The organism is Pseudomonas entomophila (genome assembly GCF_029478665.1).
Taxonomy (GTDB): domain Bacteria; phylum Pseudomonadota; class Gammaproteobacteria; order Pseudomonadales; family Pseudomonadaceae; genus Aquipseudomonas; species Aquipseudomonas entomophila_F.
Window position 1 is genome coordinate 229,433 of sequence record NZ_JARPQB010000004.1, and the last position, 45,131, is coordinate 274,563.

Consider the following 45,131-nt stretch of genomic DNA (forward strand, 5'->3'; position numbering starts at 1 on the left):
TCTGCGCGATGGCCGTGGCCGACTGGTCGGTCTCGCTGCGCTGGCGGTCGAGCATCTGCGCCTGGGCGCCGGACAGGTCCGAGGACTGCGCGGCCCGCGACTTGACCCCGACGCCGGCGTCCACCAGGCGGGTCAGCGCGGTCTGCAGGCGCGCCTCTTCGCTGATGATGGCCAGGTCGAGTTGGCCCTGAAGGCCGGGGTTGTCGCTGTAGGTCAGGGCCACCAGCGGGCTGGTAAACGCCTTGGGGTGCTCTTCGAGCGTGCGGCGGATGGCCTGGTTCTGCCGGTGCTCGACCTGGTACCAGGCCGCCAGCAGGCTGGCCATCAGCACCCCCAGCGCCGCATACGCGGGCAGCCAGAGATAGGCGGCGGCCGACAGCAGGCCAGCGACGATCAGCGGCCAACCGTGCCCGACGCCATGGCCCAGTCGGGCCGCCAGAGGCACCGGAGACCGCCCGGCGCGCAAGCGCGCATAAAGATTCTCGGCGCGACGGATCTGCTCACGGGTCGGCACCGAGCGCACCGACTCGTAGCCACTGATGCGGCCATTCTCGTAGATCGCCGTGACATAGGCGCTGACCCAATAGTAATCGCCGTTCTTGGCGCGGTTCTTGACCACGCCCATCCAGGGTTTGCCTTGCTTGATGGTGTCCCACATATGCCCGAAGACCGCCGGCGGCATGTCGGGATGACGCACCAGGTTGTGTGGCTGCCCCACCAGTTCGTCGTAGGTGAAACCGCTGATGGCCACGAATGCGTCGTTGCAGTAGGTGATACGGCTGTTCAGGTCGGTGGTGGAAATCAGCCGCTGGTGTTGGGGGAAGGTTCTTTCGTGCTCAGTGACGGGCAAATTCATGCGCATCGTTGGCGGTCCCTTGCTTATCCAGATGAGTGGGAAATTCATCAAAGCAAGTAGATGTTTAGCAGAAGGCCATCACGTCAGCGGTCAAGTTTTGTAGGAAATTTACTCGACCTGACGGAATGTGTTGGAAGCGACCTGGCTCAGCCCACGTTGAGCTGGCTCTTGAGCAAGTCGCGGAACGTCTGGATCAGGGGTTCCCGGCTCCGTCCACGACGAATGATCAGGGAGAACGGCGCCTGGTAGCCAAAGGTGGCCGGCGACAACACGCGCAGGTCGCCCTTGTCGACCCAGGCCTGGGCATAGTGCTCGGGCAGGTAACCGATGTAGGCGCCGGAGAGAATCAGAATCAGCTGCGCCTCCATGCTCTCCACCGTCGCCGCGCTGTGCTTGAAGCCATGCCGGGCCAGTTCGGCCTGGCTCCAGTAGCCGCGCCCGACCATGCGTTGCTGGGTGATCACCGGCTCGGGAATGCGCCGCTCGGCGAACAGCGGGTGGCGGCTGCTGCAGTACAGCCAGTGCTGCTCGCGGTACAGCGGCTGGTAGACCAAGCCGCTCATGCGCGAGGAAAAAGCGCCGATGGCCAGGTCCAGGCGATTGTCCTGCACGCCCAGTTGCAACTCGTAGGGGCTGGAGACCGACAGGTGCAGGTGCACGGCCGGATGCTCCTGGCTGTAGGCGCCAATGGCTTCGGCCAATGGCAGGGCGCGGTCGCCGACGGTGGAGTCGATCACCCCCAGATTGAGGGTGCCGCGCAGCTCGCCCTTGAGCGCCGCCGCGTACTGCTCGAAGCCGTCCAGCTCACCCAGCACGCGCAGCGTTTCCTGATGGAACAGCTCGCCCTTGCTGGTCAGGCTGAAGCCGCCCCGGCCGCGATGGCAGAGCACGATGCCCAACGCGCTTTCGAGCTGGCTCATGTAGGTACTGATGGCCGAGGTCGACAGGTTGAGGTCACGCTGGGCATTGGCGAACCCCTGGTGGCGCACCACGCTGGCGAAGATGCGCAACAGTTTCAGGTCGGGCAGCGATGAGGCCATGGAGCAACGGGTCCGCGAGCTGGAAATGGCCAGAGTCTAACTCGACTTTGCGCCGATAGTTCAGAAATTCCTGAAGTAAGTTTTTGTCGGTAGCGATTCTTCCCGGGCACTACCTTGCGCAGACTGCGGCGAAATGTCCCTGTCCGCCGAGATGACCCGATCATCCAGGCGCGCGGCGGCACAGGTTCGAACAAACAGAACAATCGACCGACTGATGAGGCCCACCGTGGACAAGATTCTCCACCAACCACTGGGCGGCAATGAAATGCCGCGTTTCGGCGGCATCGCCACCATGCTTCGCCTTCCCCACCTGCAAAGCGCCGAAGGCCTGGACGCCGCCTTCATCGGCGTGCCATTGGACATTGGTACCTCGCTGCGCTCGGGCACCCGCTTCGGCCCGCGGCAGATCCGCGCCGAGTCGGTGATGATCCGCCCGTACAACATGGCCACCGGCGCCGCCCCGTTCGATTCGCTGTCGGTGGCCGACATCGGTGACGTGGCGATCAACACCTTCAACCTGCTCGACGCCGTGCGCATCATCGAAGAAGCCTACGACGAGATCGTCGAGCACAACGTCATCCCGATGACCCTGGGTGGCGACCACACCATCACCCTGCCGATCCTGCGCGCCCTGCACAAGAAGCACGGCAAGATCGGCCTGGTGCACATCGATGCCCACGCCGACGTCAACGACCACATGTTCGGCGAGAAGATCGCCCACGGCACCACCTTCCGCCGCGCGGTGGAGGAAGGCCTGCTCGATTGCGACCGCGTGGTGCAGATTGGCCTGCGCGCCCAGGGCTACACCGCCGACGACTTCAACTGGAGCCGCCGCCAGGGCTTCCGCGTGGTGCAGGCCGAAGAGTGCTGGCACAAGTCGCTGGAGCCGCTGATGGCCGAAGTGCGTGAAAAGGTCGGTGGCGGCCCGGTGTACCTGTCGTTCGACATCGACGGCATCGACCCAGCCTGGGCGCCTGGCACCGGCACCCCGGAGATCGGCGGCTTGACCACCATCCAGGCGATGGAGATCATCCGCGGTTGCCATGGCCTGGACCTGATCGGCTGTGACCTGGTCGAAGTCTCCCCACCCTACGACACCACCGGCAACACCTCGCTGCTGGGCGCCAACCTGTTGTTCGAAATGCTCTGCGTGCTGCCGGGCGTGGTGCGCCGCTAAGGCGGGCCGCGCCCTTGTAGGAGCGGCTTCAGCCGCGATCACCCGCAAAGTGGGTGCCACACACCGCGGTGCCTGCTTCGCGGCTGAAGCCGCTCCTACAGGTTAGTGATAGGCACCCTAGAAGTTTGACCCCGGCAGGAGCCATTCGGGAGGGCCATAGAGGCCCGCCAACACACGACAGGACCGCCGGGCGCCTTGCAACGTCCGGACGGCCGATCTCGCCATAATAAAGATAATCGGGAGACCCCCAATGGCCTTGGACATCATCGTTGTACTGATCTATGCCGTCGGCATGCTCGGGCTTGGCTGGTACGGCATGCGGCGGGCGAAGACCCATGAAGACTACCTGGTGGCCGGGCGCAACCTCGGCCCGACCCTGTACATGGGCACCATGGCCACCACCGTGCTCGGCGGCGCCTCCACGGTGGGTACCGTGCGCCTGGGCTACGTCCACGGCATCTCCGGCTTCTGGCTGTGCGCCGCGCTGGGCCTGGGGATCATCGCCCTCAACCTGTTCCTCGCCAAACCCCTGCTGCGCCTGAAGATCTTCACCGTGACGCAAGTGCTGGAGCGCCGCTACAACCCCATGGCGCGCCAGGCCAGCGCGGCGATCATGCTCGCCTACGCACTGATGATCGGCGTCACCTCGACCCTGGCCATGGGTACCGTGCTGCAGGTGCTGCTCGATGTGCCGTTCTGGATGGCGCTGCTGTTCGGCGGCGGCGTGGTGGTGGTGTACTCGACCATCGGTGGCATGTGGTCGCTGACCCTGACCGACATCGTCCAGTTCATCATCAAGACCGTGGGCCTGATGTTCATCCTGCTGCCGGTGTGCCTGTACAAGGCCGGTGGCTGGGACACCCTGGTGGCCAAGCTGCCGGCGGCCAGCTTCAGCTGGACCACCATCGGCTGGGACACCATCATCACCTACTTCCTGATCTACTTCTTCGGCATCCTGATCGGCCAGGATATCTGGCAGCGGGTGTTCACCGCCCGTGACGAGAAGGTCTGCCAGCGCGCCGGCACCACCGCCGGGATCTACTGCGTACTGTACGGCCTGGCCTGCGCCATGATCGGCATGGCCGCCCATGTGCTGATGCCGGACCTGGCCAACCCGAACAACGCCTTCGCCGAGATGATCAAGGGCCAGTTGCCTGAAGGCATCCGTGGCCTGCTGATGGCCGCCGCCCTGGCCGCGATGATGTCCACCGCCAGCGCCGGCCTGCTGGCCGCCTCGACCACCCTGACCGAAGACCTGCTGCCCAAGCTGCGCGGCGGCAAGCAATCGAGCCTGGGCATCAACCGCCTGTTCACCCTGCTCACCGGCCTGGTGGTGCTGGGTATTGCCCTGGCGGTGAACGATGTGATCAGCGCCCTGACCCTGGCCTACAACCTGTTGGTCGGCGGCATGTTGATCCCGCTGATGGGGGCGATCTTCTGGAAGCGCGCCACCACCGCCGGCGCCATCGCCAGCATGTCGCTGGGCTTCGCCACCGCGCTGTTGTTCATGTTCAAGGATGGCCTGGACGCCAACTCGCCGATCTACTACAGCCTGGTCGTCGGCCTGGTGAGCTTCGTGGTGGTCAGCCTGGCCTCGCGCAAGCCGGTGACGGCAGTCAATCTCGCCTGACATGTTCGCCGGCTTGCCGGCGAAGCAGAAACGCAAAAGGCCGCCGCATCGTGCAGATGCGGCGGCCTTTTGCCTGGTTTCAGCGGCGACGCGGCTGGCGCTTGCGCTGTTCTTCGTCGGTTGGAATCGGCACCGGCTGCAGCGGTGGCGGGAGCAAGCCCAGGGCGACGGCGAGGTCGTGGAGCCAGTTGTACATGCGTTGGTTCATAATGCCCCCTTGACGGGTCAGCCTCACGGTCAATCGATTCTGCGATGCTTCATACAGATCATAGACCTATGTCCTGTACTGCGCATGCCTACGCTCTTACAGATATGGGCGATTTTGACCCGAATCAAGCGGAGGCCGCAGCATCCGACGGCCGGTCAATCGTTTCGCTTTGTTGCAAATCGATCCACGCCTGCAGATTTGCACCGCGCATGCCCTGGCGCCACATCAACCAGGTCACGGCGTGATCGAAGGGTGCCTGCAACCGATGCGCGCGCACCCGGTCACGCCCGGGCAGGCTGTCGAGCATCGATTGCGCCATCAGCGCCACGCCCGCACCCGCGATAACACACGCCAGCATGCTCTGGTACGACTCGATTTCCATCACCCGGCCCATGGGCGTGTGAGCATGGGCGTACCAGGCTTCCAGGCGCATGCGGTACGAGCAGCCCTGGCGGAAGGTGAACACCGCCTTGCCGGCCACATCCTTGGCGCTGTGCACCGCTGGGTGCTCGGGGCTGGTGATCAGCACCAGCGTCTCATCGCACAGCGGTATGCCATCCAGGCCCGCCAGGTTGAGCGGCCCGTCCACCAACGCCGCGTCCATCCGGTGGCTCAGCACGCCCTCCAGCAGTTCGCCGCTGGGCGCCGCCTGGACTTGCAGGTTCACCTGCGGATACGCCTGGTGGTAGCGCGCCAGCAGCGCTGGCAGGTGGATAGCCGCCGTGCTGTACATGGTGCCGAGCACAAAGTCACCCGCCGGTTGACCCCCTTGCACTGCCGCCATCGCCTCATCGCGCAGGTTGGCCAGGCGGTTGGCGTAGTCCAGCAGCACCTTGCCGGCCGGCGACAACTGCAGGCGCTGGCGTTCACGCAGGAACAACTCCACCCCCAGTTGCTCTTCGAGCTGGCGCAGGCGCGTGGACAGGTTCGACGGCACCCGGTGCAGCCGCTCGGCGGCGCGGGTGACCGAGCCCTCCTCGGCCACGGCCTGGAAGATGCGCAGTTGACTGAACTCCATGATCTTCTCCAAAACAGAACAACTTGATCATCATTATTCAATTTTATTGAAAGTCAATGCGCCCTACCCTGCCACCCATCGCATCCCTTCGTGCAGGAGACTTTCCATGTCACCCCTCGTGCAACTGCTGGCCAGCGCCGTGGCGCTGATGATGGCCATGGGCATCGGCCGCTTCGCCCTCACTCCGCAACTGCCCCGGCTGATCGCCGAGGGCCAGTTCGACCTGACGGCCGGTGGCCTGATCGCCGCGGCCAACTACCTCGGCTACTTCCTCGGCGCGGTGGACGCCATGTTCGCCCGCCAGCCCGCCCAGGTGCGCCTGCGCCTGCATGGAGGCCTGTGGCTGTGCGTGCTGCTGACCCTGGCCTCGTGGGCCGCCGACGGTTTCTGGAGCCACCTGCTGCTGCGCTTCGGCACTGGCGTGGCCAGCGCCTGGGTGCTGGTGATGATCGCCAGCCTCAGCCAGCAACTGGCCAGCGCCCATGGCCGGCTGCGCCTCGGCGCGCTGGTGTTCGCCGGGCCCGGCGTCGGCATCGCGGTGACGGGCGTGCTGGCCCTGGGCGCGCACCTGCTGGGGCTGGATTCGGCGGCCCTATGGCTGGTCTATGGCGTCGCCGCGCTGGTCATGCTGCTGGCGGTGCTGCCGTGGCTGCCACGGGCGCTGGAACCCGCCGCCACACCCGCGGCCGGCAATGAACAAGGCCGCGGCACCGGTATCGGACGCTTGGGCCTGGTCTATGCGCTCTACGGGATTGGCTACATCCTGCCGGCCACCTTCCTGTCGCAGATGGCCAGCCAGCAGTTCCTCGGACAGTGGCAAGCCGACCTGTTCTGGCCCGCGTTCGGATTGGCATCAGCGCTCGGCGTGGCCATCGTCAGCCTGCGCCGCCCGGGGCGGACCTCTGCCTGGCTGACTACCACCCTGTGGCTGCAAGGGCTGGGCGTACTGGCCTGCCTGCTCGGTGGCGGTATCGGCCTGGCATTGGGCGTGCTGCTGTGCGGCGGGCCATTCCTGGCCTGCATGCAACTGGTGATGCAGCGCTCACGGGAGCTGGCACCCCATGCCACGCAGCGCAATGCCGGGCTGTTGACCGCGTGCTTTGCCCTTGGGCAGTTGAGCGGGCCGTTGCTGGCGGCGTTGAGCAGCCATTTCAGTGGGAGCTTGCAACCAGCGCTGGTATTGGCGGCTGTGGGGTTGGGGCTGGCCGGCGTGTTGGTGGAGGGTGTGCGGCGTCCAGCTTCCTGCGGCAATCTGGGACAGGTGGGTTGAATGAATTGGCGCATTCGCCGGCAAGCCGGCTCCTACACAAGTCCCGTAGGAGCCGGCTTGCCGGCGAACCGCCCGCCCCTTATCCCACGACCTTGCGCAGTTGCTGGCGCACCCAGGCTTCAGCACTGACCATGATCACCCCGAGCAGCACCATCACCGCGCCGATCACGAAATTCAGGCTCAACGGTTCATCCAGCAACAGCACGCCGAAGGTCACGCCGAACAACGGTGTAATGAACGAAAACACCGCCAGGTTCGACGCCAGGTACTTGCGCAACAACCAGAACCAGGTCAGGTAGCTGACGAACGACACGACAATGCCCTGGAACAGCACGCTACCAACGGCCAGCGGAGTCAGCGAGAAATCGGCGATCTGCCCGCTCACCAGGGCGATCAGCACCAGCCCGACAAAGCCCACCGCCAGCTGGTAGAACAAGGTCAAGGTCACGGGTGCCTCGGACAATCGCGAGCCACGCACCACCACCGTGGTCGCACCCCAGGCCAACCCCGCCAGGATCGCCAGGCCATCACCCAGCAACATGCGGCCATCGAGCTGATCGAGGGAAATACCGCCAGCAAAGGCCAGGGCGATCCCGCCGAACGCCAGCAAGATGCCCAACCACTGCAACAGCCGCAGCCGCTCGCTGGGCATCATGAAATGCAACCCCAGCGCGGTGAAGATCGGCGCGGTGTAGAGGAATACCGACATGTGCGCCGCCGAGGTCAGCTTCAGCCCCTCGGCGATGAACAGGAACTCCAGGCCGAACAAGCCACCGGCCAGCAGCCCGGCGCGCCAGGTCGTGCCAACCTGCCCCCAGCCACCCTTGAAGCAGACCAGCAGCCCCACCAGCAAGGCGGCTATGCCATTGCGAAACGCCGCCTGCATCACCGGGGCGATATCCATGGCGGCGGACTTGATCAACACCTGCTGGCAGCCCCAGACCAGGCACAGCCCCAGCATGACCTGGAAGGCGAAGGCATCGGGGTTCTTGCGGGCCGCCGTCATGGACGCCCCCTTGTCTGGCTGAATGTCATTGCAAGGCTCGGCAGTGAGAATGGATCCCGATTATTGAATGCTCGACCCAAACGATGCCAGACCAATTTTCAACGCCTGTCATCCACGCACGGTCCGACAGACTGAACTTCCTCCTCGCTCACGATTTCAACCGGACACCCACTCGTCGGAGGTAAACGGAATGAAATGGCTGCCATGCGTCGCCTGCGCGACAACACTGCTCTGCACTTTTCAGGCCTGGGCCTGCACCCCGGAGGAGGCCACGCAGAAAAGGGAGGAACTCGCCGGGCTGGTGAGTCAACTGACCGAACAGAACCCGCAAAAGGCCAAGGAGATCAATGACGAGCTGCAGGGCATGAAACTCGATACAGCCAGCAAGGACCTGCCGGACAAGTGTCAGCTGATCGACAAGCGGATTCAGGAACTGAAGGCTGCGAAAAGCAGGACCTGAGGTCAGCGACGCTGTTGCGCCAGCATGTACTGGCGCAACAGCTGGTTGATGCGGGTCTGGTAGCCGGCGCCCTGCTCCTTGAACCAGGCCAGCACATCGGCATCCAGGCGCATCGTCACGGTCTGCTTGGCGGGCACCCGCAGCTCGGCGCGACGGAAGAAGTCATCGTCGAGCTCGGGAATGTCCGAGGTGTCGACAGGTGTGTGGTCAATGCTTGCGGATGGTTTCGACATAGCGCGTTACCTCGCGTCGGGTGGCTCTTCGGGCGGAGATGATGCGGATCACATCCCCTTGCCTTTCGGTGTAGGCGACCACGCTGACCCACGCGTTGATCCAGCCCATGCTGATCCAGCGCGCCTCGTCGTAGTCGAATCGTTCATCCCGCAACGCCAGCATCGGGTGCCGGAACATCTCGGGCACATCATTGAAGTCAATACCGTGCTTGCGGATGTTGAGCAGGTTCTTCTCCTCGTCCCATTCAAACGCCATGGGACACCCTGTATTTACAGCTGTACATACGCTACGCCCTTCTGACTGAACATGCCAGGGGAGTATCGGGGTCAGCCGGTAAATTGCATGGGCTCGGAAGCAGTTTGGGAAATGGGCTACAGACACGTGGGGAAGGTGTGAGTCAACCCGCCACCATTGCGATGGCGGGCTTACTGCAAGCGTGGCTTACTCGGCCGCAGGCTTGCGCTTTTTCAGCGGCGCCAGGCCGTCGGCGCTGGCCAACGGGGCCTTCGACTTGGCGGCCGGCTTGCGCTTGGCGGCGGCTTTCTTGTCGGCGCCGGTCTTCTTCTCGACCTTTTTCTTCTTGCTGCCAGCGGCCTTGCCCGACGCCTTGACCTTTTTCGGGCCGCTGTAGGTGCCCTTGACCTCCTTGATGACCCGGCGCTCGAACTGCTGCTTGAGGTAGCGCTCGATGCTCGACATCAAGTTCCAGTCGTTGTGGGTGATCAGCGAGATCGCCAGGCCTTCGCCACCGGCGCGGCCGGTACGGCCGATACGGTGCACGTACTCGTCACCGCTGCGCGGCATGTCGAAGTTGATCACCAGATCCAGGCCATCGATGTCCAGGCCACGGGCGGCGACGTCAGTGGCTACCAGCACCTTGGAGCCGCCGTCCTTGAAGCGATCGATGGCCAGCTTGCGGTCTTTCTGGTCCTTCTCGCCGTGCAGGACGAAGGCTTTGACTTCTTTCGCCACCAGGTGGCCGTAGATGCGATCGGCCAACGCCCGGGTGTTGGTGAAGATGATCGCTTTCTGGTAGGTCTCGTTGGCCAGCAGCCACTGCACGATTTGCTCTTTGTGCTGGTCGTGGTCGGCGGTGATGATCTGCTGTCGGGTGCCTTCGGCGAGCTGCGAGACGCTGTTGAGCATCAGGTGCTCAGGGTCTTTCAGCACCTTGCCGATGATGTCGCGCAGGGCCGCGCCGCCGGTGGTGGCGGAGAACAGCAGGGTCTGTTCGCGGTTCTCGCACTCCTTGCACAGGCGCTCCATGTCTTCGGCGAAGCCCATGTCGAGCATGCGGTCGGCTTCGTCGAGGATCAGCACCTTCACGTGGGAAAGGTCGAGATTGCCGGCGTTGAGCTGCTCCAGCAGGCGGCCCGGGGTGCCGATCAGCACGTCCGGCACCTTGCGCAGCATAGCGGCCTGTTCCTTGAAGTCTTCACCGCCAGTCACCAGCCCGGACTTGATGTAGGTGAACTGGGAGAACAGTTGCACCTGCTTGAGGGTCTGCTGGGCCAGCTCGCGGGTAGGCAGCAGGATCAGCGCACGGATTTCCACGCGTGGGCCGCTCAGGTCGACTAGGCGGTTGAGCAGTGGCAGCACGAAGGCGGCGGTCTTGCCGCTGCCGGTCTGCGCCGTCACCCGCAGGTCACGCCCTTGCAACGCCAGGGGAATGGCCGCTGCCTGCACCGGCGTCGGCTCGACAAATTTCAGCTCGGCCACGGCTTTGAGCAGGCGTTCGTGCAGGGCGAATTGGGAAAACACGGCGTAACCTCGGGCAAGTGCGAAAAATTCAAGTTGCATAGGGTAACGTTTTCCTTCGTCGGAGCCGAATTTCTTTTGGTAACTTTGCCCCGATCCGCACTCTAACCCCCCTTCGTACCGCTATACAGACCGCTTTCGCACCCATGGACATCCAACGCATCTGGCACGACACCCTCGACCTCTGGGGGACCCTCGACCAACATCCACTGCTGCATGCCGCGCTCGGGCTGGGCGTGCTGCTGCTCGTCTCGCTGCTGGTCGGCCGCCTGGCCCGCTTCCTGGTCCTGCATGCCAGCCGCCTGCTGGCCCGCCAGCCCGCGCTTCGGTGGCTCGACGACCTGCGCCAGAACAAGGTGTTCCACCGCCTGGCCCAGACCACCCCCTCGCTGGTGATCCAGTTCGGCCTGAAACTGGTGCCGGAACTCTCCAACACCGCCCAGCACTTCCTCGGCAACTTCGCCCTGGCTTTCACCCTGCTGTTCATGACCCTGGCCCTGTCGTGCCTGCTCGATGCGCTGCTGGACATCTATGCCCGCACCGAACATGCCCGCACCCGCTCGATCAAGGGCTATGTGCAACTGGCCAAGATGATGCTGTGGATCTTCGCCGCGATCGTGATCGTCGCCACGCTCATCGACCGCTCGCCGCTGTTGCTGCTGTCGGGCCTGGGTGCGATGTCGGCGGTACTGTTGCTGGTGTACAAGGACACCTTGCTTTCATTCGTCGCCAGCGTGCAGCTCACCAGCAACGACATGCTGCACGTGGGTGACTGGATCGAGATGCCCCAGGTCGGCGCCGACGGCGATGTGGTGGATATCACCCTGCACACGGTCAAGGTGCAGAACTTCGACAAGACCATCGTCTCCATCCCCACCTGGCGCCTGATGAGCGAATCGTTCCGCAACTACCGCGGCATGCAGCAGTCGGGCGGGCGGCGCATCAAGCGCAGCCTGTTCATCGATGCCGCCGGGGTGCGCTTCCTCACGCAGGAAGAAGAGCAGCGCCTGAGCCAGGTCCGCCTACTCGGCGACTACCTGGCGCAGAAACGCCAGGAACTGCACAGCTGGAACGAGGCCCTGGGCCCGGTGGCGGAGCTGGCCGCCAACCGCCGCAAGCTGACCAACATCGGCACCTTCCGCGCGTTCGCCTTGGCGTACCTGAAGAACCACCCCAATGTGCACGCCGGCATGACCTGCATGGTCCGGCAGATGCAGACCACCGCCGAAGGCGTGCCGCTGGAAATCTACTGCTTCACCACCACCACGGCGTGGGCCGAGTACGAGCGCATCCAGGGCGATATCTTCGACTACCTGCTGGCGGTGCTGCCGGAGTTCGGGCTGAGCCTGTACCAGCAACCGAGTGGCAATGACATGCGTGTCGGGTTGGCTGGCAGGTATCACATTGAGCAGGAGCCTCGAGCGTTCAGTAACGCCTGAAGCAACGGCCACCCAAGCGGTGGGAACAATAGAGTTGTATTGACCGCACTGGCCTTTTCGCCGGCAAAGCCGGCTCCTACAGGTACCGCGTTGAAGCAGAACTTCACATCCGCCCCGTAGGAGCCGGCTTGCCGGCGAACACAGACGCAAAAAAATTTCGCCTGGCTCGCTGCAAAGCAGTCATTAGAAACAAATAGTTACAACTATTTCAGAATTATTAAACGCCAGCCTTCGGCAAATACGAATACCCACCCCTCCCCGCATCTCCTACCCTGCAGCCAGCACACCGAACCGCGCCACGCGGCTTTCGGCCAGGTATCGACACAAGGACTGCGAGCAAGCGATGCGTCAGGACATCTCCCTGGAAAAACTCGACGAACCGGATGGCACCGACCAGGCCACCCGCCGCAAGGCCCTGGCTGCAGGCAGCCTCGCCCACGGCGTGCATGACGGCCTCACCGATGTGATCTACGTGCTGCTGCCCATCTGGCAGGCGGCCTTCGGCCTCAGCTACGCCCAGGTCGGCCTGCTGCGCGGCGCCTATGCCGGGATGATGGCCGGTTTCCAGTTGCTGGCCAGCCGGGGCGCACGCAAATGGGGCAGGCAGGCCCTGCTGGTCAGGGGCACCGCGCTGGCCGGTTTCGCCTACCTGCTGGCCGCGCAGGCCACCGACATCACCCTGCTGTTGCTGGCCTTGATGATCGGTGGCCTGGGCGCAAGCACCCAGCACCCCCTGGCCTCGGCCCTGGTCTCGGATGCCTATGACGGCAGTGGCCGGGTCAAGCAGGCCCTGGCCCAGTACAACTTCGCCGGCGATATCGGCAAGGCCATCATTCCGGGGCTCACCGGTCTGGCGCTGGTGTACATCTCCTGGCAGACCAACGCCACCCTGCTCGGTGTGCTCGGCATCGCCGCCGCCTTCGCATTGTGGCTGCTGATGCCCAGGACCCAGGCCCACGACAAGGCCGGCAAGAAAGCCGGCAACACTGACAAGGCCGGCAGCACTTCGGGCCTGATGGCGCTGATCGCCACCGGCACCCTCGACAGCGGCGTGCGCATGGGCTTCCTCACGTTCCTGCCGTTCCTGCTGCAAAGCAAGGGCGCCAGTACCGAGCACATCGGCCTGGCGCTGTCCCTGCTGTTCATCGGCGGTGCCTTCGGCAAGCTGTTCTGCGGCTACCTCGGCGCACGCCTGGGGCCGGTGCGCACGGTGATCTGCACCGAACTGCTCACCGCCCTGTTGATCCTGCTGGCGCTGGTGCTGCCCTACGGCGCACTGATGCTGGTCATGCCGCTGATCGGCGTGGCCTTGAACGGTACCTCGTCGGTACTCGGTGGCCTGGTGCCGGACTTCGCCCCACGGGACCGGCGCGACCGGGTGTTCGCCTGGTTCTACACCGGCACTGTCGGCGGTGGCGCGCTGGCCCCGGTGCTGATCGGCGCGATCTCCGACCAGGCGGGGGTGAATGAGGGGCTGGTGGTGCTGGCCTGCGTGCTGCTGCTGACCCTGCCCCTGTGCCTGGTCACCTACAACGGCATGAAGGGCCTGGCCCGACGCTGAGCAGGACACCTGCGGATCGCCAACGACAAGGATGTGAACCATGACCTACGAACTCTCGGAGCGCGCTGGCCGCATCGGCGCGCCCGGCACCTCGAGCATGCGCAGCAAGGCCAACGCCCTGCGTGACGCCGGCATCAAGGTAATCAACTTCGCCGCCGGCGAACTGGCCACGGATGCGGCGCCGGACATGCGCAGCGGCGCCATCGCCGCGGTGCATGAACAGTGGAACCGCTACACCCCGCCACTGGGCAACCCGCGCCTGCGCCAGGCGCTGGCCAACAGTGTCAGCCAGCGCCTGGGCGTCGCCTACGGCGCCGATGAAATCGCCGTGTCCAGCGGCGCCAAGCAGGCCCTGTTCAATAGCGCGATGGTACTGCTGAACCCTGGCGACGAAGTACTCATCCCACGCCCCTACTGGGAGACTTTCCCCACCCAGGTCGAACTGGCTGGTGCAAGCCCGGTGTTCATCGACACCCGGGCCGACCAGTACACGCTGCGCAGCGCTGCGGTGAAAGCCGCCCTGTCGCCGCGCAGCAAGGCGATCATCATCAATACCCCGAACAACCCCACCGGCGTGGTCTATTCGCCCCGGGAACTGCTCGCCATCGGTGAACTGGCCCTGGAGCGCAAGCTCTGGGTCATCTTCGACGAGTGCTATCGCGGCCTGCTGCGCGGCGGCCAGCAACACCACAACATCGTCAGCCTGCTGCCCGAGCTCAAGGGGTCGACCATCGTCATCGACTCATTCTCCAAGAGCCAGGCCGTGACCGGCTGGCGACTGGGCTATGCCTGCGCGCCCAAGGCGGTGGTCACGGCGATGCACAACCTGCAGGCGCACACCACCTCCAACCCCAGCAGCCTGGCCCAGTACGCCGCGCTGACCGCCCTGGATGGCGAGGGCGCGCAGCGCTTCGCCGCCGACATCAACGCCCAGCTCGACCGCCAGCTGGCCACGGCCACCGCCCTGCTCGGCGAGCTCGACGGGATCCGCTTCGCACCCCCACAAGGCGCTTTCTACTTGTACCTGGATATCGGCGACCTGCTGGGCAGGCGCTACCAGGACCTGCCTCTGCGCGACGCCAGCCACCTGTGCGAGCTGCTGCTGACCGAGGCGCGCATCGCCCTGGTACCGGGCTGCAGCAATGGCGACCCTCGCGCCGTGCGGCTCTCCTACTCGGTGAGCGAGGACGACCTGGTCGAAGGCCTGGGCCGCTTCGCCACCTTCATCGCATCGCTTGCCTGACCCCGGCTTTTCCCCCAACCGCGAGATCATGACATGAAGAAAACGGATTTCATGCTGTCATTCGTTGACCAGGCGCTGACCGATGTCCAGGACAAACGGCTGGCCAGCGCCCTGAGAAAGGGCTTCGACGTTCACGACGACCTGCTCGGCGACTACCTGGACACTTACCAGCACATCACTTCGCAGCCGTGGTCGCGTGACAGCCTGTGCACCTTCTTCTGCGGCTGGCGCAGCCCGGATGGCGCCGCACATGCGGTGTCCAGCATCATCGTGCGATTGCTTCAGGAGTCCGAGGCACTCGACGACGACCAGGGCCGCCTGCGCCTGCTGGAGGCCGCGCGCCACTGCGGCGAGATCATCGTCGAGGATATCGGCCTGGGCGAGATGCACGGCCACCCGCACCACTCCAAGCTGTATGCGCGCATGGCCACGGCCATCTGCGGCTCGGACGACTGGCGCCTGCAAGACCGCTACCTGAACCCGGTGACCAAGGAATTCTCCACTTGGGTCGGCAACAAGCGCCCGCTCGCCCCGCAACTGGTGGAAGCCATCGAGATGATGGCGATGACCGAGCTGTTCAACACCGGTGAATACAACGTGATGACGCCGTTGTGGAAAGACTGGCTGAAGCAGGTGCAAGGCAAGCCCGCGGGTGAAGCGCACCGTATCGCCACGTTCCTCAGCGTGCACTGTGGCGCAGTCGAGGCCCAGCACTTCTTCCATGCCACCAGCGCCCTTGAACTCTATTGCCAGGCCACGGCGCAGGCGCTCGACTATGCGCGGATCGAAGCATTGTCGTGCGAATACGTGCAGCGCGCCTGCGAACACCTGCACAAGATGGCGTCGGTCCTGGCCGTCTGACACCCCCTGATCAAGGAAGTGGCCCCATGAACATCGTGAATCCCGATTCGCGCATCGACCTGCGCCAACTGTTCCATGACAAACCCTGCCTGCGCGTGCTGGAAGCGCATAGCCCGATATCGGCCATGCTGGCCAAGAGCGTGCGCCTGGAGGCGCGCGGCGCCAGCCTGGGCTACGACGCCATCTGGTCCAGTTCGCTGACCGACTCCACCCAGCGCTGCCTGCCGGACATCGAGATCCTTTCGCCCAGCGACCGCCTCGAACGCCTCAACGAGATCCTCGGTGTGTGCGACCTGCCGCTGATCTACGACGCCGACACCGGCGGCAAGGTCGAGCACTTCGCCATCCATGTGCAGTGGCTGGCGCGCGCCGGCGTCTCGGCAATCGTCATCGAAGACAAGTGCGGCTTGAAGAAGAACTCCCTGCTGGGGCTGTCGGTGCACCAGGAGCAGGAGACGGTGGAACACTTCTGCGAAAAGATCAGGGCCGGCACGCAACACCGCCCCGGAGAGCGGATGATGATCTTCGCCCGCTGCGAGAGCCTGATCCTGGAAAAAGGCCTGGAGGATGCCCTGGCCCGCTGCAGCGCCTACACCGAGGCCGGCGCCGACGGCATCATGATCCACAGCCGCAAGCGCAGTGGCGAGGAAATCCTCGAGTTCGCCCGGCGCTTCAAACACCGCCACCCCGCCACGCCGCTGATCTGCGTGCCCACCAGCTACCCGCAACTCACGTTCTCGTGCCTGGCCGACGCGGGCTTCAACGCGGTGATCTATGCCAACCACATGCTGCGCGGCGCCTATTCGGCCATGCGCCAGGTGGCCACCAGCATCCTGGAGAACGACCGCGCCTACGAGATCGAACCAGCCTGCATGCCCATCGACGAAATCCTCAGCCTAGTGCCGGGCACCCGCTGAGCCAGTTGCCGATGCCAGGCGCACCCGCCTGGCATCGGCGACTTCCTCCTCAGGCGGCGCTCAGGTAGGAGAGCAGTTCGGTGACATGGCGGGGCATGCTGTCGGTGTGCCTGACCAGCATCATGTGGTCCTGCCGCGCCCAGGCCTCCTCAAGGGGCCGCGCCACCAGGGCGCAGCAGCGCAGATAGCGCTGCACTGCCGTGTCCGGCGCGATACCAATGCCCACCCCCTCGGCGACCATCCGGCAGAACGCTTCCCCCGTGGACACCTTGATCCTGAACTGCGCCTCGCTGCCATCGTCCCGCGCCTGCTCTTCGACCAGCCGGCTCAGGGCGGCATCGCTGCACAGCCCCACCTGCGGGTGTTGCAGCACGTCCCGCAGGCGCAGTGCCGCTGCGTTGGCCAATGGGTGACGCCTTGGCAGCACCACCACATAGTTGAGCACCGGCATGGCGATCGAGGCGCAGCCCTCCACCGGCGCACTGCCGGCCACCACCCCCATGTCGACAGCCCCTTCGCGCACGCCCCGCACGATCTCCCCGGGGTTGCGCGCCTGCAGGTCGATGGCGATGTGCGCGTGCTCCGCCAGGTAGCGCACCAGCCGCTGCTGGGTGGACTCGAAGGCGGTGAAGCCGTCGACGTACATGCGCATGCTGGCCGCATCCTGTTCCTCGTGCCGCTCGAACTCGGCCTTGAGCACCTCCAGCTGGCCGAGGATCTTGCGCGCATGGACCAGCAGCCGCCTGCCCGCCGCCGTCAGCACTAGGCCTTTGTGCTGGCGAAGGAACAGCCCCTCGCCCAGTTCGCCCTCCATCGACTTGATGCGCATGCTCGCAGCACCCGGTGACAGGCAGGCACGCCGGGCACCCTGGGTCAGGCTGGGCGACTCGGCAATCTTTATGAACAGCTTCAGATCAGTCAGGTCAAGGTTCACGGTCTCTTCCTTGTATTGTTGTTCACGTCCATTTCATGACTGGCGATCTTGGTGTCACCTGCGCCTATCTTGCCCCTCTCCTTCTGCCTGGGCCAACCCTGGTCCCGATAAAGACAAAGGCGCCCACTCGGGGCGCCTTTGCTGCAACGCGCTATCGATCAGCGCGACGAGGTCGCGCCGGGCTGTAGCGCACGCTGGCCACCCAGGCGGCTCAGCCACACCGACGCCAGGATGATCGAACCGCCGATGGCCAGGCGCCCCAGCGGTTCGTCCTGGTTCCAGATCAGCAGGTTCAGCAACAGCCCCACCGGCACATGCAGGTTGTTCATCACCGCCAAGGTGCCGCCGGATACCAGGCACGCGCCCTTGTTCCACCAGTACAGCCCCAGCGCGGTCGGGCACAGCCCAAGGAACAGCAGCACCAGCCATTGGGTGTCGGTGCTCGGCAGGTGCTGGGCGTTACCGAACAGCAGGAAGGCCGGCAGCACCACGATCAGCGCGCCCAGGTAGAAGTAGCCGAAACGCCGGTAATGCGGCAGGTCGCTGGGGTGGCGGGCGACCAGGTGACGGTACAGCACCTGCCCGGCGGCGTAGGTGAAATTGGCCAGTTGCAGCAGCAGGAAGCCCATGAAGAACTCGCCGGAGATGGTGTCGAAGCGGATCACCGCCGCACCGGCCACCGCCACCAGCGCGGCGAGCAGCGCCCAGGGGTTGAAGCGCCGGTTGAGGGCGTCCTCGATCAGCGTGACGTGCAGCGGGGTCAGGATGGTGAACAGCAGCACCTCGGGCACGGTCAGCACGCGGAAGCTCAGGTACAGGCAGACGTAGGTGATGCCGTACTGCAGCGCGCCGATCAGCAGCATCGAGCGCAGGAAGCGCGGCTCGACCTGGCGCCAGCGGGTCAACGGCAGGAACACCAGGCCGGCCAGCAGCACCCGGGCGAGCACGGCGAAGTAGCTGTCGACATGACCGGCCAGGTATTCGCCGATCAGGTTGAAGGAGTACGCCTGGATCAGCGCGACGATTATCAGGTAGCCCATGGTTGGCCCTCGTGGATCAAGGCGGGGACCTTAGCGGGTTGTCTTGGGGCACTTCAACCATGGGGATTGTGGGGCTGCTCGTGGGCGTATTCCCTTTCTCTGCGCACGTTTACCCCTGTAGGAGCGGCCTTGTGCCGCGAAAGGGCCGCAAAGCGGCCCTGGCGATTTCTGCTCGATACTGAAATCCTGGGGCCGCTTTGCGGCCCTTTCGCGGCACAAGGCCGCTCCTACAGGGGGCGTGCCGTCCCCACAGGCATAAAAAAGCCCGGCCATCATTTGGCCGGGCAGGCACACCCAAAGGAGCAACAAGGTGTCAGGTTGGGAATTCGTCGCGTATCAAGCCACCGCGGCCAGCTTGGCCTTGGCCTGGTTCAGCCCCTTCTCGTGGAACTCGCCGCTCATGTTCAGGCCTTCGGCGTGGATGAAGTCCACGTCATGGATGCCGATGAAAGCCATCACCTGGCGCAGGTAGGGTTCCTGGTGGTCGCTGCTGGCACCGGCGTGGATGCCGCCACGGGCGGTCAGGACGATGGCGCGCTTGCCGGCCAGCAGGCCTTGCGGGCCAGTCGGGGTGTACTTGAAGGTGATGCCGGCGCGCAGCACGTGGTCCAGCCAGGCCTTGAGGGTGCTGGGGATGGTGAAGTTGTACATCGGCGCGGCCATCACCAGCACGTCGGCGGCCAGCAGCTCGTCGGTCAGGGCGTTGGAGCGGGCCAGGGCATCCACCTCGGCGGCGCTACGCTGATCTTCTGGCTTCATCCAGCCGCCCAGCAGGTCGGCGTCCAGGTGCGGCACCGGGTTCACCGCCAGGTCACGCACGGTGATGTCGTCGGCCGGGTGCGCCGCCTGCCACTGCTGGATGAAATCGCGGGTCAGTTGACGGGAAACGGAATCCTGCTGGCGGGCGCTGCTTTCGATGATCAGTACGCGGGACATGGGGTGCCTCCATCGGCGGTAAGGGGTGGCGATTCGATGGAGGTGAGATTAAGGGTTGACCTATCGATAAAAAAGCGTAAAAAGTGGGATCAATCTATCGATTAATCAGTTTTATTCCGCTTTGCAGTCCAGCAGGATGCGCAGCTTGATGATCTGCCGGTTGAACTTGGCGGTGACATCCACGCTCTTGCCGGCCGGCACGTTGACCCTGCGCACCCGTGGCGCCTCGGGGCCGTTGCGGAACATGACCTTGCAGGCCGCCGGCACCTGCCCATAGTTGTTCAGGGTGATGGCACCGATGTCATAGGCCGTGTCATAGGCGGTGTAGTCGACCTTGACCCCGGTCAGCTCCTTCTCCACGTCGATGGGGTAAGCCATGGCGGTGAAGGGCAGGCACAACAGCAAAGCCGCACAACATTTCTTCATACGGGCGCTCTCCTTGAGAAGAGCGCAGCTTAGGACAACAGGAGCCCTAGATGAAAGCGCCGCGCGTAACCCTGGATCAGTGGCGGACCCTGCAGGCGGTGGTCGACCATGGCGGGTTCGCCCAGGCCGCCGAGGCCCTGCACCGCTCGCAATCGTCAGTGAGCTACACCGTGGCGCGGATGCAGGAGCAACTGGGCGTGCCGCTGCTGCGCATCGATGGGCGCAAGGCGGTGCTGACCGAAGCCGGCAGCGTGCTGCTGCGCCGCTCGCGGCAGCTGGTCAAGCAGGCCAGCCAGCTGGAAGACCTGGCCCACCACATGGAACAGGGCTGGGAAGCCGAGGTGCGCCTGGTGGTCGACGCCGCCTACCCCAGCGCCCGCCTGGTGCGCGCCCTGGCCGCCTTCATGCCGCAAAGCCGAGGTTGCCGGGTGCGGTTGCGCGAAGAAGTGTTGTCCGGGGTCGAGGAGGTGCTGCACGAAGGCATCGCGGACCTCGCCATCAGCAGCTTCAATATCGGCGGCTACCTGGGCACCGAACTGAGCCCGGTGGAGTTCATCGCCGTCGCCCACCCCGAGCACGCGCTGCACCGCACCGGCCGCGAAATCACTTTCCAGGACCTGGAAAGCCAGTTGCAGGTGGTGATCCGCGACTCCGGCCGCGCGCAACCCCGCGACGTCGGCTGGCTGGGCGCCGAGCAGCGCTGGACCGTGGGCAGCCTGGGCACCGCCGCCACCTTCGTCAGCAGCGGCCTGGGTTTTGCCTGGCTGCCCCGGCACATGATCGAGCGCGAATTGCGCGAAGGCGTGCTCAAGCCCTTGCCGCTTGACCAGGGTGGCAGCCGCCACCCGCTGTTCTACCTTTATTCGAGCAAGGAAAAGACCCTGGGCCCGGCCACGCAGATCCTCATCGAACTGCTGCGCAATTTCGATACCGCGCCACTGGACGTGCCCTTCGCAGCCCCCCCGCAAGCCTGAGAGGACCGCGCCCATGGCCTGTTTCGAACATGACGGTTGCCTGCTGCACTACGAGGAACATGGCCAAGGCGAGCCCTTGGTGCTGCTGCACGGCCTGGGCTCGAGCAGCCAGGACTGGGAGCTGCAGGTGCCCGAGTTCAGCCGCCACTATCGGGTGATCCTCATGGATATCCGTGGCCATGGCCAATCCGCCAAGCCGCGCCGAGGCTACCGGATCAAGACCTTCAGCGAAGACCTGCTGGCCCTGCTCAAGCACCTGGGCACCGGCCCGGTGCATTTCGTCGGGCTGTCGATGGGCGGCATGGTCGGCTTCCAGTTCGCCGTCGACCACCCCGACTGGCTGCGCAGCCTGTGCATCGTCAACAGTGCCCCGGAGGTCAAGCGTCGCACCCGCAGCGACTGGATCTGGTGGCTCAAGCGCTGGGGCCTGGCGCGCCTGCTCAGCGTCGAGACGGTGGGCAAGGGCCTGGCCCAGCGGCTGTTCCCCAAGCCCGGGCAAAGCGAACTGCGGCGCAAGATGGCCGAACGCTGGGCGCGCAACGACAAGCGCGCGTATCTCAAGAGTTTCGACGCCATCGTCGACTGGGGCGTGCAGGAACGCATCGGCCAGATCCGTTGTCCGACGCTGGTGATCGCCGCCGACCACGATTACACCCCGGTACAACTCAAGGCGCGTTATGTCGCCCTGATGCCCAACGCCAGGCTGGCGGTCATCGACGATTCACGGCACGCTACACCCCTCGATCAACCCGAGGTCTTCAACCTCACCCTGCTGCAGTTCCTCGCAGCCGCTTCCACCTCTCAAGGATCTTTGAGCCCATGCTGAAAAAACTTCTGCTCACCGCCTGCTCGGTTGCCTTCGCCACCAGCGTCATGGCCTCCGACAAGACCCCGCACGTTGAGCTGGTCACCAGCTTTGGCAAAATCGAGATCGAGCTGAACGCTGAAAAAGCACCGATCAGCACGAAGAACTTCCTCGAGTACGTCGACAGCGGCTTCTACAACAACACCATCTTCCACCGCGTGATCCCGGGCTTCATGGTCCAGGGTGGCGGCTTCACCGACCAGATGGTGCAGAAGAACACCAAGGACCCGATCCGCAACGAAGCCAGCAACGGCCTGCAGAACACCCGCGGCACCCTGTCCATGGCCCGCACCTCCGACCCGAACTCGGCCACCAGCCAGTTCTTCATCAACGTCGCCGACAACGACTTCCTCAACCCGGGCCGCGACCGTGGCTACGCGGTGTTCGGCAAAGTCACCAAGGGCATGGAAGTGGTCGACCAGATCGTCAACTCGCCGACCACCGTCAAGAAAGGCATGCGCGATGTCCCGGCGGACCCGGTGTACATCAAGTCGGCCAAACGCATCGACTGACCACACGCCGCACAGGGACGTGGGTCGGGTCACACAGGAGTCTTGTCACCCATGCTGTACCGTCGTTTCGAGCAACTGATCGACATCTTCCGCGAGGCGCCCACCGAGGCGCCTCCCGGCCAGGTCTGGCCGTTCTACCTGTACTACCTGCGCCAGGTGTGGCCGAGCTTTCTCGCCCTGCTGATCGTCGGCCTGGTCGCCTCGCTGATCGAGGTGGCCATGTTCAGCTACCTGAGCCGGATCATCGACCTCGCCCAGGGCACCCCCAACGTCAACTTCTTCAGTGAGCACAGCGGCGAGCTGCTCTGGATGCTGGTGGTCATCCTGCTGCTGCGGCCGTTGTTCTTTGGCTTGCACGACCTGCTGGTGCACCAGACCATCAGCCCGGGCATGACCAGCCTGATCCGCTGGCAGAACCACAACTACGTGCTCAAGCAGAGCCTGAACTTCTTCCAGAGCGACTTCGCCGGGCGTATCGCCCAGCGCATCATGCAAACCGGCAACTCCCTGCGCGACTCAGCGGTGCAGGCGGTGGACGCGCTCTGGCACGTGCTGATCTATGCCATCAGCTCGCTGGTGCTGTTCGCCGAGGCCGACTGGCGGCTGATGCTGCCGCTGCTGGTATGGATCGCCTGCTATATCGCCGCGCTCTACTACTTCGTGCCGCGGGTCAAGGAACGCTCGGTGATCTCCTCCGACGCCCGCTCCAAGCTGATGGGGCGCATCGTCGACGGCTACACCAACATCGCCACGCTGAAGCTGTTCGCCCACACCGACCACGAGCGCCAGTACGCCCGCGAGGCGATCAGCGAGCAGACCGAAAAAACCCAACTGGCCTCGCGGGTGGTCACCAGCATGGACGTGGTCATCACCTCGCTCAACGGCCTGCTGGTGGTCAGCACCACCGGCCTGGCGCTGTGGCTGTGGAGCCAGTCGCTGATCAGCGTCGGCGCCATCGCCCTGGCCACCGGCCTGGTGATCCGCATCGTCAACATGTCGGGCTGGATCATGTGGGTGGTCAACGGCATCTTCGAGAACATCGGCATGGTCCAGGACGGCCTGCAGACCATCGCCCAGCCGGTCACGGTCAGCGACAAGCCCGACGCGCCGGCGCTGAAGGTCAGCCGTGGCGGCGTACGCTTCGACCATGTCGACTTCCACTACGGCAAGGGCGGCAAGGTGATCGACGCACTGAACCTGGATATCCGCCCCGGCGAGAAGATCGGCCTGATCGGCCCGTCCGGCGCCGGCAAGTCGACCCTGGTCAACCTGTTGCTGCGCCTGTACGACATCGACAGCGGACGCATACTGATCGACGGCCAGGACATCGCCGAGGTCAACCAGGCCAGCCTGCGCGCGCAAATCGGCATGATCACCCAGGACACCTCGCTGCTGCACCGCTCGATCCGCGACAACCTGCTGTACGGCCGCCCCGGCGCCAGCGATGAAGAGGTCTGGGAGGCGGTGCGCCGGGCGCGGGCGGACGAGTTCATCCCGCAGTTGTCCGACGCCCAGGGCCGCACCGGCTTCGACGCCCATGTCGGCGAGCGCGGCGTGAAGCTCTCCGGTGGCCAGCGCCAGCGCATCGCCATTGCCCGGGTGCTGCTGAAGAACGCACCGATCCTGGTGATGGACGAGGCCACCTCGGCGCTGGACTCGGAGGTCGAGGCCGCCATCCAGGAGAGCCTGGAGACGCTGATGCAGGGCAAGACCGTGATCGCCATCGCCCACCGCCTGTCGACCATCGCCCGCATGGACCGGCTGATCGTGCTGGACAAAGGGCATATCGTCGAGAGCGGCAGCCACAGCGAGTTGCTGGCCCAGCAGGGGTTGTACGCACGGTTGTGGCATCACCAGACCGGCGGGTTCGTCGGGGTGGATTGAGGCCTCGGGTGGCCCCTTTCGCCAGCAAGGCTGGCTCCTACAGGAGGGTGCGATCCCTGTAGGAGCCAGCCTTGCTGGCGAAAGACCGGCAACACCTTTCCTTCAGTCCCGACGGTAGGGCAACATCTCCCGCGCCTCCTCGGCATAAGCACGCACCCCGACCCGCTCCTGCCCAAGAAAATCCTCCACCGCCCGCCGCAACCCTGGGTGACGCAGGTAATGCCACGAGCGCGTGATCACCGGCTCGAACCCGCGAATCAGCTTATGCTCACCCTGCGCCCCCGCATCGAAGCGCTGCAGCCCTTCGGCGATGGCGAAATCCATGCCCTGGTAGAAGCAGGTTTCGAAATGCAGCCGGTCGAACTCGTCCAGGCAGCCCCAGTAGCGTCCGTACAGGCTGTCGCCGCCTAGCAGGCTCAAGGCCATGGCCACGTCCCGCCCGTTCTGCCGAGCGATCACCACACGGATCGTCTCGGGCATGCGTTCGGCGACCAGGCTGAAGAACGCCCGCGTCAGATAAGGCGTGCGCCGGCGCACGGCATAGGTGTTGGCATAGCAGAGGTAGACGAAATCCCACTGCGCCTCACTCAGCTCATCGCCCTTGTACCAGGCGAATTCGATCCCCTGCCCCGCCACCTGCTCGCGCTCCTTGCGCATCTGCTTGCGCTTGCGCGAACTGAGGGTGTCGAGAAAGTCCTGGAAATCCCGGTAGCCACGGTTGCGCCAGTGAAACTGGCAGCCCAGGAGCTCCATCCAGCCCGGCAGGCTGGCGATGCTGTCGTCCAGGGCCGCGTCCGTGAAGTTGATGTGCGCGCCCGACAACCCGCCCTTCTCCAGGTATTCCGGGATCGCCTGCAGCAACAGCAGGCCATCGGCAGGGTCGCCAGCCAGCAACCGCGGCCCGCTCACCGGGCTGAACGGCACGGCGCCCAGCAGCTTGGGGTAGTAGGCGATGCCCGCGCGTTCACAGGCATCGGCCCAGCCATGGTCGAACACGTATTCACCGAACGAGTGCCACTTGCGATAGGCCGGCAGCAGCGCACGTACCTCGCCATCGCGTTCCAGCACCAGGTGCTCGGCGGCCCAACCGGTATCGCGCACCACGCTGCCACTGTCCTCCATGGCCGTGAGGAAGGCATGGCGCAGGAACGGCTGGCCGTCCGGCACCAGCGCATCCCAGGTGGTCGCCGGCAGGTCGCGCAGGTGGGCAAGGCTGTGGAGGCTGGTCACATCGGCAACTCGCAGGACAAAGAACGCCAGTATTGCCAAACCGACCGTGACACTCAAATGACGGCCCGTTTACTTCACAACAGTGCCACTGTTTAGACATTATTCTGTCATTCCCCCCCGCAATACTTGCGCCTGTTTTCCGGAACCCCAGAACCTGTCTATTCAGGCCTTTTCCGAAGACATGCCAACTTGGGGGCGGGCGCTTGAGCCTCCCCACTTTTTCCAACAGGGAGAACCTTATGCGTCTTGTTTCTACACTTACCGGAGTGAGCCTCACCGGCATGATGCTGGCTCTGAGTACTCCGGCCAGTGCTGCTGTCGACGCCAAGCTGCTCGAAATGCTCCGCGCCAATGGCTCGATCAACCAGGCGCAGTACAACGAACTGCAAGGCGACCTGGCAAAGGAAACCAAGGAAAAGGCCGACCAGAAAGCCCAGTCCGAGCGCCTGAGCTCCTTCGAACAGAAAGTGGCATGGGCCGCCAAGACCCAGATCAAGGGTGACGTGCGCCTGCGTTACGAAGACGTCAACGTCGACAACCCCATCGCCCGCAGCGGCAACCAGGACCGCGAGCGCGTCCGCGCCCGTGTCGGCTTCTACAGCGAGATCAACCCGCAGGTCGACGCCGGCGTGCGCGTGGCCACCGGCAGCAGCGCCGATGCCCGCTCCACCAACCAGAGCCTGGACAACTACTTCGAGAAGAAATCGCTGTGGGTCGACCTGGCCTACCTCGACTGGCACCCGACCGCCATCCCCAACCTGCACCTGATTGGCGGCAAGATGAACCAGCCCTGGGTGAGCATGGGCGACATCATCTGGGACAGCGACATCAACCCCGAAGGCGTGGCGGTCACCTACAAGACCAACCTGGGCGGCGCCGAGCTGTTCGGTAGCGCCGGCCACTACAACCTGAAGGACAACGTCGACGGCGACGGCGTGCAGTTCAAGCACGACGCACAGCTGTACCACGGCCAGCTGGGTGCCAAGTTCAACGCGGCCGACACCGTCAAGCTCACCGTGGGCGGCAGCATCTACGGCTACGACAATGACAAGGAGTCGGCGGCGCTGCGCTCGCTGGGCAACACCACCAACGAGTTCAACCTGGTGGAAGGCTTCGGTCAGCTGGACTTCACCGGGTTCGCCATCCCACTGTCGGCCTACGGCCAGTTCGTCAAGAACACCGAGAGCACCGACGGCAAGGACAAGGCCTGGCTGGCCGGCCTGAAGACCAAGCTGGGCGCCTGGAGCCTGGACTACAACTACCGCGACGTGCAGCGTAACGCCGTGGTCAGCCTGTTCACCGACTCCGACTTCGGCAACGGCTTCACCGGTTCCCGTGGCCACAAGTTCAAGGTGGGTTACGAGATCGACAAGAACTTCACCGTGGGTGGCGCCTACCTGATGGCCAAGACCGACTATTCCAACCTGCCGAACAGCGATGCCGACGTCGACACGCTGCAGGTGGACCTGGAAGCCAAGTTCTAAGCAGTCGCTCCCCTGCGTTGCTCAGGCGGGAAATGCCGACCCCATCCGGCATTTCCCGCCTTTTTTTGCCTGCCGGAAATGCGTCGGCCCCTTCGCCAGCAAGGCTGGCTCCTACAAGGATCGCGTCCACCTGTAGGAGCCAGCCTTGCTGGCGAAGAGGCCGTTACAGACGCTACAAGCCTCAGCGCTTGCGCAGCACCACGCTACCGATCGAATACCCCGCGCCAAACGAGCTCAACACACCCAGCGAGCCCGTCGCCAGGTCATCCTGGTACAGGTGGAAGGCAATCACCGACCCCGCCGAACTGGTGTTGGCATAACGGTCGAGAATCACCGGTGCATCTTCTTCGGCCACTTCACGCCCCAGCAGCTTCTTGACGATCAGGTGGTTCATGCTCAGGTTCGCCTGGTGCAGCCAGAAGCGCTTGACGTCCGAAGGCTGCAAGTCATTTTCGGCCAGGTGCTGGCCGATCAGCTCGGCGACCATCGGGCAGACTTCCTTGAACACCTTGCGGCCTTCCTGCACGAACAGTTTGTCCTGCGCGCCGATGCCCTCTTCCGCCGCGCGGTTGAGGAAGCCGAAGTTGTTGCGGATGTTGTTGGAGAAGGCGGTCAGCAGCTTGGTGCTGACGATGTCGAACTGGTGCTTCGAAGTGGCCAGGTCGGCACGCTCGACCAGCACGGCGGTGGCGGCGTCACCGAAGATGAAGTGGCTGTCGCGGTCACGGAAGTTCAGGTGGCCGGTGCAGATCTCCGGGTTGACCACCAGCACCGCGCGAGCCTGACCCAGTTGCACGCTGTTGGCGGCGGTCTGGATGCCGAAGGTGGCCGAGGAGCAGGCCACGTTCATGTCGAAGGCGAAGCCCTGGATACCCAGCGCCTGCTGCACTTCGATGGCGATGGCCGGGTACGGGCGCTGCAGGTTGGAGCAGGCGACGATCACCCCGTCGACATCGGCGGCGCTGCGCCCGGCACGTTCCAGCGCCTGGCGGGCGGCGGCCACGCCCATTCCGCAGAGGATCGACTGCTCGTCGTTGCTGCGCTCCGGCAGGCGCGGCTTCATGCGCTGCGGGTCGAGGATGCCGGCCTTGTCCATGACGAAGCGGCTCTTGATGCCCGAGGCCTTTTCGATGAAGGCCGCGTCGGACAGCGGCGCCGCCTCGACCTCGCCACGCTCGATGGCGGCGGCGTTTTCAGTATTGAACTGCTGCGCCCAGGTGTTGAAGGAGGCCACCAGTTCTTCGTTGGAAATGCTCTGGGCCGGGGTGTACAGGCCGGTGCCGCTGATCACGACGTTGTGCACGGTCGTTCCTCTGGTCTGGGGCCGGCGCCGGACGGGCGCAGGCCAAAAATTGGGGTTCGATACTGGCACCTTGGTACCAGTTTGCAATCGTAATAATCCGTATTGGCGAGGGCTTTGCCCTCGATCGCGGATAAACCTGCTCCTACAGGGACATCACCGTTTTCAGAACCAGCGATAAACCTGTAGGAGCGGGCTTGCCCGCGAATGGGCCGCAATGCGGCGCAAATTCCTGCAAGTGTGCCACAAATCAGCGAGGTTAGGCTTCCACCAGACTCCACTGCTTGCTCAGGCGTTTGTCGGAAACCGGCACCTTGGTGCCCAGCTGCTGACCGAACAACGACACCCGGTACTCCTCCAGCAACCAACGGTACAAGGTCAGTTGCTCGTCACGCTTGCCCTCCTGGGCATGCTTGTCGGCCCGGGCCTTGTACTGCGCCCAGCAATTGGCCAGTTCGCCACTCCATACCCGGTCCTTCTGCACCTGCGAGCCCAGCTTCTCCAGGCGCAGTTCCACCGCCTTGAGGTAGCGCGGCAGCTCCTTGAACCAGGCGCCCGGCGTCTCGCGCACGAAGCCTGGATACACCAGGTTGGCCAGTTGTTGCTTGATATCGTTGAGGGCCACCGCCTGGGTCAGGTCGATCTTGCCCTTGAAGCGCTTCTGCAAACCATGCCACAGCTTCAGCACCTCCAGCGTCTGGCGTGCCAGGCGCTCGGCGTGCTCGGCCCAACTGCCACGCTTGCGCTCGGCCAGCGAAGCAAGGCCGGCGCCGTCACGCGGCAGTGGGTCTTCACCTTCGAGCACACAGCTGTCCAGGCTGGCCAGCAGGATGTCTTCCACCAACGCCTCGACCCGGCCCAGCTCGCGGTACAGCAAGCCCAGCTCGGTCAGCCCGGGCAGCTTGCCACGCAGGAACTTGGCCGGCTCCGCCAGTTGCTGCAGCAACAGGCGCTGCAAGGCGCGACGGTGCTGGAATTCAGCTTCGGCCTGAGTCGAGAAGCGCCCTTCGCGAACGGTGCCGTTGTCCTCGACCAGCGCCGGGTACACAGTCATCGACAACCCGGCGATCTTCTGCTGGGCAGTCTGCGCCACCTGCGAAAACGCCTTGGCCTGTACCGGCTGCTCGGCCTTCTCGTTGCGCGGCAAGGCCAGTGCGGCCTGGCTGGCGGCGGCGAAGCGCGCGGTCAGCTCGACGAGGTCGCGGCCTTCACCCAGGAACTTGCCCTGGGCATCGACCACCTCGATGTTCATGCGCAGGTGCCCCTCGACCAGGCTGGCGGCTTCAGCCCAGGCCTCGTCGGACACCCGCGCGCCGGTCATGCGCAGCAGCTCGTGGCCCAGCGCCTGGGGCAACGCGCCCTGGCCGAAGGCCAGCCGCGACAAGGCTGCCTTGACGAAGTCGGGCACCGGCACGAAGTTCTTGCGCAGGGCCTTGGGCAAGTTGCGCACCAGGGCGACGCACTTGGCTTCCAGCAAGCCCGGGACCAGCCACTCCAGGCGCTCGCCCGGCAGGTTCGGCAGCAGCGGCGCCGGCACCCGCACGGTGACGCCGTCACGGGGGTGATTCGGTTCGAAGTGGTAGCTCAGCGACAGGCGCAGCTCACCCACCTGCAGGTGGTCCGGGTACTGCGCGGCGGTGACTTCGCTGGCCTCACGGGCCAGCACGTCTTCCTCGCGCATGATCAGCAGGCTCGGGTCCTTCTGGCTGGTCATCCGATACCAGGCGTCGAAGGTCGCGGTCTGGTGGATTTCTTCCGGCAGGCGCGCCTCGTAGTAGGCGTACAGCGTCTCTTCGTCGGCGAGGATGTCCCGACGGCGGGCCTTGGCCTCCAGTTCGTCCAACTGCTCGAGTAGGCGCTTGTTGGCCGCCAGGCACTTGGCCCGCGACTGGATCTCGCCGCCGACCAGGCCTTCGCGGATGAACAGCTCGCGCGAAGTGGCCGGGTCGATCGGGCCGAAGTGCACGGGCCTGCGGCCGACAATGATCAACCCATACAGGGTGATCTGCTCGTAGGCCACCACCTGGCCGCGCTTCTTCTCCCAATGCGGTTCGAAGTGGTTCTTCTTGATCAGGTGGGTGGCCAGCGGCTCGATCCAGTCCGGCTCGATCTTGGCCACCATGCGCGCATACAGCTTGGTGGTTTCCACCAACTCCGCGGTCATTACCCACTGAGGGCGCTTGCGACCGATGCCGGATGACGGGTGAATCCAGAAGCGGCGCTGGCGCGCGCCCTGGTAGTCGCCCTCTTCGGCCTTGTGGCCGATCTGGCTGAGCAGGCCGCTGAGGATGGCCTTGTGCATGCGCGGGTAGTCGCACGGTTCCTTGTTCACCGCCAACTGCAGGTCACGGCAGATCAGCGCCAATTGACGATGGGCATCGCGCCACTCGCGCAGGCGCAAATAATTCAGGAAGTTCTTCCGGCACCAGTTGCGCAGCGGGCTGGCGGTCAGCGCCTGGCGCTGCTCCTCGAAGCCGCGCCACAGGTTGACCAGCGCGGCGAAGTCGGAATCGACGTCCTTCCACTGCGCATGGGCCTGGTCGGCGGCCTGCTGGCGCTCCGGTGGGCGCTCGCGCGGGTCCTGCACCGACAGGGCGCTGGCGACGATCAGCACTTCCTGCAGGCTGCCCTGGCGCGCGCCTTCGAGCAGCATGCGGCCCATCCGTGGGTCGATCGGCAGGCGCGCCAGTTGGCGCCCCAGCGGCGTGAGCTGGTTCTCGCGGTTGACCGCCGACAGCTCCTGCAGCAGGTTGAAACCGTCGCTGATGGCCTTGCCATCCGGCGGCTCGATGAACGGGAAGGCATCGATGGCGCCCAGGCGCAGGTGCAGCATCTGCAGGATCACCGCGGCCAGGTTGGTGCGCAGGATCTCCGGGTCGGTGAACGCCGGCCGGCCATTGAAATCATCCTCGCTGTACAAGCGGATGCAGATACCTGGCTCGACCCGGCCGCAACGCCCCTTACGCTGGTTGGCGCTGGCCTGGGACACCGCCTCGATCGGCAGGCGCTGGACCTTGGCGCGATAGCTGTAGCGGCTGATGCGCGCCGTGCCGCTGTCGATCACGTAGCGGATGCCCGGCACGGTCAGCGAAGTCTCGGCGACGTTGGTCGCCAGCACCACGCGTCGGCCGCTGTGCGATTGGAAGATCTTCTGCTGCTCGGCCGGGGTCAGGCGCGCATACAGCGGCAGGATTTCGGTGTGGCGCAGCTGGGCCTTGCGCAGGATCTCGGCGGCATCGCGGATCTCGCGCTCACCCGGCAGGAACACCAGTACGTCACCCGGGCCCTTGCCCTGGCTGCGCTCGTGATGGGCAATCTCGTCGAGGGTGGCGAGGATCGCCTGGTCGACGGTGAGGTCGTCCTCGACCTGGTTGCCCTCCTCGTCCTGTTCGCTGGTCAGCGGGCGGTACCAGGTGTCTACCGGGTAGGTACGCCCCGACACTTCGATGATCGGCGCGCCGTCGAAGTGCTGGGAGAACCGCTCCAGGTCGATGGTCGCCGAGGTGATGATCAGCTTCAGGTCCGGCCGGCGGTGCAGCAGGGTCTTGAGGTAGCCGAGCAGGAAGTCGATGTTCAGGCTGCGCTCGTGGGCCTCGTCGACGATGATCGTGTCGTAGCGCTCGAGGAAGCGGTCGTGCTGGGTCTCGGCCAGCAGGATGCCATCGGTCATCAGCTTGACCAGGGTGTTCGAATCGCTCTGGTCCTCGAAGCGCACCTGGTAGCCGACCAGCGCCCCCAGCGGCGTGCCGAGCTCTTCCGCAACCCGCGCCGCCACGCTGCGCGCCGCGATGCGCCGGGGCTGGGTGTGGGCGATCAAACCATGGCTGCCACGGCCCAGTTCCAGGCAGATCTTCGGTAGCTGGGTGGTCTTGCCCGAGCCGGTCTCGCCGGCGATCACCAGCACCTGATGCTCGGCCAGGGCCTTCTTGATTTCGTCGCGCTTGGCGGCGATGGGCAGGCTGTCATCGTAGCGGATGGTCGGCACGCTCTGCTGGCGCGCGGTGACCTGGGCGCAGGAGGCCTGGACCTTCTCCACCCACTGCGCGAGCTTCGCTTCGTCGGGGCGCTTGCGCAGCTCATGCAGTTGCCGCCGCAGGCGATGGCGGTCGGCGATCATGGCGTGGTCGAGGTTTTGCAGCAGCTGGTCGATGGCGTGGTCTGTCATGGGGCTTTTTAGTGATGCAGGTGAGGCCTGCTTTTTCATGATCGGCATTCGTAAGGGGTGGGATTGTCGCAGATTTGCCCGTCATTTGCTGTCTGCACCGGCCCCTTCGCGGGTAAACCCGCTCCTACAGGGCCCACGCCAAACCTGATTTTCACCGAAGACCCGTCGGAGCCAGCTTTGCTGGCGATGCCCGGCAAAGCCGGGCCAGGGGCCTGTAGGAGCGGGTTTACCCGCGAAGGGGCCACATCAATGTTTAGCCAACCACGGAATAAACGTCGCCATTCACTGCTTTAATCAACGTTACGCACCGTGTGAGTATCCAGAACATGCTCCCCGACCCGATCATCGCCCGCCCGCTGTCCCGCCCTTCGCAAGCGAAGGCCAGGGCCCGTGCCGGCGAGAATCCATTGGTCCATATCATCCTCGCCTTCTGGGCCCTGTGGCATTGCCGCCACGCGCGCCCACCGGATACTTCGTTCAAGCACCCCTGACCCAACCCGGCCATCAATGGCCGATTGACTCAGCCTGACCGCTCGCCTGCGCGGCGGTCGTGCGTGCCCATGAGCGAACCCATCATGCACTTTGCACCTGTAGAGCAAGCCCGACGATTCCTCGCCGACAACCCCGATATCGACCTGATCGAACTGTTCATCCTCGACGCCAATGGCGTGCCCCGCGGCAAGCTGCTGCACCGCGACGAACTGCTGGCCGTGTTCGACACCGGCCGCCCGCTGCCCAGCACCATCCTCGGCCTGACCCTCAACGGCGATGACGTGGAAAACTCCGGCCTGGTCTGGGATGTCGGCGATATCGACTGCCGCGCCTACCCATTGCAAGGCAGCCTGGTGCGCCTGCCCTGGCGCCGCGTGCCGACCGCCGCCGTGCAGGTCAGCATGCACCCCAGCGAAGGCCTGCCGGCCAGCATCGCCGACCCGCGCCATGTGTTGATCCACACCATCGAAGCACTCAAGGCCGACGGTTATCACCCCGTCATGGCCTGCGAACTGGAGTTCTACCTGCTCGACCAGCAACGCGACGCCCAGGGCCGGCCTCAGCCGGCGCTGGACAACGATGGCGGCCGCCCGCGCACCACCCAGGTGTATGGCCTGCGCGAACTGGAGCAGATCGAGCCGTTCCTCGCCGACCTCTACGCAGCCTGCAAGGCCCAAGGGATTCCCGCCCGCACCGCCATCTCGGAGTACGCGCCCGGCCAGGTGGAAATCACCCTGGAGCACGGCGACGCGCTCCAGGCCATGGACCAGGCCGTGCGCTACAAGCGCCTGGTCAAGGGCGTGGCCAACGCCCACGGCATGCAGGCCTGCTTCATGGCCAAGCCGTTCGCCCAGCTGGCCGGCACCGGCATGCACATGCACCTGAGCCTGGCCGATGCCGCCGGCAACAACCTGTTCGCCAGCGAGGACAAGGCCGGCACGCCGCTGCTGCGCCAGGCGGTGGCCGGCATGCTGCGCCACCTGCGCGAATCGCTGCTGCTGTTCTGCCCCAACGCCAACTCGTTCCGCCGCTTCCAGGCCAACAGCTATGCGCCGCTGGCGCCGACCTGGGGCGTGGACAACCGCACCGTCAGCCTGCGCGTGCCTGGTGGCCCGGCCAACAGCCGGCATATCGAGCACCGCATCTGTGGCGCCGACGCCAACCCCTACCTGGCCGCCGCCGCGATCCTCGCCGCCACCCACCAGGGCATCCGCGAGCAGCTCGACCCCGGCGCGCCGGTCGAGGGCAACGGTTATGCCCAGGCCACCGAACACCTGCCCACCGACTGGCTCACCGCCCTCGACGCCCTGGAGCGTTCGAGCTGGGCCCGCGAAGCGCTGGGCGAGGCGTTCCTCGGTGTGTACCTGAAGGTCAAGCGCGCCGAGTACCGCCAGTTCATGGCCGAGGTCGGCGAGCAGGACTGGCGCTGGTACCTGCACCAGGCCTGATGCCCACGAGATTACAAGAAGGAACAACCATGAATGCAGCAGTGAACAACGGCCCGGCCCAGCGCGCGCCGTCCTATTACAGCGCCACCCTCAACGACATGACCGAGTACCCCACGCTCAAGGGCACGGTGCAAGTGGACGTGGCGATCATCGGCGGTGGTTTCACCGGCGTCGCCACTGCCGTGGAACTGGCCGAGCGCGGCCTGAAGGTGGCCATCGTCGAGACCAACCGCATCGGCTGGGGCGCCAGCGGGCGCAATGGCGGCCAGGTCACCGGCAGCCTGTCGGGCGACGAGGCCATGCGCACGCAGATGCGCGACCGGCTTGGTAGCGAGGTGGATGATTTCATCTGGCACCTGCGCTGGCGCGGCCACCAGATCATCGAGCAGCGCGTCGAGCGCTACGGCATCGCCTGCGACCTCAAGCACGGCCACCTGCACGCGGCGATGAAGCCGTCGCACCTGAACGAACTGCGCGCCTTCGAGGCCGAGGCCCAGCGCCGCGGCATGGGCGACCAGGTGCAACTGCTCGACCGCAGCGCCATGCAGCGCCACCTGCAGAGCCCGCTGTACCTCGGCGCGCTGAAGAACCGCCGCAACCTGCACCTGCACCCGCTCAACCTGTGCCTGGGCGAGGCCCGCGCCGCCCATGGCCTGGGGGCGCTGGTGTTCGAGAACTCGCAAGTGCTGGAAATCGTCCACGGCCCACGCCCGGCCGTGGTCACCGCCCAGGGCCGCATCGAGGCGCGCCAGGTGATGCTGGCCGGCGACGTGTACCACAAGCTGGAAAAGCGCCAGCTCAAGGGCAAGATTTTCCCGGCCATGGGCGGCATCGTCACCACCGCGCCGCTGGGCGAACTGGCCGAGCAGATCAACCCCCAGGACCTGGCGGTGTACGACTGCCGCTTCGTCCTCGACTACTACCGCCTGACCGCCGACAAGCGCCTGCTGTTTGGTGGCGGCGCCAACTATTCCGGGCGTGATTCGCGGGATATCGAGGCAGAGCTGCGCCCGTGCATCGAACGCACTTTCCCGGCGCTCAAGGGCGTGCCGATCGAGTTCCAGTGGAGCTGCGCCATGGGCATCGTGGTCAACCGCATCCCGCAGCTGGGCAAGCTGTCGGACAACGTCTGGTACTGCCAGGGCTATTCCGGGCACGGCATCGCCACCAGCCACATCATGGGCGAGATCATGGCCGAGGCGCTGACCGGTACGCTGGAGAAGTTCGACACCTTCGCGGCGTGCAAGCACATCAAGGTGCCGATGGGGGACTTGCTGGGGAACCCGCTGCTGGCGGCGGGGATGTGGTACTACCAGATGCTCGAGAAATTGCGCTGAGCCGCAGCTTCTCTGTAGGAGCGGCCTTGTGCCGCGAAAGGGCTGCAAAGCAGCCCCGGGATATCAGCGGCAACACATCAATCGATGGGGGTGCTTCGCACCCCTTTCGCGGCACAAGGCCGCTCCTACATCGATAGCGCAGGCTGCGGATCAGGCGATCTTCTTCAGGCCCTGCTTCTTCAGCTCTTCGTCACGCAGTTCGCGGCGCAGGATCTTGCCGACGTTGGTGGTCGGCAGCGCATCGCGGAACTCGATGTAGCGCGGCACCTTGTAGCCGGTGACGTTGGCGCGCATGTGCTCCATCACCTGCTCCTTGGTCAGGGTCATGCCCGGCTTGACCACGATGAACACCTTGATCACCTCGCCCGACTTCTCGTCCGGCACGCCGATGGCCGCGCTCTGCAGCACGCCCGGCAGGGCGGCGAGCACGTCTTCGAGCTCGTTGGGGTACACGTTGAAGCCCGAGACCAGGATCATGTCCTTCTTGCGGTCGACGATGCGCATGTAGCCATCCGGCTGGATCAGGGCGATGTCGCCGGTCTTCAGCCAGCCATCGCTGTCAAGGATCTCGGCGGTGGCCTCTTCGCGCTGCCAGTAGCCTTTCATGACCTGCGGGCCCTTCACGCACAGCTCGCCCACTTCGCCCAGGGGCAGTTCCTGGCCGTTGTCGTCGATGACCTTGCACAACGTGGATGGCACCGGGATACCGATGGTGCCGACCTGGTTGGCATCGGACGGGTTGACCGCCGCCACCGGGCTGGTCTCGGTCATGCCATAGCCTTCGCAGATGGCGCAGCCGGTCACGGTCTTCCAGCGCTCGGCCACGCTCAGTTGCAGGGCCATGCCGCCAGACAAGGTGATCTTCAGCGCCGAGAAGTCCAGGTTGCGGAACGCCTCGTTGTTGCACAGGGCGACGAACAGCGTGTTCAGGCCGACGAAGCCGCTGAATTTCCACTTGCCCAGCTCCTTGACCATGGCCGGCAGGTCGCGCGGGTTGCTGATCAGGATGTTGTGGTTGCCGATCAGCATCATCGCCATGCAATGGAAGGTGAAGGCATAGATGTGGTACAGCGGCAGCGGGGTGATGAGGATCTCGCACCCTTCGTGCAGGTTCGAGCCCATCAGCGCGCGGCACTGCAGCATGTTGGCGACCAGGTTGCGGTGGCTGAGCATCGCCCCCTTGGCCACGCCGGTGGTGCCGCCGGTGTACTGCAGCACGGCCACGTCGTTGGGTTGCGGGTTGGCCTCGGTGACCGCCCCGCCCTTGCCCAGCGCCAGGGCATCGTTGAAGCGCACGGCGCCCGGCAGGTTGTAGGCCGGGACCATTTTCTTCACGTACTTGATGACGCTGTTGATCAGCAGGCGCTTCAGAGGTGGCAACAGGTCGGCCACTTCGGTGACAATGACGTGTTTGACCTGGGTCTTGGGCACCACCTTTTCCGCCAGGTGCGCCATGTTCGCCAGGCACACCAAGGCTTTGGCGCCGGAGTCGTTGAACTGGTGCTCCAGCTCCCGCGCGGTATACAGCGGGTTGGTGTTGACCACGATCAGGCCGGCGCGCATGGCACCGAACACGGCGACCGGGTATTGCAGGACGTTCGGCAGTTGCACGGCGATGCGATCGCCGGGCTTGAGGTCGGTGTGCTGCTGCAGCCAGGCGGCGAAGGCACCGGACAGCGCGTACAGCTCGCCGTACGTGAGGGTCTTGCCCAGGTTGCTAAAGGCTGGTTTATCGGCAAAGCGTTGGCAGGATTGCTTGAGTACCGCCTGGATATTGGGGAATTCGTCAGGATTGATTTCCGCCGTGACCCCGGCTGGGTATTTATCCTTCCAAAAATGTTCGATCATGGAAGCCCGCTCCTTCAGCAACAGCGAATTCGGTATGCGTCGATGCGCTTATTATTGATATGGGATGACGGTTCATTGCAAACCGGATCATCTGAAAGCGCGCCGAGAGTAACAGCTTTGCCAGGGGTCGCCTAGAGGCCTGGACGGGCCGAATGGTCACAAAAATGACTCAATGAACAATGCAGGTCATTTTTAGAGTATTTATCCAAAATGTCGCAATATCGGCTGAAAAGGCCGAGTTAGAGCCGCCAGCCCTGCAAGAACAATCTGTGTGAGCGGGTTCACCCGCGAATACGGTGGTGAACCGAGCCACCCATTCGCGGGTGAACCCGCTCCTACAGGAACCGCACCGGCCCTTTCGCCGGCAAAGCCGGCTCCTACATTATTTGCGCCGGGCGCAACACCTGTTAAACCTCACGCAATATCTCGCAACTCGCGCCGCAGGATCTTGCCCACCGGCGTCATCGGCAGCGACTCCCGCACGACAATCTGCTTCGGCACCTTGTACCCCGTGAAGTTAGCCTTGCAGTAAGCCTTGAGCTCATCGACATCGACCCCGCCCTCACGCGCCACCACGAACAACTTCACCGCCTCCCCCGAACGCTCGTCCGGCACGCCGATGGCCGCGCAGTTGGCCACTTGCGGGTGGTTCATCACCACGTCCTCGATCTCGTTGGGGTACACGTTGAAGCCGGAGACGATGATCATGTCCTTCTTGCGGTCGACGATACGGGTGAAGCCGTCCGGGTCGATGATCGCGATATCGCCGGTCTTGAACCAGCCCTCGGCGTCCAACGCCTGGGCGGTAGCCTCCGGCTGCTGCCAGTAGCCCTTCATCACCTGCGGCCCCTTGATGCACAGCTCGCCCCGCTCGCCCAGCGCCTGCTCGATGCCGGCATCGTCGATCACCTTGAACGCGGTGTTCGGCACCGGCATGCCCACAGTGCCCAGGCGCGCCAGCTGGCCGTAGGGGTTGGTGCTGGCCACCGGCGAGGTTTCGGTCAGGCCATAGCCCTCGACGATGCGGCAACCGGTCAGCGCCTCCCAGCGTTCAGCGGTGGCCTTGACCAGGGCGGTGCCCCCCGAGTTGGTGACCTTCAAGGCGGAGAAGTCGAGCGACTTGAAGCCTGGGTTGTCCATCAGCGCGACGAACAGGGTGTTCAACCCCAGCAGCGCCGAGAAGCGCCACTTGCCCAGTTCCTTGATGAAGCCCGGTATGTCCCGCGGGTTGGTGATCAGCACATTGTGGTTGCCGGTGACCATCATGCACATGCAGTTCGCGGTGAAGGCATAGATGTGGTACAGCGGCAGCGGCGCGATCATCACCTCCTGCCCTTCCTTGATCAGCGGCTGGCCATCGGCGCCGCGCTGGCAGAAACAGGCCAGGACCTGGAGCATGTTGGCGACCAGGTTGCCGTGGGTGAGCATCGCGCCCTTGGCCAGCCCCGTGGTGCCGCCGGTGTACTGCAGCACGGCGACGTCGTCGAGCGCCTGCGATACCGGCTTGTGGCCGAGCCCGCGCCCCTGGCGCAACACCTGCTTGAACGACACGGCCTGGGGCAGGTGGTAAGCCGGCACCATCTTCTTTACCTTGTCGACCACGGTGTTGACCAGCCAGCCCTTGAGCGCGGGCAGCATGTCGCCCATCTTCGCCTCGATCAGGTACTCGATGCCGGTGTCGTGCAGCACTTCCTGCACGCGCTTGCCGAACATGTTCAGGTAGACCAGGGCGCGGGCGCCGGAGTCCTTGAACTGGTGGCGCATCTCGCGCTCGGTGTACAGCGGGTTGGTGTTGACCACGATCAGCCCGGCGCGCATGGCGCCGAACACGGCGATGGGGTACTGCAGGACGTTGGGCATCTGCACCGCGATGCGGTCGCCCGGCACCAGTTCGGTGTGCTGCTGCAACCAGGCGGCGAAGGCCGCGGAGTAGCGGTCGAGCTCGGCGTAGCTGAGGGTCACCCCCAGGTTGCTGAACGCCGGGCGGTCGGCGAAACGCTTGCAGGAGCGCTCGAAGACATCGACGACAGACTTGTACGCATTCATGTCAATGGTGGAAGGCACGCCCGCCGGGCGCTTGTCGTTCCAGAAATCGGCTTGCATTTATTGTTGTTCCTCTGCCGGGACCGTCCCTGACCTGATCGCCGGGTGGCAAAAAGGCGTTCTGCCGACGTTAGCAGCAATGTCGAAGGTGGCAAATACGCCAAGTGCCGCCATTAACATTGTGAATCTTATTTCTGCCCTTCCTGCAATCCGGCCCTTTGCGCATACACTGTGTGGTCAACCTCTGCGCGCAAGGACCCGCCATGCCCCACGACGCCTTCTGGCTCCCCGCCAGCGAGCATTGCAGCCTGTATGTGCACCAGTGGCTACCCAGCAAACCGGTCAAGGCCGTGGTGTTGCTGGCCCATGGCATGGCCGAGCACGCGGCGCGCTACCAGCGCCTGGGCCACGCCCTGAACGATGCCGGCTACGCCCTGTTCGCCCACGACCAGCGCGGCCATGGGCGCACCGCCGAGCTGGGCAGCCTGGGCCTGTTCGCCAGCCATAATGGCTGGAATGCCGTGGTCAACGACCTGGGCCTGCTGGCCCAGCACATCGGCCAGCAGTTCCCCGGCACGCCGCTGTTCCTGTTTGGCCACAGCATGGGCAGCTACATCGCCCAGGCCTACCTGCTGCACCACAGCGCCAGCCTGCAGGGGGCGATCCTCAGCGGCTCCAACTTCCAGCCCGTGGCGCTGTACCGCGCGGCGCGCCTGATCGCCCGACTCGAAGCCTGGCGCCAGGGCCCGCTGGGCAAGAGCGCGCTGATCGACTGGCTGTCGTTCGGCTCGTTCAACAAGGCGTTCAAGCCCAACCGCACCGCCTTCGACTGGCTCAGCCGCGACGCGGCCGAGGTGGACAAGTACGTCGCCGACCCGCTGTGCGGCTATCGCTGCAGCAACCAGCTGTGGCTCGACCTGCTGCAGGGCCTGGCGCAGATCAGCCAGAAGAAGAACCTCGCGCAGATCGACCCGAACCTGCCGATCTTGGTGTTGGGCGGCGAATGTGATCCGGTGAGTGCCGGCAAGCGTCTCACCCTTTTGGCCGATGCCCTGCGCGCGACCGGCAACCGCCATGTGCAGTTGCGCGTCTACCCTGGCGCCCGGCACGAAGTGCTCAATGAAACCCATCGCGACGAGGTCACCGCCGACATCATCGGCTGGCTGGAGCAGGCGCTGGCCCTTGGCCGCCCCGCCCGCAGTGAATGATAGGCCCCCTCGCCCAACGCTCAAGGAAGCCCCGATGACCCAGGTCACCAACACGCCTTACGAAGCCCTCGAAGTCGGCCAGAAAGCCGAATACAAGAAGTCCGTCGAAGAGCGCGACATTCAGCTGTTCGCCGCGATGTCCGGTGACCACAACCCGGTGCACCTGGACGCCGAGTTCGCCGCCAAGAGCATGTTCCGCGAGCGCATCGCCCATGGCATGTTCAGCGGCGCGCTGATCAGCGCCGCGGTGGCCTGCACCCTGCCGGGCCCCGGCACCATCTACCTGGGGCAGCAGATGAGCTTCCAGAAGCCGGTGAAGATCGGCGACACCCTGACCGTGCGCCTGGAGATTCTCGAGAAGCTGCCCAAGTTCAAGGTGCGCATTGCCACCAACGTCTACAACCAGAACGACGAGCTGGTGGTCGAGGGCGAGGCCGAGATCCTGGCGCCACGCAAGCAGCAGACCGTCGAGCTGGTGAGCCCGCCGAATTTCGTGGCGAGCTGAGCGGCTGGCCTGCCCGTCAGGGGTGTTCGACGGAAGCGTTTAAGCGCCCTGTAGATCGAGCGCCGCCTGCACGGCGCATCGCGGCTGAAGCCGCTCCTACCTTCTGGCCCCACCCGCCTGTAGGAGCGGATTCATCCGCGATGCGCCGCGCGAGCGGCGCTCGATCTCAAGAACGCTACAAGGCAATCGCTCTACACTGACCACGCCAACAATTTCTCACCAGACCTTGGTTCACGAGCCCAGCTCCCGCAGGCGCCGCTCGATATGCCGCCGCTCCGGCCCCTGGCGGGCCAACGCCAGGGCCTGGCGCCAGGCGCCACGGGCCTGTTCGACATGGCCCAGCTGCCGATGCAGCTCCGCCCGCGCGGCATGGGCCAGGTGGTAGTCGCCCAGCTCGCCCCGCTCGAGAATCGCCTCCACCGCCCGCAGCCCCACCGCCGCGCCATCGCGCCTGGCCAGCGCCGCCGCCCAGTTCAACTCCACCACCGGCGACGGCCAGTGGCGCAGCAACAGCTCGTACAACCCGACGATCTCCGCCCAGTCCGTCGCCTCGGCGCTGGGGGCCTCGGCGTGCAGCGCGGCAATCGCCGCCTGCACGCTGTACGGGCCAATCTCGCGGCCGCGCAGGGCCTGGCGCACCAGCTGGCAACCTTCCTCGATCTGCGCGCGATCCCACAGGCCCCGGTCCTGCTCATCGAGCACCACCAGCTCACCCTCGTGGTCGCTGCGCGCACGCTGGCGCGACGCCTGCAGCAGCATCAGCGCCAACAGGCCGAGCACTTCCGCGTCCGGCAACAACTGCGCCAGCAGGCGCCCCAGGCGGATCGCCTCGTCGGTCAGCTCGCGGGTGACCACATCCTCCCCCGACGACGCCGAATAGCCCTCGTTGAACACCAGGTAGATCACCCGCAACACGCTCTCCAGGCGCTCGGGCAACTCGGCCAGCGCCGGCACCTGGTACGGGATCTTCGCATCGCGGATCTTCGCCTTGGCCCGCACGATGCGCTGGGCGATGGTGGCCGGGCTCTGCAGGAAGGCGCGGGCGATCTGCTCGGTGGTGAGGTCGCAGACTTCGCGCAACGTCAGCGGCACCTGGGCGTCGGCCGCCAGTGCCGGGTGGCAGCAGGTGAAGATCAAGCGCAGGCGGTCGTCGGCCAGCAGCTCCTCTTCACCCGGGTCCTGGGCCTCGCCTTCGAGCAGCATGATCAGGTCGGCCTGGGAACGGTCGAAACGGGCGCGCCGGCGCAAGGCGTCGATGGCCTTGAAACGCCCGGTGGAGACCAGCCAGGCGCGCGGGTTGTCGGGGATGCCGTCGCGCTGCCAACGCTCCACGGCGATGAAGAAGGCATCGTGCATGGCCTCCTCGGCCAGGTCGAAATCGCCCAGCAGGCGGATCAGCGTGGCCAGGATGCGCCGCGACTCCTGGCGGTAGACGGTCTCGACCTGCCGGCGAACCTGTTCGGTACTGTTCATCAGTCCGGCATCCGCTGGGTCACCACCTCCACCAGGCGGTCCAGGCTCTCTCCCCAGCCCTGGTGGAAGCCCATTTCCTCATGGGCGCGGCAGTCGGCGGCGTTCCAGTGCCAGGCGCGGGCGGTGTAGCGGGTCTTGCCGTGCTCGTCGTCGAAGCTGACCACCGCGGTCATGAAGGCCTTGTCGGACGGCACCCAGCCAGGCCGGAAGGCATCGGTGAACACCAGCCGGTGCGGCGCCTGGATTTCCAGGAACACGCCCTGGTGGGGGTACTCGGTGCCGTCGGGGGCGCGCATGAGGGTGCGGAACAACCCGCCCGGCCACAACTGCATCTCGCATTCCGGGGTGGTCATGCCATGGGGGCCCCACCACTGCATCAGCCATTCCGGCTCGGTCCAGGCGCGGAACACCTTGGCGGGCGGAGCGTCGATCAGGCGGCTGATGGCCAGCTCATGCTGGGGTTGTGCCGGTTGTGCCAGAGTCATTGTTGTCGTTCTCCATCCGGTTCAGGGTTGCAGTTCGCGCACCGGCCGCACTTCGACGCTGCCGACCCGCGCCGCCGGGATGCCCTTGGCGATGTTCAGCGCCTCGTTGAGGTCGCGGGCATCCACCAGGTAGAAGCCGGCCAGCTGCTCTTTCGTCTCGGCGAAGGGGCCGTCGGTCAGGCTCATGCGGCCACCGCGCACGCGCACCGTGGTGGCGGTTTGCACGGGCTTGAGCGCCTCGGCGGCGAGCATCCGCCCGGAGCCCTGGATGGACTCGGCGTAGGCCATGCATTCGGCGTCTTCGGGGCTGTCGGGCAGGCTGTGCAGCAACCCCTCGTCACAATAGACCAGGCACAGGTATTTCATGATCGTCTCCAGGGTGAGGTGGCGATAGGCGGTCGACGGCGTTCAGGGTTTGAGATCGAACAGCGCTTTTTGCGTTTCCATGTCGAACGGCGCCGACCAGTGCTCATGAATCACCTGCCACTGCCCGGCGTTGCGCCGGTAGCCCACGGTGACGCGCATGAAGCCGCACTGGCTTTCGTCGTCCGACGGGCCGCAGCGGTTGAGCCAGTGGGCCAGGCCCAGGTCGCCGTCGGCGTGCACGACCAGTTGCGCCACCTCGAACACCATGGGCCCGGTGCAGTAGCCCATGCACATTTCCCAGTGCGCGCGGTAGGCGGCCTTGCCTTTGAATTGCAGGGCCTGGATGGCGTCGAAGGCGAGGATGTCGTCGGCGTAGGGAGCGACGATGCGCGCCACGTCGCGCTCGCGCACGGCCTCGATCCAACCTGCGATCAACTGGCGAATTTCGTGTTCGGCTGCGGTGTTCATCGGTGTTTTCTCCGAAGTGTCTTGAGCAAGTGGCGCCGGGGCATTCCGGCGCCTTCAACACTGGTCGAACGGGAAAACGGCAAATCGACAACTGCCCGCAAAATTTCAGTCGAGGGGCGTGACCGGCTTGAGGAAGTACACCACCCGCTCGGTCTCGGCAAAGCCCAGGGACGCGTGCATACGCTGGCTGCCAAGGTTGTCCAGCGCGGCGTCCGAGGCCAGTTCGCGGCAGCCTTTGCCGGCGGCCCAGCGTTCGACGGCCGCGATAAGCTGGCGGGCGATGCCCTGGCCGCGCCGGGCCGGCTCGACGAAGATGCCTTCGAGGTATGCCACCGGCGACGTGTTGCTGCCATTGACATAGTCGTGGCGCACCGACGCCTCGGCCAGCCCTAGCGCCCTGCCCTGCTCGTCGTAAGCCAACAGGGCCACGAAGGTATCGGGGCGGTGGACGATATCGGCCATTTCCGCCAGCTGTTCACCCGCCACGCAGTCGGGCCAGAGGGCGCTGCGCAGGTTCAGCCAGGCCGGGGTGGTCGGGTCGGTGCAGGGGTGGATCATGGTCGCTCCAGGGGAATCCAGATTTCCATCAGGGCTTGCGGGTCCGCCGGGTCGTAGCCGGCCGGGTAGCGCTCGAAGACGGCGGCGTCGGCCTGGCGCTTGCCCGAGGCTGGCAGCCATTGGGTAAAGATGGCGTCGAAGGTCGTCTTGATGCACTCAAGGCTGCCCCGGTGTTCGAACACCGCATAGTGCTGGGGTGCCAGGACGAGGGTGGTGAAGCCTTCGGGCAGTGTGGCCGTGCCGGTCACCTCGACACCCGCCAGGTAGTCGAACGCGCCTTGGCCGTCGGGGTTGTGGCATACGCCGTAGCTGTCGTGGCCATGCTGGCCGGGGACACGCCCGAGCCATGGGGCGAAACGCTGCCACAGCAGCTTGAGTTCGGCCAGGCGGGAGAAATCGTAACGGTTGGACAAACCGGCCAGGTGCAGCGTGCGGCCGTCCTCGAAGCGAGCGGGGGTTGGCTGGGGCATGG

General features: G+C 65.1%; 42 protein-coding genes and 1 pseudogene (1 of these 43 cut by a window edge). 19 read left to right on the forward strand and 24 right to left on the reverse strand.

Going from position 1 to position 45,131, the window contains the following annotated elements; all coding sequences use genetic code 11:
* The 3 genes and pseudogenes from P5705_RS03665 to P5705_RS03670 form a co-directional block, all read right to left on the reverse strand.
* On the reverse strand, positions 1–325 hold the 5' end (the start) of the coding sequence (locus P5705_RS03665) for a methyl-accepting chemotaxis protein (RefSeq protein WP_431196918.1). It extends 704 nt beyond the left edge of the window; only the first 325 of its 1,029 coding nucleotides appear in the window; the start codon lies at positions 323–325; its stop codon lies off the left edge, out of view.
* Between the two features lie 234 nt (positions 326–559).
* Positions 560–904: pseudogene (locus P5705_RS26315) on the reverse strand (PAS domain-containing protein); the annotation flags it as partial.
* Positions 905–1,002: 98 nt separating this feature from the next.
* On the reverse strand, positions 1,003–1,896 hold the full coding sequence (locus tag P5705_RS03670) for a LysR family transcriptional regulator (RefSeq protein WP_277459605.1): 894 nt from the start codon (positions 1,894–1,896) through the stop codon (positions 1,003–1,005).
* A 226-nt stretch (positions 1,897–2,122) separates the two neighbouring features.
* Between P5705_RS03670 and speB the strand changes: the two genes are divergently transcribed.
* The gene (speB, locus tag P5705_RS03675) at positions 2,123–3,073 is read left to right on the forward strand and encodes an agmatinase (protein ID WP_054893275.1); all 951 of its coding nucleotides are present in this window, start codon (positions 2,123–2,125) and stop codon (positions 3,071–3,073) included.
* A 250-nt stretch (positions 3,074–3,323) separates the two neighbouring features.
* Positions 3,324–4,703 (forward strand): sodium:solute symporter, encoded by a 1,380-nt coding sequence (locus tag P5705_RS03680; protein ID WP_277459606.1) that lies wholly within the window; start codon positions 3,324–3,326, stop codon positions 4,701–4,703.
* 79 nt (positions 4,704–4,782) lie between these two features.
* On the opposite strand, the gene P5705_RS03685 is transcribed toward P5705_RS03680, so the two are convergent.
* Positions 4,783–4,911 (reverse strand): PA1414 family protein, encoded by a 129-nt coding sequence (locus P5705_RS03685; RefSeq protein WP_256660254.1) that lies wholly within the window; start codon positions 4,909–4,911, stop codon positions 4,783–4,785.
* 124 nt (positions 4,912–5,035) lie between these two features.
* Positions 5,036–5,929 carry a putrescine utilization regulator PtrR gene (ptrR, locus tag P5705_RS03690; protein WP_277459607.1) on the reverse strand — a complete coding sequence of 298 codons (894 nt, stop codon included), beginning with the start codon at positions 5,927–5,929 and terminating at the stop codon, positions 5,036–5,038.
* Between the two features lie 106 nt (positions 5,930–6,035).
* Between ptrR and P5705_RS03695 the strand changes: the two genes are divergently transcribed.
* On the forward strand, positions 6,036–7,199 hold the full coding sequence (locus P5705_RS03695; RefSeq protein WP_277459608.1) for an MFS transporter: 1,164 nt from the start codon (positions 6,036–6,038) through the stop codon (positions 7,197–7,199).
* A 79-nt stretch (positions 7,200–7,278) separates the two neighbouring features.
* On the opposite strand, the gene P5705_RS03700 is transcribed toward P5705_RS03695, so the two are convergent.
* On the reverse strand, positions 7,279–8,205 hold the full coding sequence (locus P5705_RS03700) for a DMT family transporter (RefSeq protein ID WP_277459609.1): 927 nt from the start codon (positions 8,203–8,205) through the stop codon (positions 7,279–7,281).
* Positions 8,206–8,395: 190 nt separating this feature from the next.
* On the opposite strand from P5705_RS03700, the gene P5705_RS03705 reads away from it, so the two are divergent.
* Complete coding sequence (locus P5705_RS03705; protein WP_277459610.1) at positions 8,396–8,665, forward strand: hypothetical protein; 270 nt, start codon at positions 8,396–8,398, stop codon at positions 8,663–8,665.
* 2 nt (positions 8,666–8,667) lie between these two features.
* On the opposite strand, the gene P5705_RS03710 is transcribed toward P5705_RS03705, so the two are convergent.
* From P5705_RS03710 to P5705_RS03720, 3 genes are all read right to left on the reverse strand, one after another.
* Positions 8,668–8,898 (reverse strand): BrnA antitoxin family protein, encoded by a 231-nt coding sequence (locus tag P5705_RS03710; RefSeq protein WP_213657822.1) that lies wholly within the window; start codon positions 8,896–8,898, stop codon positions 8,668–8,670.
* Positions 8,873–9,154, reverse strand: a complete 282-nt coding sequence (locus P5705_RS03715; RefSeq protein WP_277459611.1) for a BrnT family toxin — start codon at positions 9,152–9,154, stop codon at positions 8,873–8,875. The genes P5705_RS03710 and P5705_RS03715 overlap by 26 nt, the downstream gene beginning before the upstream one ends.
* A 186-nt stretch (positions 9,155–9,340) precedes the next feature.
* Entirely contained in the window at positions 9,341–10,660 is a 1,320-nt protein-coding gene (locus P5705_RS03720) for a DEAD/DEAH box helicase (protein ID WP_431196919.1), read from the reverse strand.
* Between the two features lie 143 nt (positions 10,661–10,803).
* Between P5705_RS03720 and P5705_RS03725 the strand changes: the two genes are divergently transcribed.
* The 5 genes from P5705_RS03725 to aepX all read left to right on the forward strand — a co-directional run bounded on the left by P5705_RS03725 (position 10,804) and on the right by aepX (position 16,678).
* Positions 10,804–12,096 (forward strand): mechanosensitive ion channel family protein, encoded by a 1,293-nt coding sequence (locus P5705_RS03725; protein WP_277459613.1) that lies wholly within the window; start codon positions 10,804–10,806, stop codon positions 12,094–12,096.
* Between the two features lie 343 nt (positions 12,097–12,439).
* Positions 12,440–13,657, forward strand: a complete 1,218-nt coding sequence (locus tag P5705_RS03730; protein WP_277459614.1) for an MFS transporter — start codon at positions 12,440–12,442, stop codon at positions 13,655–13,657.
* A 40-nt stretch (positions 13,658–13,697) separates the two neighbouring features.
* Entirely contained in the window at positions 13,698–14,900 is a 1,203-nt protein-coding gene (locus tag P5705_RS03735) for a pyridoxal phosphate-dependent aminotransferase (RefSeq protein ID WP_277459615.1), read from the forward strand.
* 51 nt (positions 14,901–14,951) lie between these two features.
* Positions 14,952–15,761 carry a hypothetical protein gene (locus tag P5705_RS03740; protein ID WP_277459616.1) on the forward strand — a complete coding sequence of 270 codons (810 nt, stop codon included), beginning with the start codon at positions 14,952–14,954 and terminating at the stop codon, positions 15,759–15,761.
* A 26-nt stretch (positions 15,762–15,787) separates the two neighbouring features.
* Complete coding sequence (aepX, locus tag P5705_RS03745; RefSeq protein WP_277459617.1) at positions 15,788–16,678, forward strand: phosphoenolpyruvate mutase; 891 nt, start codon at positions 15,788–15,790, stop codon at positions 16,676–16,678.
* 49 nt (positions 16,679–16,727) lie between these two features.
* On the opposite strand, the gene P5705_RS03750 is transcribed toward aepX, so the two are convergent.
* The 4 genes from P5705_RS03750 to P5705_RS03765 form a co-directional block, all read right to left on the reverse strand.
* Positions 16,728–17,612 carry a LysR family transcriptional regulator gene (locus tag P5705_RS03750; protein ID WP_277459618.1) on the reverse strand — a complete coding sequence of 295 codons (885 nt, stop codon included), beginning with the start codon at positions 17,610–17,612 and terminating at the stop codon, positions 16,728–16,730.
* A gap of 158 nt (positions 17,613–17,770) precedes the next feature.
* Complete coding sequence (locus P5705_RS03755; RefSeq protein ID WP_277459619.1) at positions 17,771–18,652, reverse strand: carboxylate/amino acid/amine transporter; 882 nt, start codon at positions 18,650–18,652, stop codon at positions 17,771–17,773.
* 336 nt (positions 18,653–18,988) lie between these two features.
* A complete protein-coding gene (locus tag P5705_RS03760; protein WP_277459620.1) occupies positions 18,989–19,588 on the reverse strand; it encodes an FMN-dependent NADH-azoreductase in 600 nt (199 codons plus the stop codon).
* Positions 19,589–19,699: 111 nt separating this feature from the next.
* The gene (locus P5705_RS03765; protein WP_011535039.1) at positions 19,700–20,014 is read right to left on the reverse strand and encodes a 3-phosphoglycerate kinase; all 315 of its coding nucleotides are present in this window, start codon (positions 20,012–20,014) and stop codon (positions 19,700–19,702) included.
* A gap of 50 nt (positions 20,015–20,064) precedes the next feature.
* On the opposite strand from P5705_RS03765, the gene P5705_RS03770 reads away from it, so the two are divergent.
* From P5705_RS03770 to P5705_RS03785, 4 genes are read left to right on the forward strand one after another with little or no spacing between them, the layout of a single operon-like run.
* On the forward strand, positions 20,065–20,988 hold the full coding sequence (locus tag P5705_RS03770) for a LysR family transcriptional regulator (protein WP_248921011.1): 924 nt from the start codon (positions 20,065–20,067) through the stop codon (positions 20,986–20,988).
* Positions 20,989–21,001: 13 nt separating this feature from the next.
* A complete protein-coding gene (locus P5705_RS03775; RefSeq protein WP_011535041.1) occupies positions 21,002–21,814 on the forward strand; it encodes an alpha/beta fold hydrolase in 813 nt (270 codons plus the stop codon).
* A complete protein-coding gene (locus tag P5705_RS03780) occupies positions 21,808–22,365 on the forward strand; it encodes a peptidylprolyl isomerase A (RefSeq protein ID WP_011535042.1) in 558 nt (185 codons plus the stop codon). The genes P5705_RS03775 and P5705_RS03780 overlap by 7 nt, the downstream gene beginning before the upstream one ends.
* A 51-nt stretch (positions 22,366–22,416) precedes the next feature.
* The gene (locus P5705_RS03785; RefSeq protein WP_277459621.1) at positions 22,417–24,249 is read left to right on the forward strand and encodes an ABC transporter ATP-binding protein; all 1,833 of its coding nucleotides are present in this window, start codon (positions 22,417–22,419) and stop codon (positions 24,247–24,249) included.
* A gap of 102 nt (positions 24,250–24,351) precedes the next feature.
* On the opposite strand, the gene P5705_RS03790 is transcribed toward P5705_RS03785, so the two are convergent.
* The gene (locus P5705_RS03790; RefSeq protein ID WP_277459622.1) at positions 24,352–25,479 is read right to left on the reverse strand and encodes a GNAT family N-acetyltransferase; all 1,128 of its coding nucleotides are present in this window, start codon (positions 25,477–25,479) and stop codon (positions 24,352–24,354) included.
* 239 nt (positions 25,480–25,718) lie between these two features.
* Between P5705_RS03790 and P5705_RS03795 the strand changes: the two genes are divergently transcribed.
* Positions 25,719–26,963 (forward strand): putative porin, encoded by a 1,245-nt coding sequence (locus P5705_RS03795; protein WP_213657838.1) that lies wholly within the window; start codon positions 25,719–25,721, stop codon positions 26,961–26,963.
* Between the two features lie 181 nt (positions 26,964–27,144).
* Here the strand turns inward: P5705_RS03795 and P5705_RS03800 are convergent, their stop codons facing one another.
* Both P5705_RS03800 and hrpA read right to left on the reverse strand, forming a co-directional pair.
* The gene (locus P5705_RS03800; protein ID WP_277459623.1) at positions 27,145–28,266 is read right to left on the reverse strand and encodes a beta-ketoacyl-ACP synthase III; all 1,122 of its coding nucleotides are present in this window, start codon (positions 28,264–28,266) and stop codon (positions 27,145–27,147) included.
* A gap of 256 nt (positions 28,267–28,522) precedes the next feature.
* A complete protein-coding gene (hrpA, locus tag P5705_RS03805; protein WP_277459624.1) occupies positions 28,523–32,428 on the reverse strand; it encodes an ATP-dependent RNA helicase HrpA in 3,906 nt (1,301 codons plus the stop codon).
* Positions 32,429–32,739: 311 nt separating this feature from the next.
* Between hrpA and P5705_RS03810 the strand changes: the two genes are divergently transcribed.
* From P5705_RS03810 to P5705_RS03820, 3 genes are all read left to right on the forward strand, one after another.
* Positions 32,740–32,919, forward strand: coding sequence for a hypothetical protein (locus P5705_RS03810; RefSeq protein ID WP_277459642.1), 180 nt, complete (start codon positions 32,740–32,742; stop codon positions 32,917–32,919).
* 84 nt (positions 32,920–33,003) lie between these two features.
* On the forward strand, positions 33,004–34,368 hold the full coding sequence (locus tag P5705_RS03815; protein ID WP_277459641.1) for a glutamine synthetase family protein: 1,365 nt from the start codon (positions 33,004–33,006) through the stop codon (positions 34,366–34,368).
* Between the two features lie 29 nt (positions 34,369–34,397).
* Positions 34,398–35,705 carry an NAD(P)/FAD-dependent oxidoreductase gene (locus P5705_RS03820; RefSeq protein ID WP_277459625.1) on the forward strand — a complete coding sequence of 436 codons (1,308 nt, stop codon included), beginning with the start codon at positions 34,398–34,400 and terminating at the stop codon, positions 35,703–35,705.
* Between the two features lie 150 nt (positions 35,706–35,855).
* Here the strand turns inward: P5705_RS03820 and fadD1 are convergent, their stop codons facing one another.
* Together fadD1 and fadD2 are read right to left on the reverse strand one after the other, a co-directional pair.
* Positions 35,856–37,553 (reverse strand): long-chain-fatty-acid--CoA ligase FadD1, encoded by a 1,698-nt coding sequence (gene fadD1, locus P5705_RS03825; RefSeq protein WP_011535051.1) that lies wholly within the window; start codon positions 37,551–37,553, stop codon positions 35,856–35,858.
* A 414-nt stretch (positions 37,554–37,967) separates the two neighbouring features.
* Positions 37,968–39,656, reverse strand: a complete 1,689-nt coding sequence (fadD2, locus tag P5705_RS03830) for a long-chain-fatty-acid--CoA ligase FadD2 (protein ID WP_277459626.1) — start codon at positions 39,654–39,656, stop codon at positions 37,968–37,970.
* A 203-nt stretch (positions 39,657–39,859) separates the two neighbouring features.
* On the opposite strand from fadD2, the gene P5705_RS03835 reads away from it, so the two are divergent.
* Positions 39,860–40,804 (forward strand): alpha/beta hydrolase, encoded by a 945-nt coding sequence (locus P5705_RS03835; RefSeq protein ID WP_277459627.1) that lies wholly within the window; start codon positions 39,860–39,862, stop codon positions 40,802–40,804.
* Between the two features lie 34 nt (positions 40,805–40,838).
* Positions 40,839–41,309, forward strand: coding sequence for a MaoC family dehydratase (locus P5705_RS03840; RefSeq protein ID WP_213657844.1), 471 nt, complete (start codon positions 40,839–40,841; stop codon positions 41,307–41,309).
* Between the two features lie 231 nt (positions 41,310–41,540).
* On the opposite strand, the gene P5705_RS03845 is transcribed toward P5705_RS03840, so the two are convergent.
* The 6 genes from P5705_RS03845 to P5705_RS03870 form a co-directional block, all read right to left on the reverse strand.
* Entirely contained in the window at positions 41,541–42,782 is a 1,242-nt protein-coding gene (locus P5705_RS03845) for an RNA polymerase sigma factor (RefSeq protein ID WP_277459628.1), read from the reverse strand.
* Complete coding sequence (locus P5705_RS03850) at positions 42,782–43,267, reverse strand: SRPBCC family protein (protein WP_277459629.1); 486 nt, start codon at positions 43,265–43,267, stop codon at positions 42,782–42,784. The genes P5705_RS03845 and P5705_RS03850 overlap by 1 nt, the downstream gene beginning before the upstream one ends.
* A 21-nt stretch (positions 43,268–43,288) precedes the next feature.
* Complete coding sequence (locus P5705_RS03855) at positions 43,289–43,633, reverse strand: YciI family protein (RefSeq protein ID WP_011535057.1); 345 nt, start codon at positions 43,631–43,633, stop codon at positions 43,289–43,291.
* Between the two features lie 42 nt (positions 43,634–43,675).
* Positions 43,676–44,101, reverse strand: a complete 426-nt coding sequence (locus tag P5705_RS03860; protein WP_277459630.1) for a YybH family protein — start codon at positions 44,099–44,101, stop codon at positions 43,676–43,678.
* A 105-nt stretch (positions 44,102–44,206) separates the two neighbouring features.
* A complete protein-coding gene (gene aac(6'), locus P5705_RS03865; protein WP_277459631.1) occupies positions 44,207–44,659 on the reverse strand; it encodes an aminoglycoside 6'-N-acetyltransferase in 453 nt (150 codons plus the stop codon).
* Positions 44,656–45,129, reverse strand: a complete 474-nt coding sequence (locus P5705_RS03870) for a GyrI-like domain-containing protein (RefSeq protein ID WP_277459632.1) — start codon at positions 45,127–45,129, stop codon at positions 44,656–44,658. The genes aac(6') and P5705_RS03870 overlap by 4 nt, the downstream gene beginning before the upstream one ends.
* Positions 45,130–45,131 lie beyond the last annotated feature (2 nt).

Coding starts and splice junctions, on each gene's coding strand:
- P5705_RS03860 (WP_277459630.1), bottom strand. CDS start 44,101: ATGAACACCGCAGCCGAACACGAAATTCGCCAGTTGATCGCAGGTTGG.
- P5705_RS03835 (WP_277459627.1), top strand. CDS start 39,860: ATGCCCCACGACGCCTTCTGGCTCCCCGCCAGCGAGCATTGCAGCCTG.
- P5705_RS03730 (WP_277459614.1), top strand. CDS start 12,440: ATGCGTCAGGACATCTCCCTGGAAAAACTCGACGAACCGGATGGCACC.
- P5705_RS03705 (WP_277459610.1), top strand. CDS start 8,396: ATGAAATGGCTGCCATGCGTCGCCTGCGCGACAACACTGCTCTGCACT.
- P5705_RS03815 (WP_277459641.1), top strand. CDS start 33,004: ATGCACTTTGCACCTGTAGAGCAAGCCCGACGATTCCTCGCCGACAAC.
- P5705_RS03670 (WP_277459605.1), bottom strand. CDS start 1,896: ATGGCCTCATCGCTGCCCGACCTGAAACTGTTGCGCATCTTCGCCAGC.
- P5705_RS03760 (WP_277459620.1), bottom strand. CDS start 19,588: ATGTCCCGCGTACTGATCATCGAAAGCAGCGCCCGCCAGCAGGATTCC.
- P5705_RS03735 (WP_277459615.1), top strand. CDS start 13,698: ATGACCTACGAACTCTCGGAGCGCGCTGGCCGCATCGGCGCGCCCGGC.
- P5705_RS03680 (WP_277459606.1), top strand. CDS start 3,324: ATGGCCTTGGACATCATCGTTGTACTGATCTATGCCGTCGGCATGCTC.
- P5705_RS03695 (WP_277459608.1), top strand. CDS start 6,036: ATGTCACCCCTCGTGCAACTGCTGGCCAGCGCCGTGGCGCTGATGATG.
- hrpA (WP_277459624.1), bottom strand. CDS start 32,428: ATGACAGACCACGCCATCGACCAGCTGCTGCAAAACCTCGACCACGCC.
- P5705_RS03740 (WP_277459616.1), top strand. CDS start 14,952: ATGCTGTCATTCGTTGACCAGGCGCTGACCGATGTCCAGGACAAACGG.
- P5705_RS03725 (WP_277459613.1), top strand. CDS start 10,804: ATGGACATCCAACGCATCTGGCACGACACCCTCGACCTCTGGGGGACC.
- fadD2 (WP_277459626.1), bottom strand. CDS start 39,656: ATGCAAGCCGATTTCTGGAACGACAAGCGCCCGGCGGGCGTGCCTTCC.
- P5705_RS03785 (WP_277459621.1), top strand. CDS start 22,417: ATGCTGTACCGTCGTTTCGAGCAACTGATCGACATCTTCCGCGAGGCG.
- P5705_RS03715 (WP_277459611.1), bottom strand. CDS start 9,154: ATGGCGTTTGAATGGGACGAGGAGAAGAACCTGCTCAACATCCGCAAG.
- P5705_RS03755 (WP_277459619.1), bottom strand. CDS start 18,652: ATGGGCTACCTGATAATCGTCGCGCTGATCCAGGCGTACTCCTTCAAC.
- P5705_RS03845 (WP_277459628.1), bottom strand. CDS start 42,782: ATGAACAGTACCGAACAGGTTCGCCGGCAGGTCGAGACCGTCTACCGC.
- P5705_RS03780 (WP_011535042.1), top strand. CDS start 21,808: ATGCTGAAAAAACTTCTGCTCACCGCCTGCTCGGTTGCCTTCGCCACC.
- P5705_RS03870 (WP_277459632.1), bottom strand. CDS start 45,129: ATGCCCCAGCCAACCCCCGCTCGCTTCGAGGACGGCCGCACGCTGCAC.
- P5705_RS03685 (WP_256660254.1), bottom strand. CDS start 4,911: ATGAACCAACGCATGTACAACTGGCTCCACGACCTCGCCGTCGCCCTG.
- P5705_RS03770 (WP_248921011.1), top strand. CDS start 20,065: ATGAAAGCGCCGCGCGTAACCCTGGATCAGTGGCGGACCCTGCAGGCG.
- P5705_RS03855 (WP_011535057.1), bottom strand. CDS start 43,633: ATGAAATACCTGTGCCTGGTCTATTGTGACGAGGGGTTGCTGCACAGC.
- P5705_RS03840 (WP_213657844.1), top strand. CDS start 40,839: ATGACCCAGGTCACCAACACGCCTTACGAAGCCCTCGAAGTCGGCCAG.
- P5705_RS03765 (WP_011535039.1), bottom strand. CDS start 20,014: ATGAAGAAATGTTGTGCGGCTTTGCTGTTGTGCCTGCCCTTCACCGCC.
- P5705_RS03775 (WP_011535041.1), top strand. CDS start 21,002: ATGGCCTGTTTCGAACATGACGGTTGCCTGCTGCACTACGAGGAACAT.
- fadD1 (WP_011535051.1), bottom strand. CDS start 37,553: ATGATCGAACATTTTTGGAAGGATAAATACCCAGCCGGGGTCACGGCG.
- P5705_RS03700 (WP_277459609.1), bottom strand. CDS start 8,205: ATGACGGCGGCCCGCAAGAACCCCGATGCCTTCGCCTTCCAGGTCATG.
- ptrR (WP_277459607.1), bottom strand. CDS start 5,929: ATGGAGTTCAGTCAACTGCGCATCTTCCAGGCCGTGGCCGAGGAGGGC.
- aepX (WP_277459617.1), top strand. CDS start 15,788: ATGAACATCGTGAATCCCGATTCGCGCATCGACCTGCGCCAACTGTTC.
- P5705_RS03820 (WP_277459625.1), top strand. CDS start 34,398: ATGAATGCAGCAGTGAACAACGGCCCGGCCCAGCGCGCGCCGTCCTAT.
- P5705_RS03795 (WP_213657838.1), top strand. CDS start 25,719: ATGCGTCTTGTTTCTACACTTACCGGAGTGAGCCTCACCGGCATGATG.
- P5705_RS03710 (WP_213657822.1), bottom strand. CDS start 8,898: ATGTCGAAACCATCCGCAAGCATTGACCACACACCTGTCGACACCTCG.
- P5705_RS03850 (WP_277459629.1), bottom strand. CDS start 43,267: ATGACTCTGGCACAACCGGCACAACCCCAGCATGAGCTGGCCATCAGC.